The sequence below is a fragment of the Pedobacter sp. Leaf216 genome (assembly GCF_001421515.1).
Taxonomy (GTDB): domain Bacteria; phylum Bacteroidota; class Bacteroidia; order Sphingobacteriales; family Sphingobacteriaceae; genus Pedobacter.
Window position 1 is genome coordinate 403,700 of record NZ_LMKM01000007.1, and the last position, 57,671, is coordinate 461,370.

Genomic DNA, 57,671 nt, shown 5'->3' on the forward strand with positions numbered 1-57,671 from the left:
GATTGGGCCTGGTGTGCTTACCTGGCAGATATTGCAGTATTTACCGGATATAAAAGTTCAGGAATTGGTAAAGAAATGATTGCCATTACCCGTGAAAAAATCGGCCCGAAGTGTATGCTCTTGCTGCTATCGGTACCTACCGCTTTTGAGTATTACCCGAAGGTGGGCTTTAACAAGGAAGACCGTGCATTTAGTATTGAGCGTACAGAATAGGTTGTTTTTCATCTTTAGTTCTAATTAGGAATTCAAATCATTTGTTACCCTAAATGTAGTTGAAGGGCAAACAATCAGTTCGCAGTTATAATTCTATTTAGGAGTTCAAATCATGCGTTACCATGAGGGTTAATTTATTTATAATAGACAGAAGAATTTCAGGTAAGTAGATTTCCTTTGAGAGACACATTTCGGGCCGAGTGAACGTAGTCGAAAAATCTAACCTGATAGATCTCTCCGTTCCACTGCGTTCCAGTCGAGATGACGACGCTTTCTATTAGCGCCTATCAATGATAGCGGGGTCGAACGGTAAACAATGTAACCCGGAGTTATAAATTCACAGTAATTTTATTTAATCATGCACAGGCAGTACCCGTATGGTTTGCCTTTTTCTGTTTAACACCCTATAACAGCTCTTTAAATTAAGCCAAATTCTAAGCCCATCAAACCCTGGTAATATTGCGCTACAGGATGGAGCAGGACGGATTACCCGAATAAATGTTTTAATCTCGTATAACCAAGTATAAATCAAACAGAGGTTTCTTAATTAAACATTTCAATTATGGGCAACAAAAACAAAACTACCATCATGCAACCGTTTGCAGTAAAGGCCATCCGATTTAACCTTTAAAGCATTACACTACAGCAATTAAGCGAAGGCTAAGCAAGCCATAACAACAATAAACTAACTTATTCTTCATCATTAAACATTGTAATCCATCCATCAAAAAGTGGAGGAAATTACATCATTATATGCCCTCAAAAACAAATAGCATCACATCTAATACGCTATTTGGCCAAATAACCAAATATTTATAAAACCAATAACACTATGGATCTTAATTTTTATCCAGAAAACTTAAAGCGACGGAAGGGCTCTTCTTACAAAAGAATCCTGATCACAGGCATGTCTGCATTGTGCATATTATGCGTCGCAAACACCGCAAATGCTGATGCTAGCATTCGAAAAACAGCACTTTTAACGGTAGAAGCAAACAACCCAATGAGCAAACGGGATGTTACCTTAAAAGGAAAAATTGTTGACGAAAAAGGCGAAACACTGGTTGGCGTAAGCATTAAAGTAAAGGGCACTACCATTGTAACTTCTACTGATGCGAATGGCGCATTTTCAATTACCATTCCATCAACGGTGAGCAACCCGGTTTTGGAGGTATCGTACATTGGTTACACAAGTCAGGAAGTTCCAGTTAGTGGCAAAACAACCATTAGTATCCAGTTAAAAAGCGCAAGCAATGATTTGGATGAAGTTGTGGTAGTGGGTTATAACACCGTTAAAAAAAGTGATTTAACGGGAGCAGTTGTAAGTGTGGGTGCAGAAGAGATTAGATCAAGACCGGTGCAAAACGCATTACAGGCCATACAAGGTAAGGCTGCCGGGGTCGATATTACTTCCAACGAGCGCCCCGGGCAGTTGGGAAGCATCTTAATTAGAGGGGTAAGATCATTAAAAGCCAGCAATTCTCCGCTTTATGTGGTAGATGGAATCCCATTGCAAGCTGGTGGTATAGATGCGATTAACCCAAATGATATTGAAACCATTGATATATTAAAAGATGCATCTGCAACAGCCATATACGGTTCGCGCGGTGCAAATGGTGTTGTTCTGGTTACCACTAAAAAAGGTAAAATCGGCAGAATAACGATGGATTATGTAGGTACAGCAACCATCGAAACTTTAAATGATAGAATGGAAATGATGAATTCGGCGCAGTACATCGAATTCCGTCGTGATGCCTATCGCCGTGTCGGCTATTTAAATCCTTTAGCCAATGCCAATTCCACTTATCCGGCAGTACCTACCCTGGCAGATGATAACCGTATTTTCCCTAACGATAATTATGTAACTGCAAACATTGCACAGGGCTGGCAAAATGGTGTTTATGATGGCAGTTTGGTTCCTACTACAGATTGGGGCGACCTTGTTACCCGAACCGGTATTACGCAAGATCATGTATTGAGTGTAAGTGGTGGTACAGATAAGATAAAAGCATATGGATCGTTTGGCTACTTAAACCAAACAGGTACACAGTTGGGCCAGGATTTTGAGCGATATAGCGGCAAATTAAGTGTAGAACTTACACCCGTTAAGTGGTTTAAAATGGGCCTTAACTTAACTGCTACTTATGGCTTGCAGAATTATGGCTTCGTTGCTGCAAGTGCATCAGGTGCTGGCAATATTTATGCTGCAGCGCGTGGAATGCTTCCTTTAGCTGTTCCTTTTGATGCAAGCGGCAATAGAATTAACCTGCCGGGTGGTGATATCAATATTCAAAACCCGGTTTTGGAGGCAGATTATAACATCAACCTGCGTAAAACCTTAAGAACCTTAGGATCTGTATATGCAGAGGTTAATATTTTGAAAGGGCTAAAATACCGTATTAATTTCGGACCAGATTTTTCTAATTATTACAACGGCAGGTACCAGGATGCGAAATCAGTTAACCGCGATGCAGGTATCCCTGGCTCGGTAAACAATTATGCGCAATTAAACCAAAGCAATAAATTTGCCTATACCCTCGATCATTTATTATATTATGATAAAACGCTCGGCAAGCATAATTTTGGGGTAACCTTATTGCAAAGTTCATCGGCCTTTAAAGATGAATCATCATCATTAACAGGCAGTAAAATAAACCTGATTGCACCACTTTGGTACGGATTGAGGGCTGGCAGTGTTACCGCATTGGATGGCTTTGATACTGATTTAAGAAAATCGACACTGGCCTCGTATATGGCAAGGGTAAATTATAGCTTTAACAGCAAATACCTGTTAACGGCATCAACCCGTTGGGACGGTGCCTCACAGCTTGCCGCTGGCAACAAATGGGATTTTTTCCCTTCGGCAGCGTTGGCCTGGCGATTGGAGCAGGAAGATTTCATGAAAAACATCAAATGGGTTGATCAGTTAAAGCTTAGAATCGGTGTAGGTAGCACAGGCAACTCATCGGTAGAGATTGGCAGCACACTCGGCCTTTTACAACCGCTCACTTATACCTTTGGCAGTTCGGCGCAGATAGGTTATGTGGCATCTGATGCTTCATCGTCCAACCCGATCACTTTTCCTAACAAATTATTAAGTTGGGAAAAAACCTTACAGTATAACCTCGGTTTGGATTTCGACATACTAAAAGGAAGAATCAGCGGATCACTGGATCTTTACAAATCGAAAACAACAGATTTAATCCTGCTTAAAAATATCCCAATCATTAATGGCTATCCTAATTCATTTGATAACATCGGTTCGACTAAAAATAAAGGATTGGATTTGACTTTAAATACAGTTAACGTTAAAACAAGCGATTTTAGCTGGGAATCTACCTTAAGTTTCTCTACAAGCAAAGATGAAATAGTAAAGCTAAATGGAGGAAACATGGTTCTTGATCGCTTTTTTATCGGTCAGCGCAATGGCGTAGCTTACGATTTCGTTAAAGAAGGCATTTGGCAGAACACACCAGAAGATCTGGCTGAAATTGCTAAATACAAAACAAACGGCTTTACTTTCAGTCCTGGAAATATCAAGGTTAAAGATTTAAATGGCGATTATAAAATTGATGCCAATAACGACCGCCAGATATTAGGCCATTACAATCCAAGCTGGACAGGTGGTTTAACCAATACTTTTGGTTATAAAGGTTTCGATTTAACCGTATTTATTGTTGCCCGCTATAACTTCCTGATCGAAACCGGTGCAGAATCCTTACAAGGTCGCTTTGCACAACGTGTACTCGATTACTGGACGCCTACAAACCCAACAAATAGTTACCCTGCACCAAATTATGCCAGTGCAGCAGGCGATCAGTACAAAAGCTCAATGAACTACCAGGATGGTTCTTTTATCAAAATCAGAACCTTATCCCTGGGTTATAATTTCGCTTCAGATCTGGCGAAGAAACTCACTTTATCGCGCTTAAGGGTTTATGCGCAAGCCATTAACCCTGGCCTGATTTACTCAAACGTTAAATGGATCGACCCGGATTTGGGTGGTTCTACTTTTAACAGAGGTGTAGTATTTGGAATTAACGCAAGCTTTTAATAAAGCATAAGAATTTGATTATGAAAAAGATTAAAAATTTAATAACGGCAGTTGCCTTGCTTGGTGTGGCAATTATTTTACCAACCTCATGCAAAAAAAGCTTTTTGGATGAAGAAGTGATCAATGCCCGTAACACAGCTGATTTTCAAAAAACGGAAGGTTTGGACGGGTTGGTGATCGGGATGTACCAAAGCTTAAAATTCCATTTCAATTATACCTGGGCTTATACCAGTACCAATTATGGCGTTGATGAATTTACAGTGGGCGGCGACAGAACCGAGCAGATGTGGAATTCTTATGATGGCAACTTAAATTCATTTAACTCGGATGTACAGGCCGTTTTCGACAACATGTATACCAACATCAATTCGGCCAACATTGTAATAAAAAATGTACCTGTATATTATACCGGAGCCAATAAAAATACCCGTTTAGGTGAAGGTTACTTTATGCGTGCTTTCGATTATTTTAAACTGGTGAAACAATTTGGCGGTGTACCTTTACAACTCGAATCATTAGAAGTCATTAAAGAAGAATTTACCAGAAACACTGCTAAAGAAGTATATGAGCAGGTTATTCAGGATTTTATTCAAGCCTATAACCTGCTTCCTGCTACTCCAGGCGAAACCGGAAGACTAACCAAATGGGCCGCAGCACACTTTTTGGCCAAAGCATATTTATTCCGTGCAAGTGAAATGAATAACGACTGGAATGCTGATACCAAAACTGCCGATTTACAGAATGCCGTTAAATATGCTGATTTGGTGATTAACAGCGGCCAGCATACTTTGGCTACAAACTTTAGCGATTTATGGAATTTTACAGCTGTAGATGGTCCGAATGAAGCCAATAAGGAAGTAATTCTGGCAGCACAGTTTTCTAATAACACTGCAACGCAAGGCCGCTACGGAAACCAGGTACATTTATATTATCCATCAGTTTATCAAAATCTTCCTGGCATGCAACGTGATATCCCGGGCGACCGTGAGTTTCAAAGGATGAGATCAACCGATTATGCTATCGATGTTTTTGATCGGGTAAACGATTCGAGATTCTGGAAAAGTTTTAAAACACGTTACTTATGCAATAACCCTGCCGGTGCGCCAAAATGGACAGCAGCTACAGCACCTACACCTGCGCTTGTTAACCAGGTTAAATTTACCGGCGGACAGGAATCGATCCTTTACATAATAAACGATGCCAACGATACCCGTTATACAAGCACCAACATTACATTAAGGGCACCAAGTATGTATGTGAGGTATTTTGCAGGGCAGCCGCAAAGTTATTTAAACGCACATGGAAATTATGGTGTAAGCCAATACCCTGCCCTTTCTAAATTTATGGATGGTTCGAGGAATTTAATTGCTTCACAATTTGGCCAGCGTGATGGTATTTTAGCCCGTTTAGCCGAAACCTACCTAATTGCTGCAGAGGCTTACGGAAGATTAGGACAATATGCACAGGCCATACCATATTTAAACAAGGTAAGAGATCGTGCTGCTTATAAAGATGGCGAAGATCGCTCTGCTTATGTTGATGGTGGTATTGCTTACAAAACCAATGCGGCTGTTAACAGTTCAGGATTTGTATCCTACTCTGATAAAAATACTTATTTCGAATCTAACAATCTTCCGGTTACTACTGCAAGTACATTAACACCAATGCACTTAAATAGCGAAGCCGATATTTTTAACTCGAGTAGAGATTTTTACGATAAAGTGGGTGCCACCTCTAATGAAGATAAATTTAAAGCTTTCATTTTAGATGAGCGCTCTAGAGAATTGATGGGTGAGTTGATGCGTTGGGAAGATTTGGGCCGTACTAAAACACTTGTTACCCGCACAGCAGCTTTTAATGTTGAAGCCAAACCATTAGAAAACAAACATTACTTAAGGCCAATTCCGCAAAATTTCCTTGATGTACTTAAAATTAGTGGCGAACCTTTAACACCTGCACAAAAACAAGCCATGCAAAATCCTGGTTGGTAACCGGATTTAACCATTAACAAAAAGAGCGGTTTACCTTTTGGTAACCGCTCTTTTTGTTAATGACTTTTTATTTATCATAATGAAAACGACATTGAATAACCGCACACTGCTGATCTTTACCTTTGGTGCCTGATATTTGATAAACCAAGCGGTGCTCTCCTGTAATCCGCCTCGACCAAAATCCCTTTAAATTATGCTTTAAAGCTTCAGGTTTTCCTAAACCATGAAAGGGCGTTCTTGTAATATCTTTCAACAGTACCCTTACTTTTCTTTCCGCTTCTTCATCATTATCCATCCAGTATTCAAAATCTGCCCAACCCTCCTCGGTAAATAAGATTTTCATAGTTTAGGCCTTAACAATTTTTTTGTCTGCCAAAGAGAAATGCTTAGTTTTACCAGCTTTTAAACTCTCAATCGAATTTTCCAGCCTTTTACGATTTGCTTCTGTTGACATGAGATGTGCCGTTTCAGTAAGTGCATTGTATTCTTTAATAGAAATTACCACAACAGCATCCTCTTCATTGTTATTTCTTGGCACAATCAAAATGTCTTCCGTAGCGCTTATTTCGTCAAAATAGCTTTTCATGTTTGTTCTGAGTGAAGAAATTGTTACTGCTTTCATATTAATATTTATGTACAATCAAATGTACGTTAATATGTACAAATAAACAAACTGCTTTATCTATTTAAAATTGCAACTAAGCTATATTGCAATTCCATCCTACCGATAATTTTTACGTATTGCATTTGTTACTTCTATAAACCAATTTTAAGTTGGCATTTCAATCGTTTGAAAAGTCTTTAAAGTCAATCATCATAACTAAAGCACGTGTTCTACAGGATAGAGCAGGATGGCCCTCTAAATTTTAAACGTTAAACTCGTTTAACCATTTAACCAAATATTTCCTATTATAAAGAGTTTTTCAATCCATTGAAAACTGAAACACTCCTATATTGACCCAATTTGAGATGAATAAAATCCTGCTGGCCTTTTTAATGCTATTTTGCACCCATACTTTCGCCCAAAATAGCAATAAGATACAACCCGTTCCTAAGCCATTGTATAGCGACCCTGTTTATGATGGAGCTGCCGACCCGGTGGTGATTTGGAATAAAGGCGAAAAAAAGTGGTTTATGTTTTACACCAACCGAAGGGCTAAGGCTAAAAATCTTGATGGCGTAAGCTGGGTGCATGGTACAAGAATCGGCATTGCCGAATCGAAAGATGGTGTGAAATGGAAATACCGCGATACCTGTGATATCCAATACCGATTAACTGATTATACACATTGGGCACCAGAAGTAATCGAAAATAAAGGGATTTACCACATGTACTTAACCTATGTGCCTGGCGTTTTTAAAGATTGGCGTCACCCGCGCTACATTGTGCACCTCACCAGCAAAAACCTCATAAATTGGAAATTCGAATCAAAATTAAACCTTGCTTCCGAACGCTGTATTGATGCATGTGTGTTTAAATTGCCCGATAACAAAGGCTGGCGAATGTATTACAACAACGAAATGGCAGGCAAATCGATCTATTATGCCGATAGTAAAGATTTATACCATTGGGAAGATAGCGGCAAAAAACTGATCGGCGATAAAGGCTGCGAAGGTCCGAAAGTTTTCTATTGGAAAAACACCTACTGGATGGTGGTGGATAATTGGAACGGCTTAGGAATATATTCTTCTAACGACCTGCTGACCTGGAAACGGCAGCCCAAAAATATTTTGCAGGAACCCGGAAAGGGAACCGACGATGGTGTAATGGGCGGTCATGCCGATGTTGTGGTAAACGGAGATAAAGCCTATATCTATTATTTTACCCATCCGGGTCGAACACCCGAAAATAAAGGTATCGACAATGAAGCAACAAGAAGGAGCGTAATCCAACTGGCAGAACTAGAATACCAGAATGGCGAAATTATTTGCAACCGCGATAAACCATTATTCATTAAATTAACCCACTAACCAATTATAATGAAGCATATTTACCTTTTTTTAATGGCTGTGCTCCTGCCCCTTATTGCATCAGCGCAACAATCATCAAATCCACGGAAAACCTATAATTTTAATCCAGACTGGAAACTGTATGTAGGAGATTTGCCTGGTACAGAAAAGACTGATTTTGATGATAAAACGTGGAAATCAATCACCCTGCCCCATGCATGGAATGAAGATGAAGCCTTTAAAAAGTCGATAGAAGACCTTTCTACAGGAATTTCATGGTACCGGAAACATTTTACCATTCCAGCTACCGATCAAAACAGTAAAGTATTCCTCGAGTTTGAAGGCATTAGGCAGGCGGGAGAATTTTACCTGAACGGAAAGTTTATCGGCAGACATGAAAACGGGGTAATGGCTTTTGGTTTCGACATTAGCAGCTTAATTATTCCAAATAAAGAAAATGTAATCGCCGTTAAAATCGATAACGCCTGGAACTATAAAGAAAAAGCCACCAATTCTGGCTACCAATGGAATGATAAAAATTTTAACGCCAATTATGGCGGAATATCCAAAAACGTTCGCTTGCATGTAACAGGCAATATTTACCAAACACTTCCACTATTTTCTACCTTAAAAACAACGGGCAACTACTGTTACGCTAAAGACTTTAATATTAAAGGCAAATCAGCGGTAATTGTTTCTGAATCTCAGGTAAAAAACGAAAGTACTACCGATCGGAAACTCATTTACGAAGTGGAGCTAAAAGATCTTGACGGGCAAGTTGTTAAAACTTTTAAATCAGCCGAAACCACTATTAAAGCTGGCGATACCATAACCTTAAAAGCCGAGGCATTGGTAAATGAATTGAACTTTTGGAGCTGGGGTTACGGTTATTTATATACCGTTACTTCGAGATTAAAATCAGCAGATAAAATTATTGATGAACTCAGCACCAAAACTGGTTTCAGGAAAACTGAATTTAAAAACGGAATGGTTTACCTAAATGATCGTGTATTGATGATGAAGGGTTATGCCCAGCGCAGCAGTAACGAGTGGCCTGCAATTGGCTTATCGGTGCCGCCCTGGCTAAGCGATTACAGCAACCAACTTATGGTAGAAAGCAATGCCAATTTAGTGCGTTGGATGCACATTACCCCATGGAAACAGGATATAGAATCGTGCGACAGGGTGGGTTTAATTCAGGCCATGCCTGCCGGAGATTCGGAAAAAGATGTAACAGGAACCCGCTGGGACCAACGCAAAGCGGTAATGACGGATGCCATTATTTATAACCGCAACAACCCAAGCATCGTTTTTTATGAGTGTGGAAACGAATCAATCAGTGCGGCACATATGCAGGAAATGAAAGACATCAGAAACCTTTACGATCCGAACGGCGGCAGAGCCATCGGATCGAGAGAAATGCTGGACATCCCCGAAGCCGAATACGGTGGCGAAATGTTGTACATCAATAAAAGCGCAACCAAGCCCGTATGGTCTATGGAATACTCAAGAGATGAAGCTTTAAGAAAGTATTGGGATGAATATTCGCCCCCTTTCCACGTAAATGGTGCCGGCCCTAAATATAAAGATGCCGATGCCAGCGATTATAACCGCAACCAGGATTCTTTTGCCATTGAAGATATAATCCGCTGGAACGAATATTACGAAGAACGCCCCGGAACAGGCACCAGGGTAAGTGCTGGTGGGGTAAACATCATATTTTCAGATTCGAATACCCACCACCGGGGTGAAGAAAACTACCGCAGAAGTGGCGAAGTAGATGCCATGCGAATTCCAAAAGATGCTTTTTTTGCGCACAAAGTGATGTGGGATGGCTGGGTTGATGCCAAAAAAACCGGCATTCATATAATTGGGCATTGGAATTATAAAAGCGGCGTAAAAAAGAACATATATGTAGTGGCCAGTGGCGATAAAACAGCGCTATTTGTAAACAACAAATCGCTTGGTTTTGGCGAAAAAAGTAATGGCTTTCTTTTCACCTTTAAAAACATTAACTACCAGCCTGGCACAATCAAGGCCGTTTCATATTCTTCAGCAGGCAAAAAACTGGCAGAAACCCAATTAACAACAGCAGGTAAAGCCCTTGCTTTAAAACTTACCGCAATGAAAAATCCGAGTGGTTTTAAAGCCGATGGTGCCGATGTAATATTGGTGCAGGTTGAAGTTATTGATGAAAATGGAAACCGTTGTCCTACAGCCTCAAATATGGTAAGCTTTAATTTAGATGGCCCTGCCGAATGGCGTGGTGGTTTAGCGCAAGGACCGGATAATTATATTCTGGCTAAAAACCTGCCGGTAGAAAATGGCATAAACAGGGTACTCATCCGATCGGCAACCGCCGCCGGAAAAATTAATTTAACGGCAACAGCCGAAGGCTTAAAACCTGCAAACCTTTCTTTCGAAACTACAGCGGTTAAAATTGTTAACGGCATATCTGCCCAGTTACCAAGCAATGGTTTGAAACCAAACTTAAGCAAAGGGCCAACGCCCCTTGATCCATCTTACACCGTTTCGCGGAAATCGATCAAAATTATAGCAGCCGAAGCTGGTGCCAATAGCGATAAAGCCAGCTTAAGTTTCGACGATAACGAACTGAGCGATTGGGTGAACGACGGGAAGCTTAATACCGCGTGGATAAGATATACCCTGGCAAAAGAAAGCATTGTAACAGCAGTATCTTTAAAACTGAACGGTTTTAGAACCAAAATTTATCCATTAAAAATTCTGGTTGATGGTAAAGTGGTTTTTGAGGGCAATAGCAAACCGAGTTTGGGTTATTTTACCGCAAAGTGTAAAGCAACAAAAGGTAAAACAGTTACCATACAACTGGTTGAAGCAGGGAAAGAGAAAGAAAATTCGAATATTGGTGTAGAGGTAAACGGTAAAAAGCTCGATGATGGGGTAGAACGTGCAGAAACAAAGTTAAAAGGAGGTTTAAGTATTATTGAGGCCGAAATTTACGAGCAACCTTAGGCGATCTGTTAAAAGGTCGCCATTGCGAGAAGGAACGACGAAGCAATCTTTCATTTCAGCGACACTTTGCCATAAAGATTGCTTCGTTGGTTGAAAAAGCCTTACAGCAATGACGATAACCTGAGGAGATTAATCTTATAAGTGCTCCTGTTACTTATTTTGATTTTTATGCAATTAATTAACCCTCAGGATGACAACTTATAAAAACAAAAGCGATGAAAACACCCAGCAAAATTTACCTCCTATTCTTTAGCTTAACCGTTTTTATCCCTACAGTACAGGCGCAAGAAAATGCCAGCATTGAAGTTAATTTCGACAAGAATATTGCGCCTATGAAGCCCATTTGGGCCTGGTTTGGTTACGATGAGCCAAATTATACGTATATGAAAGACGGGCAGAAACTGCTTACAGAGATTTCGAAGTTAAGTCCGGTTCCGGTATACGTACGGGCGCATAATTTACTTACCTCTGGCGATGGTACCCCTGCTTTAAAGTGGGGCTCAACCAATGCCTATACCGAAGATGCACAGGGCAATCCTGTTTACAACTGGAAAATTGTTGATCAGATTTTTGATGCCTATGTAAAGCGGGGCATGAAACCTTTAGCCCAGATTGGCTTTATGCCCGAGGCACTTTCTACCAAACCTCAACCCTACCAGCACAAATGGAAACCTGGTGCCAAATATGATGAAATTTTAACCGGCTGGGCTTATCCTCCTAAAGATTATAAGAAATGGGGCAACCTCGTTTATGAGTGGGTGAAACATAGTGTGGCCCGTTACGGCAAAGCTGAGGTAGAAAGCTGGTACTGGGAAGTATGGAATGAACCTGATGGTGCGTATTGGAAAGGAACACAGAAAGAGTTCTTTAAGCTTTACGATTATGCCGCAGATGGATTGAAGCGTGCTTTACCTACGGCGAAAATTGGTGGGGCCAACGTTACAGGTGGTGGTTCTAAATATTTAGATGCCTTCATCAGGCACTGCTTAAACGATACCAATTATGTAACGGGCAAAATCGGCTCGCCGCTGGATGCAGTGCTTTTCCATGCTAAAGGCTCGCCAAGGGTGGTTGATGGAACAGTGCTAATGAATGTTAGAAACCAGCTGCGCAATATCGATGGCAATTATAAGGTGATCAGTAAATATCCCCAGCTTAAAAACATTCCTGTTATTATTGGCGAATCCGATCCTGAAGGTTGTGCTGCTTGTGGCATGAGTACCAACCCGGAAAATGCCTACCGTAACGGCACCATGTATTCGAGTTATACCGCAGCATCTTTCGCCAGGCTTTATGCGCTCACCGATCAATATAACATCAATTTATTAGGTGCAGTTACGTGGTCGTTCGAGTTTGAAAACCAGCCCTGGTTTGCTGGCTTTCGCGATTTGGCTACCAATGGTGTTGATAAACCTGTATTAAATGTTTTCAGGATGTTTGGCTTGATGAAAGGAAACCGTGTTGAAGCCAAAAGCAACCGCATGTACAACTTAAACACCATCCTCGATTCGAGCATTAGAAAAGCACAAACCGATATCGGTGTTTTAGCCACCAAAGCCGAGAAATCGGCTTTCGTAATGCTGTGGAATTATCATGACGAAGATAAAACAGATGCTAAAGAAACGGTTTCAATTTTGTTAAATAAACTACCCGTTAAAACGGTAACCCTAACCGAGTATCTTATAGATACTGAAAATAGCAACTCCTATTCGGTATGGAAAAAAATGGGTTCGCCACAGAAGCCAGATGCAAAACAGGTTGCAATTTTAGAAAAAGCAGGTCAGCTTAAAATGATCGGTAAACCAAAGAAATTTAATACTGACAATGGTGCTTTTAAAATTGAATTGGCCAGGCAGGGTGTGGCACTTTTAAAATTGGATTGGTAAAGCGGATTTTGCAAACTGTTTAAGCTTAAGCGCGTTTCCGAACGAGCGTTAAATAGATTATTGTTAGTAACGAAAATCATAAACTATTCATTGCATGACATAAATTATCAGTTTTACAATGAAACCTTCCTGCTCATGGCAGCGGCAAATCATGAGTATCATGAAACCTTCCTGCTCACGGCAGCGGCAAATTATGAGTATCATGAAACCTTCCTGCTTTCGGCAGCGGCAAATTATGAGTATCATGAAACCTTCCTGCTTTCGGCAGCGGCAAATTATCAGTATCATGAAACCTTCCTGCTTTCGGCAGCGGCAAATTATGAGTATCATGAAAGCTCGCTGCCGTGAGCTGCTAAAAATCATTGTAAATGATTAGCTGTTTAAAAAGAACTGCTTATTTATAAGATTGCTTCGGCTGGTGTAGACCTGGCCTAGGCAATGAAGATATTAGTAAAGTTCAGTTTTTTTTAAAAGTAATAAACTAGAGATTAAGATTATAGAACAAAGCGATCGCATTATGATTCCCCATGCGGGAGAATGACGGATTTATTACGATGGCAAATCCAAAGATTTCTCCACTACGGTCGAAATGACGTTACTATGTACCCCTTCAGTTTCTTAAAAGTAATAAGCTAGAGATTAAGATTTTAAAAGCATAGCGAACGCATTACGATTACCGCATGCTCGGGAATGACGACCGTTTTAATCTGAACCTCGCTATATGCTCTATGCTATCCGGCATAGGAAATGATGGAAGGAGAAAACGTTAAAGCTTTATCATTACCTTTCCTTCCATAGTTGCATTGAGGCAGCACACACTTTCCGCCCCCTTCGGCGGAACTTGTGCTGACGACCAAAAAGCTTTAACGAATTTATCCGACATCAGTTCCAAGCCTTGATTTTTGGTTACCTTTTTATCAAGAAAAAGGTAAGAGCCCCCTCGGCGGCGGTGAGCCGAGGCAAGCCCGAGCGGAGCGAAAATATAGCAATCGCATTACGATTCCCGCCTACGCGAGAATGACGAATTTGTTGTGATGGCAATCCAAAGATTTCTCCACTGCGGTCGAAATGACGATACTATGTACCCTTCAGTTTCTTAAAAGAGATAAGATCAAGATTGTAAAAGCATAGCGATCGCATTACGATTCCCGCATGCGCGAGAATGACGGATGTATTACGATGGCAAATCCAAAGATTTCTCCACTACGCTCGAAATGACGTTATTATTTACCCCTTCAGTTTCTTAAAACAATAAGTAAAATCCGAAATTATACAACTAAGGTTTCACCACTAAAGGTGCTCCATTTACCATAACATTATCAATTTTAACATCCTGGTATTTATTCTTCAAGAAAGGCGTTTTAGTAGTTACCTCCAAATCCTTAAAAAGAAAGTTCGATACTTTATCATCTGGATTCCCATCCATTTCACCAAATTTAGTGGCTTCAACTTTAATGTTCGATAATTTGATGTTTCTAATTGTACCAAAAGGTTTTGCTGTACTGCCTTGCAGATCAAAAAATTGTTTCCATGGGTTTAAGTCGATAATCGATCCACAAGTTCCAGTAATGTTTTCTACAGTAATATTTTCATAAAGCTGAAAGGTATCTCCCCTCATTTTCATTCTCAATATAGGGCAGTTATTATTTACTTTACAATTGCGCATGGTGATGTTGCGGGCGTGGATGCATTCGCTGCCCATGGTTAGGGTGGCATGCGATTCGCCGATGGTGCAGTTTTCGATCAATATATCCTCCACAATTCCATTTTCGGGTAGGTTTTGAGCATCAACCCCTTTACCCCCTTTAATGCAAATGGCATCATCATTAACAGAGATGTAACAATTCCTAATGGTTACTTTTTTGCAAACGTCGATGTCGATACCATCGGTGCTGGGTGCTTTTACAGGTCTGAATGGTGAGCGGATATCACAATTCTCAATCAATACATTGTTGCACTGATACAAATGGGTAGTCCAGAAACCGGAATTACGCAATTTTACATCTTTAATATTCACATTATTACAGCTCCAGATAAACAATAAACGCGGACGGCTTACTTCGAGATTTGTAGCATCTCTACCAGTTTTCTTCACCGAATCGCGGTAAAACCAAAACGTTTTCCAGAATTTTAGTCCGTTGCCATCGATAGTACCGGGACCAGAAATATTAAAACCGTCTACTTTGGTGGCATTAATCAGGGCTGCAAAATATTTTAAACTTCTGCCTTCCATTCGTGAGGGGATAAATGGATAATCCTTAATGTTATCTGATCCTTTAAGTACCGCTCCTTCTTGCAACAGTAAATTGGTTTTGGGCTTAAAAAATAATGCCCCGGTTAGGTAAGTACCTTTAGGAATTACAATTGTACCACCCCCTTTTTTAAAAGCCTTATCGATTACACTTTGAATCGCTTTGGTATTTAGTTTTGTACTATCGCTACTTACCCCAAACTTGGTTATTACGTACTCCTGGGCTATAGAATTTAAGCTGATTATGGCAAGAAAAGTGACGAATATTAGTTTTTTGATCATGAACATGGGTAAATATAAATAAATGAGCGTAGAAATCAGGGACGTCATACGATTAGGCACGGTGTTTCGCTATTGCCATTATTCCGCGCAGGCGGGAACCTAAATGCAACCTATGAAACCTTTTCGGGCATTACGATTCCAAATCAAGTCGGCAATAACGATTCAGCACGGTGTTTCGCTATTGCCGTCATTCCCGCGCAGGCGGAAACCTTAATGCAACCTATGAAACCTTTCCGGGCAATAACGATTCGGCACGGCGTTTCATCAGCTCTATTTCCAATCAAACGGCAAATACCAATTGGCTGGATCCATCAACTTTGCACGGGTTGCAGTAGCATTGGGATCACCTGCCTTTAACAGTTTTTGATAAACCTTTTCTGCTAAAAAAGCTGGATTGTTCTGCCTGCGGGCAACACGAACTAAATCTGGCCAGCGGTTACCCTCAAATGCCAGTTCGAGTGCATCCTCATCAATCAATTTACCTTCCAAGCCTAACATATCGGTTTGAAAGCTTACATCAATTGCACGCACATTTGCCCTATTTCTGATGCCTGTATTTCTGTACCATGGCGATTTATAATCTGAATTGCTTCTGGCATCAAAATAATAAGGCGAAGTGGTAGGATATGGTGTTTGCATGGTATTGATCTCGGCAGTAGAAACCGGAGATTTTGCCCCACTTAAATAAGTACCGGTGTAGTAGGTATCCTGAATACCAATATTCAAAAACGCCCAGCCTAGTTTGCTCTGCCCATCACGGTTTGCTGCTTCAGCGAAACGCAAGTGTAACAAGCCCGCTCTATAAATTCCCCATTTACCACCTTTATTAAAACTGCTCAATACAGTATTGTTATCCGTTAACTTGGTAATTACCGGACCAGCCGCAGAAGTTTCGTAAGATAATCTACCCCTTGCATCATAAGGTATACCGCTGTATTGCCTTTGCGCATTCCAGTTATCAATTGCAACTTTCGATGGTTTGATCAGGTACTTGCCATACAGAGATGAACAAACATCAACCATTGGATTGCCCGGTTTATAACTTGGGTTGTAGGGAATGCCCCAAAAAAACTCCGAATTCCAGGTAATATTATTGGTAGGCTGTATAAACATATTGCGCCAACCACCATCAGTTACCAAGGCACCCTCATCCTGTGCCCTTGTGTAACGTACTATTAGGTCGTTATATGCGCCACCGAGAGCATAAACAACTTTATAGGCATCAAACTGAATATTGATGTTGGTATTGGAATTCTCAATATTCATCACCTTGGCATAATTTTCTGCTGCCTTTAAATAATTGCCCTTCCATAAATATAAATCGCCCAATATAAAGGGTTTACAGATGAATATTTTTTGCGTGTTCTGCCCATCAATCGCCACATTTAATGCATTGCCTGTTGGGTACGAGTAAACTTCCTTGTAAGGAAGCTTTTCGGTAAAATCAATCAGTCGGGTTAAAAGCTCATCAAAAGATATGCGCGGATAAAGGCTTAAATTTTTAACATCTTCTACCTTTTCAACAGGATCGGTGATGTATGGAATACTACCATACTGCGCACCCAGTTGTAAGTAAATAAAACTGCGCAAAGCACCCAGATCGGAGTAATGTTTATTGTAATCATCAACACTCATCCGGTGATCGGCAAGCATTAAATTGAAGTTTTTAAGCGCATCGTTAATGTTCAAAATCACGGTGTAATATGGCCTTGGATCGATATAAGGATTATCTTTACTCGTGGTGTGGTTGGATAGCTGCTTTAAATATACATCGGCATTTCCGGTAACATCTACCAGATCGCCCCGCAGTTCATTTTGTAAAATGTATAACTTTTCAAGGCCCAAAAACTGACCGTAAGCACCAATTACAGCTGCATCGGCATCACCTACGTTCCGGTAGGCATTGGTAATATCCAATTTATCTTCAGGTACTTCATCTGTAAGTTTTTTGCACGACCATGAACCTGTTGCAATTAGGGCTACTGCTAAAAGGGCAATAACTTTTTTATTAAAATCCATCTTCATCTTTTTATACATTATCAATTATAAACCAATTCTAACACCAAGTTGGAACGACCTGAACTGGGGTTCTAAGGTGGTATCTACACCCTGCGTAAATATGCTTCCAGAGGCACTAAACTCAGGATCGTAACCCAGGTAATTGGTTAAAGTGAATACATTATTAGCCGTTGCATAAAGCTTTGCATACTTAATTGCTTTTGCTTTTAGCGGCACATTATAGGTTAAATTCAAGGTGCGCAGGCGGAAATAAGATCCATCTTCTATCCACCTGTCAGAAAATTGTGCATTGCCCATCGGGTCGCCATAACTTGCTTTCGGCACATTGGTAACCTGGCCTTCTCCACGCCAGCGGTTGCGCACTACATCAGTTTGGTTGTAATAGCTGTTTCCAGATTCGAGTACCGAACGGGTATAGTTGTAAATATCGTTACCGGCCACAAATGAGAACAGCACATCCAAACTCCAGTTTTTATAGCTGAAGGTATTGTTAATACTTCCATAAACATCAGGGTTAGGGTCGCCAATTACAACACGGTCGGCATCATTGATAATTTTATCACCATTGGTATCAATAAACCTGGTGTCTCCACCGGTAAATGGCACCAATGCACCTGCACTGTTTCTAATCGATAAACCAGCGGCACTAGCTTCGGCTGTGGTGGCATATACTCCGTTGGTACGCTGACCGTAAAATAAATTAGCTGTTTGGCCAACTCTTGTTAAATAGGTACCATTGGCATAGCTGGTTAAAATATCGGTACTGCCGGGCAGGCTGTTTATTTTATTTTTATAGGTACCCAGGGTGATGCCTAAATCCCATTTGAATGTTTTATTTAAAATGCGGCTGTTTAAACCAAAATCCAACCCTGAAGTACGCATACCGCCCTGATTATCGATATAAGAATTGATCCCTCCTACTGATGCTACAGGAACATAAGCCAGCATTTTGCTGGTGGTATGGATATAATAATCGAGGCTCAGACTTAAACGTTCATTAAAAAATGAAGCATCTATACCGGTGTTGAATTTGGCTACCTGCTCCCATTGGATGCCAGGGTTGGCAATGTTGCCACGCACAAGGCCTTGTAAACCCAACAGGTTTTGCGATACATAATATTGCCTGTTGTTATAATTGCCAACATCATCGTTACCAACCAGGCCATAGCTTAATCTCAGTTTCAACAGATCGATGTATTTATAATTGTGCATAAAATCTTCAGAAGAGATTAACCATGCCCCACTTAAAGCCGGTAAAATAGCCGATTTATTGCCCAGGATATCCAAACCATAACCGCCGATATAACGTACCGATGAAGAAATATCTTTACGGCCAAACCTTGATGACTGATCAACAGCGGCATTTAAACTTAAATAATACTTATCCTTATAATTGTAGTTGGCAGTAAAATAACTGTTCAGGTTACTCCATTTGCCAATATCGCCACCAAAAGAGCGTAATGCGGCATTACTGTTGCCAATGCTGATTAAAACATCAGTTGCGGAGTTGTAACCAATGGCAAAATCCTGTTCGCTCTGGCTCGAGGTATAACGCGTACCCAATGCGGCATGCAGGGTATGGCCCTTGCCAAACCTCCGGTCGAAACTTAAATGTAAATCATCAAAAACACTAAAGTAACGGATTACCTGGGTACCCAGCTTACTATCGCCAATGGTGGTTGGTAAAATTTCGTTGGTTACGCCTTTACGTGGAATAAACAAAGTTTCCTGCGTTTTATCATAGGTTAAACCGGTTAGGTTGGAAAGTTTAAATGTTTTGCTGAATGCGTAATCAAAATTAATGTTACCAAAAAAGCGGTAAGCTTTCTTCTGGTTCAGTCCCTTTTCAATCAGTGCCCTTGGGTTACTTACCCCCAGGGTATCATATTCGGCCAGGTTTGGCGAAACTGCTCCTGATGCACTGATTTCATTTACCGCTAAAAACGGTGCTTTTACAAGCGATAGAAAAATAGGATTCGTACGGGCAGACAAGCCCTGATCTTTTAACCGCTGTTCGGTATAAGTAAAAGATAAATTGGTGTTTCCGGTAAGTTTTTTGGTGAGGTTTAGATCACTGTTAAAACGCATGGAGTATTTATTGTTGCTGGTAGAATCAATTACGCCCTTATCGGATGAATAACCTGCAGATAGTGCATATTTTGCAATGTTATCGCCCCCGCTTACTTTTAAAAAATAGCTTTGATCGATACTGTTTTTGAAAACCTCGTTCTGCCAATCGGTATTTTGATGGTACATGGAGTAAGTTGGATTGGTTGCCGGGTTCGGATCATCGTTCATATAAGGTTTGGCGGCAATAGCAGTGGCACTTAAACCCTGGCTTTTTAAAACATCAGATAAATAACTCCGGTAATCATCTACACCCATTACCTTGATGCTTTTAGGTTTTAGGTTGATCCCTGTATAGGCAGAAAAATCGATCGTTGTGGCCAAATCTTTGGCGTGGTTTGTAGTAATGATCATTACCCCATTTGCAGCCTTACTGCCGTAAACAGCAGCGGCAGAAGCATCTTTAATGAGGCTGATGTTTTCGATATCACGAACATCGATAAATTGCAAGGGATTATTTTTATGACCTGTAGTTAGCGATGTACCGTAAGAATTGGCATCGTAAACCATACCATCTACTACATACAACGGTTGGTTTGTAGCATACAATGAAGTAAAACCCCGTACAAACACATCGGCACCAATACCTGGTGTACCCGATCTCCTGATTGCATTTACACCCGCCATGCGGCCTTGCAAATAACTATCTGGGGTTTCAGAATTAACTGTCCACCCGCCCTGAGGACTCAGGTAGCTTATAGCAGACTCTGATCTGGCCAGGTTTTGTGTACCTGCAGGCAATGTTACCTCAGTAAACAAAGAGTTGTAACTGTTGGGATAAATTTTAATGGTAGCCAGTTTACCTTTATGTACAGGTAATAATTTGGTGTGGTAATTGGTAAAGCTGATTAAAATTGTGGCATTATAATCGGGTACTACAATGCTGAACTTTCCATTGTTATCGGTTAAAGCACCCGAAAAATCGGTTACGGTAAGTTTGGCTCCGGTTATGGGCTTATTGGTATAACCATCTACCACAACGCCTGTTATTCTTTGGCCAACCAACCGTTTTTGCTTCACTTTTACCGTTGTGGTATCGGTACTGTACTGGCTCGAATCTGTTTTGCCGGTATCGGTTTGCTGTGCAAAAGCCAAGGCGGGGCACACGAGGGCAAACAGCGCAATTAAAATTCCTTTTCGTATGATGGTAAAATTATGCATAGTCTTTTATTGAGTCAGATTACTTAATTAAGGAAGAATAGGTTCAAATCTCAGGTAATCTAGAATGAGCGTATTTTGGTTAACCGAAGTTACGTTTGCCGCTATTAAGCGCAGTTGCAACAGCCCATATTGTTGTGGTGTATAATCGCCTAGGTAAACTTCTGTATAATTTAAAGGCGTTACTATTTGCGTGGCAAACACATCGTAAACAAGGGTTGTTGGGTTAAATATAAAATAGCGCTGGGTAAAGTTGGCCACCTGTGCATCACCAGGGCTACCTGAAATGGCTCTTGCGTAAACTTTGTATTTTACATTTGCAACGGTTGATAGGTATTGAACATAATATTCGGCAATACCATGGTTGTACACTTCAATATCCTTATATGGCAAGCCCTTATCATCCAGTTTAAGCCGGTAAAGCGTATTACCCGATCTGTCTGATCTAAAACCAGAAGGCAGTTCGCCCTCAATTTTAAAGGTTGGCACTTTATCTTTGGTTCTGAAAGGCATGGCATTCATTACATACACAATTCCGTTACTGGCGCGGTATGATTTTACAATAGCCGATTTTTTAATTGGAATTTTAACCCCTCTGGTAGAAATCAGTGTATCTGGTAATTTATCAAGGGTATACAATCCTTTTGCCACCAGATCGCGCACTAATATAAATGCGCCTCCATTTGGGTAAAAAGGTTCTAAACGGTTACGTTCTGTAGTAAAAGTAGCATCCTGCAACATGAAAAAAGTGTATTGCTGGTTTTCCGTACGTAAATCGGCAACACTGTTCCAATAGGTATTTCTTGATACCATTGGCGGGTTTGGCGCAAATATCGGGTTGCCTAATGCATTATAACCAATAATTGTGGCATTAGCGGTATCAATTACCTGGGTAGATAAGTTGGCGATGTAATTGGTTTGGGTGGGCGCATCGGTACTGTTGAGCATAAAATCCCAAACATTTAACTTGGTTGGCACCGCCTTATCAATTACATATAAAGCACCGTTTTTAACAAAGGCAGGAGTGCCTACAACAGCGGCTTCTTCGAATGTAGCACCAATCATGGTAGCATACTTTTTATTTTGCAGTAACACTCTTACAGTATCGGCAATGCCTTTTGGTGCAGTGGTGGCAGTTAAGCCTATATGATTGGCCACAAAATCTTTCAATTTTAAAGGATCACTCACAATTGCTGCATCAAGCGTTGCCAATGCATCATTGGTGGGTGCCCAAACCGTATATGTTTGCGATGAGCTTAACAGTTTATCATAACCTGTGCTCCTCACATATTCGGTAAACTTACTCAGGTTGGCCTGGCCGGCAATTTTTTGTAAAAGATCGGTGGTATTATCCACATTTACAATCGCTGTATGCTCCTCCATTGCATTTTTGCATCCCCCCAGCCAAAGCACAATGCCCAGTAACAATATGGTATGTAGTATATTTTTTCTCATTAGTTATTTCGGTTATCTCCCTATTACAAGCGTTTATTTTATTTCTAAATGAGGTTGCACCACCAATTTAATGGTGCAACCTGATTATTAATGGTTAGGGTTTTTGAAAAATCAGACCGTCTTTACCTGGTGAAAATCTTGGATAATTCTGGTCATCGTTTTCCGGTATAAATTGAATCATATCCAACCAGGTATTGCTGCTTGCTTCTGCACCGCCAACCATGGTTAACCTAATCCAGTGCCTATCAGTAGTCGTAATGTTTACTGTTCCTGCTAATCTGCCGGTTGCAGTTGGCCAGTTATTTTTAACAGCGGGCTGAATCAGTCCAACATTGCCATTTTTATCTTTATCGTTTGTAGTAGCCAGATAGCGTTTAAAGCCCTGTGCCAACATCAAAGGGTCTGAACTCGGTAAAGCAGCTCCTGCATCAGTCATACCCGATGAAGTGAGCGATTGCCTGAAATCAACAAGATTTGGTAGAATCTGGGCATCAGGCGTGCCAATATCCATACCTATTTGGCAAAGTGGACCGCTGCCAAACTGGCTATAACAGATCCAAACCTTGTATTTACCCTTAACCAACATTGGCGTTTTTAACTCCACCCAAATTGCGCGATTTGCATTTGTTAAACCCAGTGAAAGGTTCAATTTATCGTCGTAAGCAATTCTTCTTGTAGCACCGAAAATAGAGACGAAATAATCGTAATTCTGAGGAAGGGTTGCCTTTGCAGGATTATTTACTCTCATTCCTGACAAAATAGAGGCTCCGTTTGCAAACAATGGGATTGTACCGCTGGTTGCACCATTTCTGCCACGCCAGATGGGATTTGCTTTTAGCTCTGGTTGGTCGCAAACATCAAAAAATACGCCTGTTGGATAACGCACCTTAATGGAGTAAAGGTTTTTAGACTCATGAATTACGCCATTTGCAGTGGTGATATTGCTGAAGGTTCTGTTTAATTCCACTCCAGGCTCCAATACACCATTAAATTCATCATCATTTAATAAAATCCGCTGGTTAACATATTTGGTGGTTACTACCTCTTTTGGTGCAAGGGTATTAATGGTAGTTGATGAGATGATATCGGGCGTATAAGCTGCACCTGCCGAAATGTGATAGGCTACATATAACCATAAACTATCGGTATGGCTTTTAGGATTGCCTGTTTTTGAAAATTTGGCTTTAAAGGCTTCATAACTGCTGTAACCAGCTTTTACCAATGCAGAATCTGATTCGATAATAGCCGTTTGCAATCTTCTGGTGGTATCAGTAACGGTTGATGAAGCTACATTTAAGGAATCGAAAAAACCAGTTTCTTTTAAGGCCTGGGTAAAATACTTGTAACGCCCGCTGGCCTCGATGGTTTGTGCAGTTGTTAATGTTGCAGGGATTAATACATGATCGATTACATGGATAATGCCATTACCCACCCTTACATTCGACTGGCTTATTTTTGCCTGTTTGTTTACAATAATGCTGCTTACCCCGCCTTCGTTTACGCCACCTGTTTGCAGGTACTGGCCATATAAAGTTATTTGTGGCAATTTTCCATCTGTAAAGCGGTTGGTTGCAACAGTATCGGGCAATAAATGGAATTTAACCATATCTTTCGATTGCTCTACACTTAAATCGGATACGTTCGCTTTGCCAATACCTTTAAGCCAGGCGGTTACGGCATCGTTAGTCGGGGTAAATAAGGTGTACCTGCCATAAGCACCTAAATAGCCAGCCGTGCCCGAACGCTCTACTATCTGCCTCATTAAAGAGAACTTGTCTGGGTATTTATCTAAATAGCCGGTAATGTTTACATCATCTGTAGTGGCTAAAGTGTACGATTCTCTTTTACATGCATTTATAAATATAAAAGCAATAACACAGATCATCGCCAATTTGGCTAGGCTGCGTACATTTTGATTATTTTTCATCATGCTAAAATTTATTTGGTGTAAAATGGATTTTGGACAAGTTTTGAATCGGCAAAAAGCTCGTTCTCGTTAATCGGTAAATAATGGCTGTTTACATCCCTGAACTTGGCTATTGCCGATTGCTGTACAGCTGGTGATACTGTTCGGGCGACCATTTCGAGCAGTACGTTTAAACGGCGATAATTTTCATGTTTTGCTATGCGCAATAAATCATACCAGCGTTTGCCTTCAAAAGCAAATTCCCGCGATCGTTCAGCCAAAATATAATCGCATATGGCATCCTTATCATTTTCATCGGGAGTTTCTTCTGTTGTTTTAACCGCATTTCTTTTTAACCTTAAATCTTTAATGAGGGTAATGGCATCTGCTCCACCACCGGTATAGGCTAGGGCTTCGGCTTTCAACATCCAGATATCGGATAAGCGGTAAGCCTGCCAGTTTACATATGAAGGGTTTTCGCTACCAAATTTTATTATGCTGTTGTCTCCGCTGTAAAAATTAGCGGCGCGGATATCGTAAATCCGGTCTGGATCCACATCATCTGGCGTAAATATATCGGAGGTTAAAATACCTGAAGCTATAAAGCGTTTTTTAGATTGTATTAGTAAGTTATAGAATACGTTGTTTACCGAATTTTTATTTGAAAATTCGAAAATGGTTTCTGTTGAACTGCCATTAAAAAACACATTGTTGTACCAACCCGAACCTGCACCCTGAACGGCAAATTTTTGCGAATCCATAATTTTGTTGCACTCGGTAATGCAGGCTGCAAAATTATCCATCCATAAATACACATCGGCCAGCAAAGCATTTACTGTAAACTTTGTAATTCTGCCTTTGTCTGATACGGTATTTCCGTAGGTGCTTACCGCGCCTGCTTCGGCCTTTTTTAAATCGGCCACAACCTGATTTAAAACATCTGCACCTGGTGTTTTAACAAGCTCCTGTAAATCGGTATCTTTTGATGAGGAAGTTAATTTTAATGGCACATCTCTAAACGTTTTAACCAGGTAGAAATACATCATGCTCCTTAATGCCAAAGCTTCACTCAGGTAAGCATTTAATTGTGCATCGGTTAAAGTAGGGTCGTTTTCTTTTACGGCGGGCGCAAAATCCAATACGGTATTGCAAAAATTAATGGTGCGGTAAAAAGCAGCCCAACTGGTTAAGGTATTGCTTTGCACAATGTTGTTATCAAAAATATCTTTCTCCTCTGTTGTTCCACTCGGCCCGGCATCGATCATATCGGCACGTATCTCACCATATATAAACATATACTCGGTTAAAGCCTTATCATTAATCCCTGGAGGAGGTGCCAGTAAGGAAGCATAACAACCTGCAACCGCAGCTTGTATATCTTCTTTGGTTTTCCAAAAGCCCTGACGGGTAATGCCATCCCGGGGCTGTAAATCCAACCATTTTTTACATGAGCTGCTCATGATCAGCATCATGATTATGCCTGTACTATATATAATCTTTTTCATCCTGTTGCTGATTAAAAATTTGCTGTTAAACCAAGAGTAACTGTTTTTATTGGCGGGGTGGTAGAATTATCAACCACGGTAGAAAATGCCGTTAGCTTTACCGGCACTTCCGGATCCTGGCCTGTATATTTGGTAAAGGTTAAAATATTCTCTACCATTAAATTTGCGCTTAAACTTTTCATACCCAGTCTTTTCATAAAGTTTTTACTGAAATCGTATTTCAGGGTTACACTGCGTAAACGCAGGTAAGAGCCATCTTCTACATACCTATCAGAGCCTAAAAAGTTATATCCGGTGGCATATACTGCTCTTGGCATATCGGTAACATCGCCTTCGGCTCTCCACCGCCTTAATACCGCAGTACTTTGGTTGCTAAAACCATTCATATTGGTGGTGGTAATCTTTGTTCCGTTAATAATCTGGTAACCTGTACGGTAGCTAAAGTTGGCACCAAAACGGATGTTGCCATTAATGGTAATCCCAGTACCAAAACCACCTGTTAAGTTTGGATTACTGTTACCTAAATACACAATATCCTTATAGTCGATATTTCCATCATGGTTAATGTCTTCATACATTGCATCGCCGGGCTGAAAAACGTAATCAACAGATGGATAAGCGAAACGCATGTACACTTTTTGTCCGTTTGGACCAACAATCTGGTTGCCGCTATCATCAAGGGCAATGGTTGAATTTAAATCTTTGTAAACTCCTTTAAACTTGAACCCGTAAAAAGAGCCAAACGGGTTGTTTTCCTGGATGTAAACCTTAAATACATTATTGGAAGTGATTTTTCCTTTGTTTTCTCGAGGGTAAAGCGGATCAATTTCGCGGATGATGTTTTCGTTGTGCGAGATATTGAAACTAAAATCCCATCTAAAATTTTTCTTTCTGATCAGTGTAGCGTTCAGGTTAAATTCCCAGCCCTGGTTATCCATCGTACCCACGTTAAGATCTACACCCGAATAACCATTATAGGTTGGTATGGCAATGCCAGGATAAAATAAATCGGTAGTTCGTTTACGGTAAACATCAAAATCCATATTAATGGCATTTTTGAACATGTTAAGGGTTAGGCCAAGGTTGGATTGGGCTACTTTTTCCCATCTTAAATCTGATAATTCGAGATTGCTTGAATACACGCCAGACATGCCCAGGTAACTGAAACCGTAATTTTGATAAGTGTTTAAATAGGTATAATCTCCGCGTGGTGCATTACCTACAATACCATAACTTGCCCTGAAACTAAAATCGTCGATAAACTTTTCAGTTCTTTTCATAAAAGGTTCGCCAGATACCCTCCACCTTAACGATGCTGATGGGAAAACACCATAACGGTTGTTTGGCCCGAACTTAGAGTTACCGTCGCCCCTTATCCCTGCATTAAAAATATAACGGTCTAAAAATTTGTACTGCGCATTTAACAGCAAACCCACCGAACGGCTTTGGGCAAATGATGAATATACAGAGCCAACGGCATTTGTTCGTCCATCGATAGATGGATCGGCAAGGTAAGATGATGCTGTATTGGTTGCAAACATCCCCTGCCCTGTTCTGCGGCTATCGTTGCTATCAAATCTTGCAAAGGCAATCAGATCATGTTTTTTACCTAACTCTGGCGTATAAGCCAAAGTAATGTTGGATGCCATTGTAAATCCATCACCATCAACATCGCCTGTAGAGTTTACCACAGCATCGGTAAACAGCTTACCCGTTGCAATTTGGGGCAAAAAGGTTTTGGTTTTTGAGTTGTTAATATCTACCTGAAAGTTTGCATTTAACCTTAAACGGTCGGGTACTATTTGGTACTGTAATGAAAACTTCGGAATTACCCTTTCGCCAAGCTGATGGTTACTGGCTGCATTTGCCATAGCCAATGGATTATATGTACCTGGGTAAGTGCCCTGTGCGGTAGCCAGCGGACTAAAATAATTTGAAGTAAGATTGCCATATTCATCGTACTCGTATACAGATTGGTTGGGCATTTTTTGATAAGCAATATCCCTGACTTTGGTGCTGTAAAGATTTTCGTTATCGATATGTGTGTACACGATATCTGCACTGAACCTGATTTTTGTAGATACCTGGTAATCTAAATTTACACGGGCACTTAAACGGCCTAAACTTGTACCTCTGGTTGTACCCTCCTGGTTAAAATAATTTAATGATGCACGGTATTTGGCTTTTTCGCCCCCACCGGAAATAGAAAGGTTATGATCCTGAAGATACCCAATCCTGGTGATGGCTTTTAACCAATCGGTGTTGTTGCTGTAATTAAAATAGTTATAAGGGTCGTTCGGATCGTATTGAAACTCTTTGGCAAACTCAGAAGTAGAAAACTGACGGCCGGCGTTGTAAAATTCTTCCAGCACTAGGGTAGAATATTGGTTACCATTAAGCATGGGTACCGGACTTGGCTGTTTAGAGTATGAACCTTTAAAATTATAAGAAATAGTTGGCGGCCCCATAGTTCCTCTTTTGGTATTGATAACCAAAACACCATTTGCTGCCCTCGAACCCCAGATGGCTGTTGCCGCAGCATCTTTTAACACACTAATATCTTTAATATCTGAGGGCGCAATGTTTAATAACTGGCCGTAATTGGTTTCATCAGAAGTTGCAAAGTTAAAATCAGATGGAATAGTAATGTCGTAAGGCATACCATCTACCACGATTAAAGGATCTACAGCACCGTTTATAGAAGATGTACCACGGATGCGGATTTGCATGGGTGCACCTGGATCGCCACTGCTTGCTGCAATATCCAAACCTGCCAAACGGCCCTGCAAAGCCTGATCGATAGAGGCGGCCTGCATATCTTCAAGCTCTTTGGCGTTAATAGTACCAATAGCAGAAGTTTGATCACGCTTATCAATGTTCATTCCGCTACCGTTATCGGCTTTGGCTTTCGAAACAATCTGAACCTCATCCATCTGGTTATCAGCCGACTCCAGCTGAAAGTTAATTGTTGCCTTATCAATGGCAATTGGTGCAGTTGATTTATAGCCAATGTAAGAAACTGAAATTCTATAGGTTTTATCGGCTACAGGCAAAGTATAGTTACCATCAATATCTGATGATACACCTTTTATAACCCTGCGGTCTTTATCAACAATTACAACCGAAGCACCGATAATGGGCTGTTTATCTTTTTTATCAATAATCTTTCCCCGCACGTAGTTAATTTGCTGCGCACTGGCAATTGCAGACGCAAATAAAAAGCACAGCAAGGCTAATAAACGTAAAGTATATTTTTTAGTCATATCGGTTAGAATTGATATTTTAAGTAATTATTGATCTGATGGATTACTGTGCGGTTTGATAAAACATTGCTTCTATCTGTTGGCCCCAAAAGCACATTGGCTGTTCTGCCGATTACATCCCTAAGCATTAGCGTAGTGGTTGTATTTAATGCTATGGTAATTTTTGCCGCATCGCCACCATCGTTTTTCATCAGGGTTTCAAACTGCCCGATCTTTTGTCCATCGCTTACAACGGTGTTTTTATTGATGATATGATATAGTAAGAATTTACTCACTCTGGTAACATCCGAACCATCTGTAGGCGCAGTGGTGGGTATGCCCGTAGTTACATTTCCTGGTAAAACACCATCTTTTACCGCCTGCATTATGGCCGCATTGGTAGGAATGAAAACAGTATAATTTACACCTTCTACCGTACCTTGTATAACCCCGGTTGCCTTGGTATATATAATGTTGTTGTTTAACAGTTGAAAAAAGTAATAATAAGGATCAGTGGTTAGGGTTCCATATTTTTCGATGTGTTTACCAATATTAAGCACAGTATACGTAAGTGCTTCTTTTCCATAAACCGCTGCTCCGTTCACTGGTGTGGTACTGATGGAATCAATCGGGATACTTTGTTTGGCAACGGAAACGCTATCCTGTGTACCTGATGAAATCAGTTTACCGCTAGCGTATTTTACATACTCGCCGTTAGAAGCTTCCAAAATTCCTGAGCCTGTAGCAAAATTAGGCACTGCCCTATCGCCAAGGGCAATAATATGTGTTTGCAGAATTCGTTTAAGGGCTACTAAATCGCCTCTGATCGGGGCAGATGCAAAAAACGGATCGTAAATAAAACCCATTTTCCTTAGCGTTACATCAGGGATCATTACCACCAGATATCGCAATGTTGGTGTTTTTAAAGGAGCAGTAAGTCCAAAATAAATCAGCGCCTGCTTCATTACATTGTAATCAGGATCCAGGTTTACATTGCCATAAACTGTCGAAAATACATTTGCATTTTGTGCTTTGTTAATACCGTATAAAAAGCCATTGCTCAGCGCTTGCTTATCTACCACATCAGCTGCTACACGGGTTGTAAAATCATTTAAGGCGTTTGGTGTTGTGGCAAATTTGCTTGGCCAAACCGTTGTAGTAAATAGGTGTGAGTTTACAAAATCCTTAATAACATCAGGTGCGGATACATATAAATCGTTAAGGTTGTTTACGCCTTTTTTCTTCCAGTATTTTAATAATACCGTTTGTGCATAGGCATTAACAGCAGCATTTGTGGGTGCAAAAATGCTATAAGAACCTTGTTGAGCATCATTTGCATCAACTTTTAAATAATTTTCGTTGTTTGGCGAAAAAGCCAGTAAAGTACTGTAAGTTTTGGCGTAAACATTGGCTGTTTTACCACTTAATACCTCATAGCGGTGAGAAATGTCGGTATTTAACGAATAAGTAACAAACTTATCCAAAAGACCTTTAAAAACACTGTAATCAGGCTTTTCATTAATATATTGATCGATACTTTGAGGCGGACTTAACACCTTATCGATTACATGGATTACGCCATTTTCGGCAACAATATTCTGCTGCCCATCAATTAACCTTGCCGGCCCTATATTGTTGCCATTGTAAGCAGTATTTGGGTAAAAAAAGTTATAATCAGCCGCAGATAAACCATTAAAGGCCATGTATGGTGATAAGAAATAACTGATATTTTTATTGTTAAAATCGGTTGCCAGATAAGAGCCGTTACGGTTGGCCGCAATTACTTTAATGGCATTTCCATTATTGTCTTTACCATCGTAAACAAAATCGTAATAAACCGTTCTTCTCCTAAAAGCGGTGTTTTTCACAAATCCCTTAACCGAGAAAAAATCGCTTAAACGCTCCAACTTTTCGCCATCGTAAACCATTGAGTAACGAACAATTTTTGAAGCAAGATCTATGTTAACTTCTGTTAAGTTATTCTCTTTTAAATAAGCAGCGAAGGCTTCATCAGTTGGTGCAAAAATCGTCCAGGAACCAGCTGAACTAAGTGTTTCTTTGTAACCTGCCTTATCGATACAATCCAGGAATTTGGAAAAATTACCTTTTGCCTGAAGTTGCTGGTAGATGGGATCACCCAGGTTTTCTGGACGGCCATAAAAGTCATCGAATTCTTTTTTCCGGCAACTGCTCAGGAAAAAAACAACTGTCAAAACGACGATTAAAAATTTGGGTAAAATTTTACTCATAGCAAATTTATTGGATAACGAGAGTCAAAAAATACGGGCAATAAAAGGCTATGAATCTAAATCAATTAGAAGTTTAGGGAGAAAAATTGATCGGAAAGAATGCGTAGAGTTTTATTGCATAGAATTGTATTAACGTTCGTTAATTAAGTTTGGTTAAAAGGTTATCTGGTTAGAATTATTTCTTAAATATAAATAGGTGCCAGAAAATTTCCATCCTGTACTATCCTGTCTTTTTCTTATAAAATATTGCCATAAATAACGTACAAGCGTTCAATTACTTCCTAAATCGATTAACGTCTCCTAAAATTATAATTTGACTTCATTATTAGTAGATTTAATCATACTTAATTTTACGAAAAAGGAGTAATAATTAAATGATTTTAGCTTTTAATTAGCGAATATTATCATCATAAATCCTATTCCAATGGCGGTATAAACTATTCAAAATAGCAATATATACCATAATATGATGTTTTTTCACAGGGAAGAATAAGCAAAAGCTTTAATATCAATAATGGAATGATGGTTCAGGAAGGCTTAATTAAAAGCTGTAATGGTTACCGGCCCGATTAAACCAGAAGGCATTACCTCCCATTTTGAGGCATCAAAATCTTTATAGTTAATATTTACAAAGTTAATTTCGTGGTAATTACGCCATTGGATTTTTTTAATATCAATATCACGGATCCGGTTTGCCATTAAATTAACCACTTCAATTTTAATGGTATTTTGGCCTGCTTTTAAATATTTGCCAACACGGGCCTGAAAAGGGATGCTCCATAAAATGCCAACCTCCTTGCCATTAATCCATACACGCGCACTTTCATCTACCTCATTCAGGCTTAAAACATATTCTTTAGCAGCTTTTGAACTCAGGTTAAAACTCGAAGTGTAAACCCCAGTACCAGAAAAAGCCTGTAATTTTGGATCGGTCAAAGTTGTCCAGCTTACCAGCTTGCTTAAATTCTGATTTGCAGGAAGTTCAGGTCCGCCTTCAGTAAAATGTAATTTCCAGGCTTGGTTAAGGTTAATAGTATTTGCAGCTTTATTTAAATAAACCCAAGGTGTGTTGGTTGTAGGATTTTTATCAACCTTTAAAAACAGACTCTCGCCCGATTTAAGCTGTACCCGAACTTTTTTATCCCTTGCAGCTGCCAAACCAACATTCGAACTTTGCGGATCCATAATTAAAACCTGTCCACGCTCATTTAAAGCAAGTTCGGTATCAATATCTTGCGCTGTGTGGTTTACCAGGTAATAATACTTGCCTGTTGTTGTTTTTCGTCTGATAAACTCAAGCCCGGTATCGGTTAAAGTTTCTCTTTTAATGGAAACGCTATTTAATGCCTTTTGCACATCATCAGCCAATAAAACCACTCCTTTACCAACTTTAAACTGTTTAATACCATCAGCTCCTGCTGTAAAAATTAATTTAGCCAAAACTGCTTTAAACTGTGCTCTGCGTGCTTCGAGATTATTTAAACCGGGAACATCTTTAGGTAATGCCTGAAAAATTACTTTTGCACCATTATTGGCGAGTTTTATAATTTGATTAAGTGTTTCTAAATTCATCATTTCGCACTGCGGAACAATTAACACCTGATAGGGTGCTGCAGCAGCATTGGTACTGATCAAAGCCTGGCTAACCGTTGATTGTTTTAATAACCTATCGGATGCAAAATCAAAAGAATAACCTGATTTGGATAAAGCTTTCGATAATTTATAAAATGCAGTTGGATGTAACCACTCATCAACATCGTGTACTTTTAGGGCCATATCCAAACCTTTAGCCTTATTCCAAACATCGTAAACCGGCCAGTAGATTAGAATTTCATTATCTGGTTTTCCTGATTGCAGAATGGATTGACAACGGGCGATATAATTGTTTAAGCCCTGCGCTTGCGGCCACAAACTGTTGTTCGGGTTCATTTCTACCGAAGCATAAAACAGCCATCCGGGCCAGGGTACATTTGCGGGCGAGTTGGTAGTGCCATGATAAAAAATATGGTTAATGCCTGAGAGGAACAATTGCTCGGCCTCTGGCTTACATTGTGAAAAGGATGTTTTAAAATGCTCGGTTAACCAGGTAAAGGTTTCGGAAGAAGTTAGTTTTTTACCGCCCGTATGTGCCGCAGAAGAGGCAAATTTACTCATTATGGGATCTGGATCCACATTACGAACATCTCCTGCATCGCGTCTGATGCCTTTGATTGGAAAATAACTCGAACCAAATGTTTCCGTTTCAGGAATATCGACTGCGCCATAAAGATCAAGCAGGTTGCCTGGTGAACCATGCGACTGGTTTTTGGTAACCGATTTTAGCTGATGTGCCCAATTGGTCCAGTTTTGCGTAAAATTATGGAGTAAGAGTTCATCCATGGTTTCGCGGTAATCAGATTTTAGGCGGGCTATATTTGTATCTGTAGAATCTTTACCGGTTAAATCTTTAAGGTGAGCGGCCAGATCGTAGCCCCTGTTTTTCTTAAATTCCTGAAAGAAAGTTGGCGTCCAGGTTGCGCCATACACTTCATAACTGTCGTTAAAAAACGAGCGGATACCTTGTGGTTTGCCACCAAAAGCATCCGAAAATCTTTTCAGGTAAATGTTTACCGCATTTTTATCGAGGTGATCTAAAGTAAAACCTTCTCCCCCAGGTGCTGCGCGCTTAACCATTTGCCTGGTTTTACCTGCAAAAGCAGCATAAATATTCCAATTCCCGCTCGCTGGCGACCAATTTAGAAATCCGTCAGACTGAACTTTACCAAGCAGATCGATTACCTCGCCATTGTTTCCATAAGCAGTTAATGCTTTTAACTGCGCAAAATCTTGCTTAGCCTCTTTAACTTTAATGGCTTCAGTTAACTTTTCGCCAGCTTTGAGTGAATATTGTTGCGTGATGAGTTTTGTGGCAGCTTGCTCGGGCTTAATCTGCGGACCGCCAAACGGCCAGCCTGTTCCCGTATTCATATCAACCCCTAAACCCAGGGTATTGGCTTTGTTTACTGTAACATGTAAAATATTTATCCATTCTGGTGATAAAAACTGTAAATATTGCTTTTCGTAACCCTTTGCACCGTAAATGGGTGTAATTTCTACTCCACCGAGACCTGCATCTGCATATTTCTTTAAAACCAGGTTCAAATTCTGCTCGTCTACCGCATTTCCCATCCACCACCAGCGGGTCCAGGGCTTCATTTGCTTTTCGATAACAGGCCAGCTACTTGTACTTTTTACAGGCTTTTGTGCTTTAACCAGACTAAAAGTTAATATACTTAGCAGCAAAATAGAGCAGAATCGTTGTAATTGCATAGTTTTAATCTAAATGGAATACCATTTCTAAAGGGAATGTTTTTGGAGAATTATCGGCATTGGTTTCCATAATATCGGCCATGTATGCCCACCATTTTTGTACAATTTGGGTACTGCCTAGATCTTGTGAAGAGCTTCCGTTTTGTTGTTGCACAGCAAAAAGTGTATTGGTTTCTTCATCTAAAAAGATAGAATAATCGCTGATTCCATTCTCCTTTAACAAGGTGGATAACTCAGGCCAGATCTCATCGTGACGCTTTTTGTATTCTGTTTCAAAACCGGGTTTAAGTTTCATCTTAAATGCAATTTTCATTTTTTCAATTTTATTTGTTTGCGTGTGCCATGGTCAGTGAACGCACGGACATTTTTTGTTATTAAATCATTTGTTTCGGTCTGTGAGAACACAGACCGAGGAGTTAGGCTTATTTATCTTCCGTACCACCATGGCCCACCCACTTTAATTCACTACAAAACTTAAATCAGCACTGTTATCTCCAGCTGATTTGATCCAAAGAATTTTATTTTTTGCATCATAAAACCAACCTTCGGTTTTATCCAGACGATCTGGTGTTTTTAAATTTTTCAAGTTAGTGCCATTTTCTGAAACCCCATTTGGATCTGCTTTGCCTGTCCAATGTATTTTAGTTAAATATTTATGCTTAGTCGGCTTGAAAACACCTGTTGGTTTTGCCACTTTTAACGTTAAACCTGATGTTGTTAAAGCAGAAGTGATTTTTGTTAAAGCATAGTTTCCCGTTTTATAAGCAGCACTCAAATTATCATCTTCGTACATATTGTATTCTGATGTTCCATATGGAAAAACATCCAGGGTAATTACGTCAACAGGTTTTTCTCCACTGTAGGCCATTTCTGGTTGCATCGGAATAATGCTGCCCGCCTTAACAAATAAAGGAATGGTATCTAAAGGTGCTACCACATGGTGATAACTTTTACCTTCATATTTTTGGCTCGTCCAATAGTTAAACCAAGTACCTTCAGGCACATAAACCGAGCGGGTAATGGCTCCTTTAGTGGTTACCGGAGCTACCATTAAATTATCGCCAAACATGTACTGATCGCCTATTTCGTACACATTTTCGTCGTTTTGATGGTTGAGCACCAAAGCCCGCATCATTGGCAAACCTGTTTCGTATTGCTGGTGCATGCTGGTGTACATATAAGGGAATAAACGGTAGCGCAATAAATCGTATTTTTTGAAATTCCGCAAGGCATCTTCACCATATTTCCAGGGCTCTTTATAACCTGGGTGGTCCATTCCAAAAACAAGTGCAATCGGGCTGAACATTCCAAACTGTACCCAGCGGATATACAATTCGGGATCGGCCTGATGCTCGAAACCGCCCATACAATGCGCCCATGAGCCTACGCCTGAAAGACCAACATTTAATCCGGCTTTAATTACCGGGGCAAAATATTGCCATTCGCTTGGCCAATCGCCTGCAAAAATATATGGATAACGTTGAATGCCTGAGTAACCTTCTCTGGTTTGATTTAATCCTCTAAAACCATTAAACTTTTCGAACTCCAAAAACGGGGCTTTGGCATAAGCTATCGGGAAAAGATTGTGTAAACGTTCTGCATCTTTTCCGGTAGGACCAACTTTTTCACTTTCGTTGGCCAGAGATCCAAAAGCACTGCCTTCATCAGTTTTTAAAAATTTGGCACCTAATTTTGCCACACGCATTACGCCATTATCCCACCACCATTGTGTTGCTTTCTCATCAAAAAAGTTTACAAATTCGCCTGGTTTGCCATTTTCAGGATAGGTATACCCCTTTTCCCGGGCCTGATCTAACAGGTTTAACTTTTTGGCATTATCAAAACGTGGACGAAGGTGCAAGCCAACCATCTTATAGTTCATGGCATAAATGCTGTCGAACATCGACTTTGGATCTTTAAAGGTTTCTCTCCATTCGAAAGAAGTTGCTCCTTTGCCGCCAATTTCTCCAAAAAGTCGCCAGGTAGAATCTAACCAAAGCAGATCAACCGGAATGCCTAATGACCGATATTTTTTTGCCAGCTCAACCACATAATGATCAGATGTTTGTGCCTCATAACCCCAGGTACCTCCACTGTATGTGCCGACATGTAACCCTAAGGCAAACTGTGGCAACATTGGCGATTTGCCTGTAATGCTGGTATAATGATCTAAAATAGCGGGAAAAGTTGGTCCGTACATAAAATAGTAATCCAACTCGCCATCAGCAGCTTTAAAACTGTACTGATCTTTTTTAGTAGCCCCCATATCCCATTCGGTGGCAAAAGAATTATGGAAGAAAATGCCGTAACCTTTTGTGCTCATGAAAAACGGAACCGGGCAATAATTGGCCTCTAATATATTATAAGCACCAACGGCATGAGGCAAACCTTTACCACGACCAACATTTAAGGTTAGTTTTTTAAATCGGCGGTCCATAAAATCCATGCGTTCCCCAAAACCAAAGAAATGCTCATCGGCCTCCAGTTTTTTGGTTACCCCTACTTTTGTATTTTCTTTGGCTAATGCCCCATTTGTTTCGCTGCTCAATAATTTTCCTTTTGCATCAAAAACATCAATCCTGAACGGATTTTTGTATAATTTAAGCACCAATTTTGACGTGGCAAGTAAGAAATGATCCTTTTTATCCGAAATTTTAACAGCTACATTGGCCCAGTTGTAATTTATCACCATCAGGTTTTCATTGGCTTCGAATTTACCGTTCCAACTGCTTCTAACCCTAAATATTTCTGGTGTACAGAACTCCAATTTCACCTCTCCTTTTGTGGTTAAAAATGAAATGGTATTACCTGTTTTCTTAAAACCAGATTTATAATCGCCGATACTTTGTGCCCTGGCAATGGCAAACATAAAAATTAAGGAAAGGGCAAAAGCTAAAAGTTTCTTCATCATATTTATTGTATTTCCAACTGGTTAATTACTAAGCCCGGATCGAGCATATAAATTTTCACAGTCGATTTACCTGTTTTATTAATTTCGTGTTTGGTTATACCCGAAGCATAACCTTGCAATACATTCTGTTTCCAGATGTTGTTTTCTGAAACCGGAGAAATGTTGATGATCTGCGGCTTATCATTGTCTACAGAAATAGCATAACGGACCTTAATGCCATTATTTACGCCTTGTGTGGGTAAACATTTCACTTCAATTTGGTGTAAACCTTTTGTTTTAAAATCAACATTATAAACAACAAATGCGGCATTTAGTAGTGCGGTTTCACTAATAGGTGCAAAAGTAAAAGGATAAAGCGAAATGCCATTGCCCCCCAAGCCAAGGCCTTTTAAAGTTTGCAGGGTTAATCCCTTTGGAACTGATTTTTCTGTAAATGAAGCAGCCCGAATAATGATCTTATTTTCAGGTTCCATATTATGATCTAACGGTTTCGCAGTTACTGAATCGGCAACTTTTGGCATTTTAAAAACGGCTAAATCACGGGGTTTCCAGCTCATTATTCCGTTCCATTTGCCACCGGCAATTTCTTCATTGTATTTTTTAGTAATCAACTGAATCTGATCGAGAGCTGCTTTTGATTTTTTCGAATAAGTTAAAGCAGATTGATTGCCATTTGCCGCTAAAACCAAACTTTTCTTTGCGTATAAAATCTTTTGGTTCATCAGCATCGCGCCTTCGACAGGATACAAAACCAATTCGAAAAAAGCATCTTTTAATCGGGATGGCATTTTACCATTTAGGCTTTTAGCCTGATCATAAATTCTTTGGTAAGCGGCTAAACGTTCTTCAGCCTGTTCATCCGTAAAATTTACACTGGCCATATGTTCGGGCTTAGCAGCTTGTGCCAAACGGTAATATACTTCCTTAATTTCGGCGATGGGTTTTGCGAATTCATTACCGAAAGTTTCAGCAGCCCAGCTTTCGGCATATTGATCTGCCTTTTCGGGTTTCCACTGGTTAACATTCCAGGCCAGATCCATCGCAAATTGCGTTTCCATTTCTGCAGGTTTTATATCGCCAACATTTATCACCCAAAGCCGATCTGCCTTATACTGGTAAGCTTTGCTTAACTCATACGAAATTAATGATGGAGAAATAGATGAAAGCCAGAGGTAATCTTGCGGCGCACCCCAATAAGAAATATGGTAATATACCCCACTTCCCCCCGATCGTTTTTGCTCCTCGGGGTTGGAAAGCTGACGGATGTAACCGTGATTATCATCAGCCCAAACAATGGTTACATCATCAGGCAGTTTTAAACCGGCCTGATACAATGAAAGTACTTCTTTGTACGGACAAAAAATTTGTGGGATGAAATTGATGGGTTTAGTTATATTTTTGCTCAAAATCGTTCGTTGATCGGCAATTACCTCTCCCAATAATTTAACTTTTTCGTTTTTATCCTTCGGGCCGGGCATACTGCCATCATGAATGCCACGCATGCCCACAGTATAAACCGATTCGTAATTTTTGGCTTGTTTTACGCGGTCCGTCCAGTAATTTGCAATTTCGTTTTTATTCAGGTCGTAACGCCATTCGCCCGGTTTTTTGCCGTATTCGTGTTCAAAATTTTCTGCCCATTCAAAAACATTATTTCGTAGCATCGGTTCGCAATGGCTTGATCCTAAAACAATTGCATATTTATCGGCCATTACGGGGTTATTGGCATAATAATAAAATGCTTTGGTTGAAGGGTGCATGCCTGGCCAGATGTAATTTGCTTTTAACCTGAGCAGCAGTTCGAAGATTTTAGTGTACGTTTTCGGACCAATATCTTTAACATCAGTATCCATCATTTTGGCTGCCCAGGGTTGGATACCCCAATCTTCGTCATTAATAAAAATGCCCCGGTATTTAACCGATGGCGACTCTACCAAAGGCTGACCTGCCTGAATATATAACGATTTTTTTGTTGCAGGTTTAACATCAGCCCACCAACATAACGGCGATACGCCAAGCATCCTCGACAGTTGAAAAACGCCGTAAGCGGTACCACGCCTATCGCTGCCAGCAATAACCAAAGCCCTTTTTACTCCCTTTAAAGGATTTTCGATCACTGAAATGGAAAATGTTTCCCATTTGCCGGATAATGTAGCGCGATTGATTTTTGCTGATTTAAGCAATTGATCGATATAGCGCGATTGACCAACGGTACCAATAATGATGGGATAAGCACTTAAAACAGCATTATTTTTATTGATCTGGCTGGTTGAACCAGATAACAAATGAATATCATCTTTAAAGGCTTCGGCAGCAATACCTACAACTTCAGCATCATTATTATCGATATATATTGGAGCTGCTTTTCCTCCATCCACAATCGGGAAAGAAGAAACTTTGTTAATTTCAGAAATTGCAATGCCTGCATTTTGCGCCATATTTAGTTTGGGCAGCAAAAACAACAATATCAATACCGATAGGTCAGCTAAATTTCTGAAATTCATTATCATTATTTCTTAAGCTTATAAACTTCAGTTCCGGCCAATAGAAAACAACCCAAACCATAATCTTCAAAATCGGGTACACTGGTGTAACTTACCGGCTGCCCATCTTTTGGTTCTTTACCTGTTCCTTGCATAAAACCTATAAAACCATTTTTTTGGACGGCATCTTTCGTCATGGCATTCCATGCTTTGGTAATAATCGGCAGGTATGTGGCTTTATCTAAAATTCCCTGATTTACGCCCCAGGCCATGCCATATACAAATAAAGCTGTGCCTGATGTTTCTTTACCACCAAAATGAGTAGAATCGTGTAAACTTACGTTCCAAAAACCATCAGCGCGTTGTACGGGCACCAAGGCTTTAATCATTTCATTGTAGGTTTTTAAATATTCGCTCCGGTGGGCCTCATTTTCAGGGATAATTTCGAGCACACGTACCAATGCGGCCACAACCCATCCATTTCCCCTGGCCCAATAACAATCTTCGCCATTTGGTTCTTTATAAGGAGGCACAAAATCTTTATCGCGCCACCACAAGCCATCTTTCGCATTATACAAACCACCACCTTCGGTATTTTTAGAATGCATATACATTTTGTACATGTAATTGTAATAGGTAGTATCGTTGTATAATTTACCAAGTTTAGCAAAAACAGGCATACCCATTTGGATGGCATCAATCCAGGTCCAATCGTTTACCCGGCCCGATTTTATTACCAAATCGATCGAAGCTTTAATGTCTTTAATGCGTTCTGGTTGTTTATCAATCAGGTATAGGTCGATGTAAGTTTGTCCACAGGCCTGGTCGTCGGCATTTTTGGTGGCAATGCCATTTCTTAAGCCCCAATTATGTTTTTGGCCCCATTGAACGGCATAATCGTAAAATTCTTTTTCGGGATGGATTTTATAAAGATTCATCAACCCTTCGTAATACACAGCCCTCGTCCAGATGTTGCTTGGCCGTTCTCTATTGGTAATAATTGATTTCCCGGCATCAGGCCACTTGTTCATGAAATAAGCATTCGTAAGTTTTAGTACTTTTAAAACCTCCTTTTTATTTGGAATTTTCTGCGCAAAAAGCAACTGAACAGATATACTGAAAATTATCGCGGAGGTGAATAAAAATTTCTTCATGGTATTTCGCTTTTTAATTAATTGGATTTAGGTTTTAACTCATCCGGACTATCTTTTGTAAAGGTATCGAACTGAATTTTCGACGGACTTTCGAAGATATCTTTGATGGTATTAAAGGCCACCTCGTATTTTGGGTTAAATTGTGCAGAATTCATGTATTGCAGCAAACTAAAGTAAAGTTGTTGAGCCGCAGGAGCATCTTTTAGTTCAGGAGAGAGGTTGCTACTCGAAACCACCAACTTCCCCTTGCCCACTTTTGCTTCGAAAACCATTGCCAAACGGCGGTTTAAAAACCAGGTGTCTATTGGCTGAATAATGGGCTTAAATCCTGAAGGAAAATCTTCGAGGTTCATTACCTGCGATTTGTTTACAATTTCCCACCACTGCATATCGCTATGGAAATCAGTCGGGAAGTTGTTAAATGCTGCATGTTTTGGATCGCATAAAATGCCTAAAGTATGTGGCGGGCGCATTTTAAACCACGAGGTATTCCAAAAAACTGGCAAAAAAGTTTGCACCACTTCTTTTCCTTTTACTACTTTGCCAGCTGCATTAAGAAAAACATTTCCTCCATCGGCCAAAACCGCCTGGGCTTTTTCATCTAAACTGGTACAATAATATACATTGCTTTTAACCTCAGGCAGTTGTACGGGATAAACCCAAAAGTTCCAATCGTTGGCAAACTCAGTTCCATCAATGGCGACCTCCAGTTTCAGTTTAGTTGCTTTTGTAATGTTATTTAAAGGCACTTTAATGCTGCCGATGGCAATGCAGTTTGTAATGGCTAACCTAATTGCAGGCAAATTACCATTGGCTACATTGGTTCCGTTTGCATCTTTCAATGTCCAGGATAGTGTTGCATTTTCAATCGGTGCTTTTCCAAAATGTGATACCTCTACCGAAGCTTCCAAGGTTTCGTTATTGGTAAAAACAAATTTCGAAACTTTTAATAAAGGTACGGTACTGTTAGAAAAACGCTTGAATTCTTTGGCCGTAATATAACCTTTTTCATCCCAAAAGGCATCTAAAACACCTACAAGTGCCGTTCCCTGACCTGGATAATCATTTAACGACAATAACTGGTAACCATTATAATTTGGTGTGCGTAATGCTTTCTCGATTTCATTTTTATAACAAAGTGCCTGCAATTTACCCGAAGCCATTAAAAAATCGTGGCCCTGATCGGCCATATCGTGGTCTTTAAGATCTTCCTGAAACATCTCAAAGTTTTTAGCACGATACACACCTGTGTATTTTTTTATTTCATCAAAATTCGGGAATGCACAATACTGTCCCATCTCATGCGCTACAAAAGGGACTGTAAACTGTTCAATCTGTTTGCCATAAGTAGAAATACTTTCTGGTTTCCTGCCCCAATCTAAACCTCTTGCCCCTGCACGTACCATATATTCGTTGTTCGGAATTACCGGCCAGCTGCCACCAACCGATGCCCCAGTATACAATCGCCTCGAATCTTTAGCTTTCCAATAATTGTTAAATTTGGTGAGGTATTCTACCTGTTTGCCACGTGGTTCATTTCCGTAGGCCATCATACAAAAAGATGCATAGTTGCCATAGCTCTTAGTCATGCGGTTGGTTTCATCGTAGATAAACTGATCGATCGGTTTACCATCCCCGATAGATGTACCGTGGTTGGCCCAACTAGGGCCTTCTGGCTGAAGGTAAAAACCAACCTGATCTGCCGCAATAAAAGCAGCTTCTGGTGGGCAAAAAGAATGGAAACGCATGTGGTTTAATCCATGGGCTTTCGAAATTTTAAAAATGCGTATCCATGCTGCAACATCCATTGATGGATAACCTGTTAACGGAAATTCACAATTGTTAACCGTACCGCGTAAAAAAACCGGCCGACCGTTAATTTCAAAAGTTCTGCCTACAGCTTTAAACTCACGCATCCCGAATTGCACCTTTTTTTGATCTTTTTTGCCATCTTTTGATAGTAAAGTAGCTGTTAAACGATACAATGCCGGATCAAATTCATCCCAGGTGGCTATTTTATCACCCATGGGCAAATTAATTTCTAAATTTCCTTCGCCATTTGTAAGTTGATAAGCGGCTGTTACGGGCTTAACCTGCAAAATATTTTTAGTGTTAAAACTTGCTGCCGATAGTATAATTTTCCCTGCAGAAGATTGATTGGCATTTGCCTTTAAATGGATTTTAACCTTTGCAGTTTTGTGTTTTAAATCCGGATAAACCTGTAGATCTTCAAAATACACCGGCGAACCCGCCAACAGTTCCATTTTACCCACCACACCATTCCAGTTTCCTTGTGTATGATCAGTTAAACTATGCGAATCCTGCCCAACATTTATCGCTTTAATGCGGTTATCGATTAGCAAAGTTATGGTATGTTTACCGGCTTTTAAATTTGCCGGAAGTTCAAAATTTTGCGCAACCACAAAGGTATATTGGGTTCCGATTTCGACATCATCTATCCAAACTTTTGTTTCTGAATGGGGATATTCTAAAGATAATACCAGCCTTTTACCATTCCAGTTTGCCGGAATTTGAATATCTTTTTGGTACCATGCCGCACCAGTGTAATGTTTGGCAGGTGTAAGCCAGAAAGGTATTTTCAGGTTACCTGGCTTACGGTATTTTTCTAACCGGGGATGAAAAAAGTACGAACTATCGTAAATGCTTCCGGTCCATTTTGTTTTAAGGGTAATATCATCGCCTTTTAAATTTTCGGCCATTGAGCCTGGCAGATTCACAGATTCGGGAAGAATAGTTGAATACCATTTTCCTTTTATGCCTTCATCTTTAGCATCAATTTTAAATCGCCATTTGCCTGCAAGTGAAATGCTTTGGGCATGTGTTTGTATGATGCTCAAAAATATAAAAGCAATGCCTATCAGCACTTTAAAAATTTGGTTAACCTGTATCTGCATAAAATTTTACGGTTTAATACCGTTGGTATTTGGTTAGGCTGTTAAAATAAAACAATATTGGCACGAAAGCATCCTGTAGCATCCTGCTCCGGTTTATTTTAAATAGTTATTCAGCTTATTGTTTTTTAATTTTTTAAGGCCTTCTACAACAGCAGCAGCATTTAACTTTGCGCCTGCTTCGTTGGTATGGGTATGGTCTTTTTCAGTAAAAAATGTTTTTACCTCAGTTGCACTTAAAGCGGCATATTTATCTTTAATAATCTGGTTTAATGGAATAAAATCTACTTTTTCTGCTTTTGCAACTTCTGCTGCCCATCCAGCATAACTATCTGTAGCTAAAACAACCGCATTATCTTTAACCGGATTTCGTGGAATAGACGAACATACAATCGCTGTTGCGCCTTTGGCTTTAATATCGTTAATAAATTTACGCAGGTACCAGCCATAGGTATAAACCACCTCCTTCTGTTTCTTAATCGGGTTATAAGTTTCTTTGCTCTCTGTACCAATACCTTTTATGGTACCACGGGCACGGGCAGTATCATCAAGCGGACTGCTATCGTTATGCCCAAATTGCATCATCACAAAATCTCCTTTTTTTACCTTTGTTAAAACAGCATCCCATAAGCCATTGGTTTGAAAGGTACGACTGCTGGTGCCACCGAGTGCATCGTTTTCAATATTGATTTTTTCGGTATTAAATAAGTCTCCGATAAAACTCCCCCAGCCCCATAAAGCACCATCGCCTTTGCCCTTTCCATTTTTAACGGTCGAATCGCCGATCAGGAATAAGGTAGGCTTCGCCCGCTGTTTTAAAATGATGCAGGAAGAAAAAATAATAAAAGTGGTTAAGAGAATTAGGTGTAGGTATGATTGAGTTGATTTCATGTTATTAAGTGGTTACACATATTTTAGTTTATTCAAACCTCGCAGGTTTTTAAAACCTACGAGGTTTCTCCTGACATCGGAATTCTGACCTCCGACTTCTAGTCTTTTAGATATTTTTTTAAATTACAGTCTTTTAATGCTTTAATGCCTTCTACAACCGATGCCGCATTAACTTTTGCACCTTCCAAATTGGTATGGGTATGGTCGCCAGGGAAATAAAGTTTCACCTTTTCAGGGCCCAGAGCATCGTATTTATCGGCTGTTATTTTATTCAGGTCTATAAAAAATGCATCTTCTTGTTTGGCAACTTCAGCAGCCCATTTACCAAAATCTTTATCGGCACGTTCCACTTTACCATCTTTAAAAATATTTCTCGGAATCATCGACAGTACAATCGGCGTAGCTCCTTTCGCTTTGGTTTCGCGCACAAATTTGCGGATATACCAGCCATAGGTGTGTACAGTTTCTACCTTTCCATCTGGCCAGGTTAATACTTTGGTTTCTTCACCAGTGCCTTTCAATACACCCCTTCTGCCCGCTTTTGTAGTATCAGGAACACTTCCATCGTTGTGCCCGAATTGCATGGTAACAAAATCGCCTGGTTTTAAGGTTTCCAATACTTTATCCCATCTGCCCTCTGATAGGAAAGTACGCGTGCTTCTTCCGGCCATGGCATTATTTTCTACATGGATTTTTGTGGTATCGAACAGTGAAGCGATCGGCGTTCCCCAGCCCCAGGTTTCTTTATTGGAATTGCGAACGGTAGAATCGCCAATGGTGTGCAGGGCGGGTTTATCGGTTTTAATAAATGCAGAAGCCAAAAATATTATGGAAAACGCTGCAAGTAGTTTTATGGGTGTTAATTTCATTATTATTAATGTTAATTATTTCTGAATATTATTTTCTGATTTAACAGCTTTAATTTATTCGATCTTGAAGCGACCTATCGTCATGCTGAATTTAGTTCAGCATCTTTGCAAAATAGACCCTGAAATAAATTCAGGGTGACGATCAACGTTATTTACTGATCACTTCTAATTTTACCGCAGCACCATCAAGCCCATCTGCCGAAGCCTTAACCTCGATGTTGCCAGGCGCATTACCCTTAATAAAAGCCATACAAACACCTTTATAAGCATGGCGTTGTGTAGCTTTATACATTTCATGACTGTTAATATTTCCATTATCAACAGCATCAATAACTCCACTACCTGTGATCGTGAATTTGATCAATTGATCGGCATTTGGGCAGATATTGCCATTTGCATCGTAAATTTTTGCCGTTACAAAAGCCACGTCATCCCAGGTATTGCCGATTTTGTTTTTATCAACTGAGAGTACAATTTTAGCTGGTACACCAGCAGTTTTAAGCTCTTCTGTTGTAACTACCTTACCTTTATTTTTACCTACTGCTTTAATACTGCCTTTTTCGAAAGTTACATCCCACAAACGTGGCGAATCATCAGCTGGCTTTGGTTTACTCCCTAACGATTTTTCGTTTAAAAAGAGTTCTACCTCTTCGCAATTGCTATAAACGGCAACTTTTGCATCATCATATGTATCAAAATCGGTAGGTGTCCAGTTGTTAATCCAGTCACCAGCACCTGCATTATCTTCTTTGCGCACAATGTGTACCACAGGTTGATCTGACCACCAGCTTTGGCGTTGCAAACTTTGCTGTTTCCAACTGCCAATCCTGTCAAATAATCCCTGGCCATTAGTAATTTGAGGCCAATCGGCTTCTCCAAGGTAATCAAAACCCGTCCACAGAAACTGGCCTGCCATAAAAGGATTATCGCGCAGGGCTAAATATTGTTGTATTACATGTGTATTTTCTGTACCGATTACTTTTAGATTCGGTTTTTGATTGTGCAGGGCCACCAACTCATTTTCGCGATAATTCTGGCCGACAACATCCATAGTTTCGGCAAAACCATTGGTATAAACCTTCGAATTGGCTGGTCGGAAAAGTGCCATTGTAACCGGACGGCTTGGATCGAGCTGATGAACTAGATCTTGCTGATCTTTATATTTTTTAAACCCTTCGGCGCTGTTTAAATCGTCATGAATTTCGTTTCCTACACTATAAATTACAATAGACGGGTGATTTCGATCGCGCATTACCATATCGCGGGTATCGCGTTCCCACCATTCGGTAAAAAATCTGTTGTAGCCTTTTTCTCCATTATTTTTTGCCGAATTCCAGGTATCAAAGGTTTCATCCATCACTAAAAAGCCCATGTGGTCGCACAGATCCAAAAACTCAGGGGCAACAGGATTATGTGCCGTTCTGATGGCATTAATGCCAACTTCCTTTAAACGTGCTAAGCGGAATTTCCATACACTTAAAGGTACTGCTGCGCCCACAGCACCACCATCATGATGTAAACATGCACCTTTTAACTTAAAATTTTTGCCATTTAACCAAAATCCAGTCGCCGCATCAAACCTGAAAGCCCTGATGCCAAACCTGTTCAATTGATCATCTACAACTTTTCCGTTAAGGGTTACTTTTGTTAAAGTTTGATAAAGATCGGGCGTTTCGAGGTTCCAAAGTTTCGGGTTTGCAACTACAATACTTTCTTCTACACTGGCATTTTTTCCAGGAGCAATTGTTTGTTTGCTTTGCGCCGTTTTAACAACCTTCCCTGTGGCATCCAGAACAGATGTTTCTACCATAACCTGCGCACTTTGACCAGATTCATTCAGCACGTTTGTTTTTACCTTAACTGTAGCCTTTTGAGCAGTAGCATCTGGCGTGGTAATGTAAACTCCCCAATCTGCAATATGAACGGCATCTGTTGCCACTAAACGCACATGCCTGTAAATTCCTGCGCCAGTATAATAACGCGATGCTGGTTGTACCGTATTATCAGCCTTAACCGCAATTACATTTGTTTTACCTTTACCAAAATTTAAATGCTTGCTTAAATCATAGCTGAAACTGATATAACCGTAAGGCCGTTTGCCCAAATAAAAGCCATTAATCCATACTTCGCTATTGGCCATTACGCCATCAAATTCTATCGTTACTTTCTTTTTTGCAAAACTTTCATCAAGATTGAAACTTTTACGGTACCAACCAATTCCCGAAGGTAAATAGCCTCCACCACGTGCCGTTAAATTTGCTTTATCGTAAGCACCTTCAATGCTCCAATCGTGCGGAACATTCAATTTTCTCCATTTTGACTGATCGAAGTCAGACTTTTCTGCACCCTGGGCATCTCCAAGATTAAAAGCCCAATCCTGATCGAAAGGCGTAATTATTCTTGCTTGTTCTTTTAATGTTTGTGCAAATACAACAGTAAAGTTTAGTAATATGATAAAAGAAAGGATATAAAACCGGTATATTTTCATAATGTGCTATAGAATCATTTATTTTTTAGGCTCTATTAATATAATGCGTGGTTTAGGGGCCTTTTTCATTCCGAAACCGAAATAAAAGCCAGTATGTGGCGGTTGGTTATAGCCATCATTTTGCCAGGGAATGCTTAAACGGTACTGCGGATCGTGCATTAAGGTATAATTGCGGTGCGTTGTGGGGATGGTTGTGGAATAAATCCTCAAGCTCTGGTTATCATACGATCTTAAAATCAACTCTTCGCGCCAATCGCCAAAAATATCAGCACTTAAGGCCGGCGTAGATTTGGTTCCATTGTTAGCAACTGCACCATCTGCTGTAAAAAGCCGTCCGCCATTATACTTGTCAATATGGTTGCCATCTAAAAGTTCTCTTGATAAATCGCCATCCCAGTAGATTAAGAAATTAGTAGATCGTGGTTGATTGCCGATCCTGCTCCCTTTAATATCATATAATCCGTTCGATCCCGACCACCACATTTGTGCGCCCAAGCGGGTATTATCAATGTTATCGGCCACTCCCCTGCCAACATCTTCATCCTGCGATCCTTTCCATAATATTTCTCCTGTTCTGGCATCGTAAACAGCAGCACCTGGGCCTTTAGTTCCTTCTTCTATTTCATGTACGCCAAAAACCTCCAAACCAGGGTGTTCAGGGTCGAGATCGGAAACATGAATGGCATCGCCATGCCGTAAGCCTGTGGTATACAACCCCTTTCCATTATCATCTACACACATCGAACCGTAAATAATTTCATCTTTACCATCCTCATCTACATCTGCAACGGTGAGGTTATGATTTCCCTGACCAGAAAATGGGTTTTTACCATCTTTACTATCAAATACCCAACGCGAAGTTAATTTACCCTTCCGCCAATCCCAGGCGGCTAAAACCGTTCTGCCATAATAACCCCTGCACATCACAACACTTGGGTGTACACCATCTAAATAAGCTACACAGGCATTAAATCGATCAACCCGGTTACCTGTATTGTCGTTTTTACCATTACCACCTTTGCCACCCCAAGCCCCAATATCACCACGGGCCGGAATATAATCGGCAGTAGCCAAAGCCTCACCGGTTTTACCGCTGAATACGGTTAAAAATTCAGGGCCATCTAATATTTTACCGTTCTGGTTGCGCCAGTCTTTAGTCGAATCGCCAATTACTTTCCCTTTACCATCTACAGTTCCATCAGCGGTTTTGCATACCATTTCGGCTATGCCATCGCCATCCAGATCGTACACCATAAACTGGGTATAATGTGCCCCTTCGCGAATGTTTTTGCCTAAATTAATTTCCCATAAAAAAGTTCCGTCCAGTTTATAGGCCTGAAAAATCGGGGGGTCGGTTAATCCGTTTGAGGAGTTATCTCTCCCGCGCCCGGTTTGGTGCAATACTATCTCATATTCACCATCTCCATCCAAATCACCCACAGAAGCATCATTAGGGGTATAACCTGCAGGAGTTTTTAAAGGAATAGTTAAATATTGCTCAATTGGCGATTTGGCAGCCAATGTAAAGCTTTTACTGGCTTCTAATTCGTGACCGTTTAAAATTGGTTTTACAAAATAACTGTTCTGAAGGTCAAATTTAACTCCTCTATCTATAAAATTGGTGCTTTCGGAGATCGGCTCGCGATTGAGTTTAACCGCAGCTCCATTTCCGGTTTTGCGGTATAGGTTAAAGGCAATATCATCAGGATCGGTACCCAGCATACGCCATCCTATATAAACAGAATCGGTATTTTGGCGTATGGCAACCAGGCCCCTGCCCAACTTTTCCATTTGCCGTTGGGCGAAAAGCGGAGCCGACACAAAAAAGCTTACGATAAAACATAAAATGACGATGGTTTTGGTTTTCATAACTTATATCGCCTCTTAATTAAGTAATATTGTTGATTTATCATTCGGGTGATTATTGTACTTTATATGCAGCTTTGGCCGATACAGCCACGCCTTTATCGGTAATTCCATCAGCTTTTATTATAATATTGGTTTTATTGTCGCCATTAAAATAGGTGATGGTTGCCATGCCATTCTCGTTGGTTTTTACCGATGGCGCCCAAAAAACCGTGGTACGCAAATCTTTATTCTGTGTAGCCGGACTATTGTAATTAGGCGCATAAAAAGTTCTGGCCGTGTAGTAACCATTTAAATTAATGTTAAGCAAATCTAAATTCGATCCGCGGAGTGCTTCATCTTTTAAATTTAGGCTGATCACATAAACATCTTTCGCTTCGCTGTTAACCAAATGCCTTACAGTAAGCTGATTGATCTGATCCATAGTTAAACTGTAATAATCAAGTCGCTCAAAAAGGTCTTCCCTGTTATTGATCAAAATGCGCGGTCTTACTTTTTTACCGTTCGATAAAAAAGCAACTCCTTCACCACCTGTACTGTCCAAATCATCTATAGTTTGCGCTCCGTTGGCTTTTGTTAATAAAAAATGTTCCAATCCCTTATAAGAATAATCTGCAGCTGTAATGTTAAAAACCTGGTCGGGATAGCCGAAAGTTGATAAGGTTTCGTTAAATAACAATAATTTTTTGCCTGCATTTGCCTTTATTTCGATATCATTTAAAGAAATTGAATCACCAAACTTAAACTTACGGTTGTAATCCATACGTTTACCAATTTCAGCATTTAACGTATTCGGAATCCCGGCATCAATCTCCTTTAGCAAACTAATATTTAAGGGTTTAATTAAGGTATCAATCTGCAACCAGCCTCCTTTTTTGCCTTTATCATCTTTAGAAGATATTTTTACCGCCTGGTTGCCGTACCAGCTTAACCCATCTAAAAAATAGTGGCCTTCCTGATCAGTTTTTGTGGTATAAAGTTTATTTCCCATAAAATTAGATCCAAATAGGGTAATATTCATGTTCGGAAGCGGTTTATTACCTAATTTTTCACGCACCAAGCCTTTTATGGTTATACCCGGCTCTGGCAGATAACTGATTTTTATTGTTGAATCGGCCAGCTTTTTCCATAGGTAATCTCTCCAGCCCTGGGTGAGTAGTAATAGATCAAGCTGCTTTAAGCGCGATGGATTTTTAAGATCAAAATACTGTGCAGCATTTTTGATTTCTCCTTTTATTTCTGATTGCAACAAGAGGTAGGAGATGATATCATTTCCATCATCAGGCACAAGCCCATCTACAGCAGCCAGTGAAAATGATGTTTTGGCTGGTTGCCCTAAAAAATTTGTTGCTTTTACCTGGATTATAACTTTTTCGCGTGGCTTATAAACTGCTTTGCCGGGCGTGAGCAGAAGATTTACTTTGTTTTCATCCTGTATAAAAATCAATCTTTCGCAGTTTGGCCTTCCAGCCTCATCCAGCAGTGTAATGATAGAAATACCACTCGGGAAGCCCTTTGTGGGTATTGAAACCGATACTAAAGCTTTACTCAGCTTTACAGCACCAGAGTAAATATTGTCGCCCGCATGTTTAATCACCACTGAAATGGTTTTATCTTTCAATTCGTTAAAACTAGGTCCATTCGCCGCAATTGTAGCTTTAATGGTCAGAGAATCTGATGTTACATGAAGCGAAAGTCCTTTTTGAAGAATTAAAGGCATATTTGAAGAGAATTTTTCTTTGCCATAAGCGCCTTCAACCCGATATTTCTCGCCCGCCTTAGGGGTAAAAGCAAAAATACCCATACCTGCTTCAGTACTCTGAAAAGTGGTTACCGTATCTCCTTTTGATGAAATGATACTCCCTGTGGCTTTTACACCATTACCGGCATCATCATTTGTTTTAAAGGCAACAATACTGGATAAACCTTCAACCAAAGAGCCTCCCTCAGGAAAAAAAGCAATCGACTTTTTAAGTGCATTGCCATCAGTTTTATTTGCAGGATTACGGGTAAAGTACGAAGCATTTTCGATGATGTTGTTGCTGATGTGGATCCGTTTTTGGAACACAAAATCATCTCCAAAATTCCGCATCCAGTTCGTATAAGCCCGAATGGCATACCAGCCCGATGGAATGGAATCTTTTAATTTAAAATCGCCCTTGCCAAGTCCGCCATTTAAACGGATCATTTTTCGATCTATAATTTCTGATTTTGGAGAAAGCAACTCTACATACAAATTATTGCTGGTAGCTGTTAAACTGCTGCTTTTTCCGTTTACCAGGTAGGCACTGAACCAAATATCTTCACCGGTACTGTAATAACCGCGATCTACCTGCAGGTAAGACTTTTCAAAAAAAAGCTTAATTGATTTCTGACTGCCACTAACCGGTTCTGCTTTTTGCTGAGCCAAACTGCAAAATGTTATTGCACTTAAAATACCCAGCAAAGTATATTTTTTTAGGTTCATATGTTTTTATCAATCATGTAAACAGAAATTTTGCCCACAAATGATCTACAAAAAAACATAGTCAATACCAGGTTGGCGTAAAAGAGGCTCATTATGTGTAATTGGTTAGCAAATCTCAATTATTGGCCAGATAGCAATAATTAATTGATTCATGTCGAATGTAAAGAGTATATTTTTAATGGGCATCCTGTAGTATCCTGCTTTTTTATGATGACAATATGTTACAAGAAAGATTTTAAAGGTTTAGTAAAAATTAATTTTAAACAGCAACTAAAAAGTTACTTTACTAAACCCTTTTACTACCTAAGTAAAACTTAAGCCCATTTATACCATTTCCTGCCATGCTAAGATTGTAGAATTTACCAACAAACTGAAAGATTGATAAAAAAATAAATGTTTACATGACGTTTATTATTTTAAATATTTTACTTTTACCAATAGAATCTTCCAAATATTAAACCGTATGAAATTAAATTACCCTGTAAAAAGTGTGTTCTATGCCTGTGCAACATGTTTTTTAGCTGGCATCGGATATACATCTGAAGTGCAGGCCCAGGCCACAAAGGTGATTAAAGTTAAAACAGACCAGGTTATTGCCAAAGTACAACCCAACATGTGGGGTGTTTTTTTTGAAGACATTAACTTTGGCGCAGATGGCGGTATTTATGCTGAATTAATCAAAAACCGATCATTCGAATTTGCGAAACCTTTAATGGGCTGGACAATTCAACGTAAAAAACCACAGGAAGGCGAAGTATTGGTGGTAAACCGTAAAGAGGTAAATACTGCCAACCCCAGATATTTACAGGTAAAAAAACAAACTGACGATTTCGAACTCATCAACGAAGGCTTCAAAGGCATAGGCGTAAAAAAAGGTTTGCGCTACGATTTTTCGGTTATGTACCGCCAATCTCAGCCCGGAGTGAAATTTCTGCTGTTGTTAAAGGATGGAAATAATAAAATTATCGGACAAGGAAATTTAACACCCGACCAAACGGGTAGCGACTGGAAAAAGCAATCAGCCAGTTTTACAGCAACTGAAACTGATCCAAAAGCGAAATTCTCCATATTATTTCAAGGCAATGGAAACATCGATCTGGATATGATTTCACTTTTTCCTGGCGATACCTGGAAAAATCGTCCGCAAGGATTAAGGGCCGATATGGTGCAGTTACTGGCCGACATGAAACCTGGTTTTATCCGTTTCCCTGGCGGCTGTATTGTAGAAGGAACCGATTTGGCCAACCGCTACCAATGGAAAAAAACCATTGGCCCAATTGAAAACAGGCAGTTGATTATGAACCGCTGGAATACCGAATTTGCGCACCGGCCTGCGCCGGATTATTACCAGAGTTTTGGTTTGGGCTTTTTTGAATACTTTCAACTTGCAGAAGATATTGGTTCGGATGCTTTACCAATATTAAATTGCGGCATGGCCTGCCAGTTTAATTCGGCTGAAGTAGCCTCGCTTGATGAACTCGATCCATACGTGCAGGATGCTTTAGATCTGATTGAATTTGCCAATGGCGATATAACAACGAAATGGGGGAAAATGCGTGCAGATTTAGGCCATCCCAAACCCTTTAATTTAAAAATGATGGGGGTTGGCAACGAAAACTGGGGGCCACAATACCTGGAAAGAGTAGCCATTTTCACTAAAGCAATAAAGGCCAAATATCCCAATTTTAAACTCATCAACAGTTCAGGTACCGATCCTGAAGGTGATCGTTTTAATTTATTAAACACCACTTTGAGAAATAACAACGCCGATTTTATTGATGAGCATTATTACCGCCCAGCTGATTGGTTTTTAAAAAATGCCGGCCGCTACGATAACTATCCAAGAAATGGAACCAAGATTTTTGTTGGTGAATATGCCGTACACGCAGATAAAAATTTTGTTGGCAGCAATAGGAACAACTGGCAAAGTGCCCTGGCTTCGGCCTCATTAATGACAGGCTTGGAGCGCAATGCCGATGTAGTACAAATGGCCTCATACGCCCCTCTTTTTGCTCATATTGATGCCTGGCAATGGGCCCCGGATATGATTTGGGTTGATAACCTGAAATCGTATGGCACACCGGATTATTATGTACAGAAACAATTTTCTACCAATAAAGGAACCGATGTAATACCAATTACACTTGATGAAAAAAATATTATCGGCCAGGATGGACTTTATGCTTCTGCAGTAACCGATCAGCACAAAAAAGAACTCATTATTAAAATTGCCAATAATGCCGATCAGGTGCAAAACATAGATTTTGATCTTGAAGGGAAAATAAAGCTAAAAAGTAAAGCCATAACGGAGGAAATTGCCAGCAATAACCTTAACCAGCTAAATTCTTTCGAAAATCCGGAAGCAGTAAGCCCGCAAAAAAGCTCCATAAACTTAAAAGGCAAAAAACTGAGCATTGCTTTAAAGCCTTATTCTTTTAACGTTATCAAAATTCCATTTAATCAATAGATTTAACGAAATCATGATGAAAAAACTGCTATTATCTGCCGCTTTGTTCTGCAGTTCTATTTTAGTGCACGCACAAAACGAAACGCAATTAACCATTAAACCTGCGGGCGATCAAATTGTGAGCAAACACATTTATGGTCACTTTTCTGAGCATTTGGGCCGTTGTATTTATGATGGTTTTTGGGTGGGCGAAAATTCGGCTATCCCTAATAAAGGAAGAATAAGGTTGGATATTGTAGAAGCCTTAAAAAAGATTAAAGTGCCAAACCTCCGCTGGCCGGGAGGTTGCTTTGCCGATGAATACCATTGGCGGGATGGCATAGGGCCGAGAAACCAACGGCCGAAAATGGTAAATACCAATTGGGGCGGCGTAACGGAAGACAATAGCTTTGGTACACACGAATTTTTGGATTTATGCCAGATGCTTGATTGTGAACCTTATATAGCGGGCAATGTGGGCAGCGGAACTGTTGAAGAAATGGCTAAATGGGTAGAATACCTGAATTTTGATGGGGTAAGCCCCATGACGGCTATCCGCAGCCAAAATGGAAGAGAAAAACCATGGAAAGTGTCTTTCTGGGGTGTTGGTAATGAAAGTTGGGGTTGCGGAGGAAATATGACACCTGCTTATTATTCTGATTTGTACCGTAGATATGCTACATATGCCCGAAACTACCCTGGTGCACCGTTAAAAAGGATTGCCAGTGGCGCAAACTCTTTCGATTACAACTGGACGGAAACCTGTATGAAAAACATTGGTAACCAGATGTGGGGATTAACGCTTCACTATTATACTATCCCTACCGGAAATTGGGGAACAAAAGGATCTGCAACGAAATTTGATGAAGCACAATACTTTTCGACCATGAAAAACTGTTTAAAAATGGAAGAACTGGTTAGCAAACACGCCGCAATTATGGATAAATACGACCCTAAAAAGAAGGTGGCTTTAGTGGTTGATGAATGGGGAATCTGGACGGATGTGGAACCAGGCACAAACCCGGGTTTTTTATACCAGCAAAACAGTTTGCGCGATGCTTTAATTGCAGGTACCACCTTAAATATTTTCAATAACCACTCCGATCGTGTTAAAATGGCCAATTTGGCACAAACCGTTAATGTTTTACAGTCATTAATCTTGACCGAAAAAGATAAAATGATCCTTACCCCTACTTATCATGTTTTCGACCTGTATAAAGTGCACCAGGATGCCAAATATTTACCGATAACTTTCACCAGTCCTGATTATATGGTGGGCGGTCAAAAAATCCCGGCCTTAAATATATCCGCTTCACAGGATGCTATGGGCGCAATCCACATTTCATTGGTAAATCTGGATCCAAACAAAAAAATTACCTTAAACACTGTTTTAGAGGGCTTAAAATGGACTTCGGTTACCGGACAGATTTTAACTTCAGCTAAACTTACTGATGTAAACACATTCAACGATTTGAACAAGGTACACAATGCAAAATTTAACGGTGCAAAAAAATCAGGTAATGCACTAAGAGTAGAATTACCCGCTCAATCTGTTGTTGTTCTCGAATTAAAATAGCCTCATGAAATACAAAATCACCAGTGTTATCCTTTTTTTACTTTCAGCCACCCAGGTATTAAAAGGGCAAACAAAATACGACATTCAAAGTCCGGATAAAGAATTGAGCGTTTCTGTCTTTTTAAAAGATAAACAGGTTTTTTACACCATAAACAGAAAAAATGAACCTGTTTTGGCAAATTCTGCAATGGGTTTAATACGTGAGGATACAGATTTTGCTAAAAATTTATCTGTAGTATCTGTTTCAAAAAACGAGGTAATAACAGATAACTATACCTTAAAAAATGGCAAGAGGCTTAAAAATGAATACTTGGCCAATAAAAGGGTTTTTCACCTGAAAAATGCAAACTCAAAAAAAATGGATGTGATTTTTCAAGTCTCAAATGATGGTATTGCTTTTCGTTACTATTTCCCCGATGCAGATACGCAACTTAAAAAAATTACGGAAGAAAGAACAGCCTTCCATTTTTTTCCAAGTACTAAAGCGTGGATGCAACCCATGTCTGTAGCTAAAACCAGCTGGGAAAGTACCAACCCATCTTATGAAGAATATTATCAAAAAGAAATCAGCGTGGGCACACCTGCACCAACAGCAGCAGGATGGGTTTATCCGGCATTATTTAACTATAAAGATACCTGGCTATTGCTTACTGAAGTGGGTTTAGATGGCAGTTACTGCGCAACCCGAATACAGCAAAACTCGCCAGGAGGAAATTATCAGGTCGGTTTTCCAGATGCCAGAGAAGTTTTTACCAATCAAAATGTAAATCCACAATCGGCATTGCCATGGTATACACCTTGGCGTGTAATTGCAGTAGGAAACCTGAAAAAAATTACCGAATCTACTTTAGGTACAGATTTAGCTGCTCCTGCAAAAGCCGATATCAATCCAGATCTTTTTCAATTGGGTAAAGCTTCGTGGAGCTGGATTATGTTAAAAGACAATTCAATAACTTACGATATCCAGAAGAAATACATCGACTTTGCAGCAGACATGAGATGGGAATACTGCCTGAT

General features: G+C 40.0%; 31 protein-coding genes (2 of these 31 running past the window's edge). 10 read left to right on the plus strand and 21 right to left on the minus strand.

Features of this window, described 5'->3' with window-relative positions:
* The 3 genes from ASE74_RS06845 to ASE74_RS06855 form a co-directional block, all read left to right on the plus strand.
* Window positions 1-213: the 3' portion of a GNAT family N-acetyltransferase gene (locus ASE74_RS06845; RefSeq protein WP_055906129.1), read on the plus strand. Its footprint begins 183 nt before the window's first position; only the last 213 of its 396 coding nucleotides appear in the window; its start codon lies beyond the left edge, outside the window; it ends in the stop codon at window positions 211-213.
* An 832-nt stretch (window positions 214-1,045) separates the two neighbouring features.
* Window positions 1,046-4,267 carry a TonB-dependent receptor gene (locus ASE74_RS06850; protein ID WP_055906132.1) on the plus strand — a complete coding sequence of 1,074 codons (3,222 nt, stop codon included), beginning with the start codon at window positions 1,046-1,048 and terminating at the stop codon, window positions 4,265-4,267.
* A 20-nt stretch (window positions 4,268-4,287) separates the two neighbouring features.
* Window positions 4,288-6,258, plus strand: a complete 1,971-nt coding sequence (locus tag ASE74_RS06855) for a RagB/SusD family nutrient uptake outer membrane protein (RefSeq protein WP_055906135.1) — start codon at window positions 4,288-4,290, stop codon at window positions 6,256-6,258.
* 67 nt (window positions 6,259-6,325) lie between these two features.
* Here ASE74_RS06855 and ASE74_RS06860 read toward each other — a convergent pair whose 3' ends face one another.
* Complete coding sequence (locus ASE74_RS06860; RefSeq protein WP_055906138.1) at window positions 6,326-6,601, minus strand: Txe/YoeB family addiction module toxin; 276 nt, start codon at window positions 6,599-6,601, stop codon at window positions 6,326-6,328.
* A 3-nt stretch (window positions 6,602-6,604) separates the two neighbouring features.
* Window positions 6,605-6,880: a type II toxin-antitoxin system Phd/YefM family antitoxin gene (locus tag ASE74_RS06865; protein ID WP_055906141.1), complete on the minus strand. Its 276-nt coding sequence runs from the start codon at window positions 6,878-6,880 to the stop codon at window positions 6,605-6,607.
* A gap of 347 nt (window positions 6,881-7,227) precedes the next feature.
* Between ASE74_RS06865 and ASE74_RS06870 the strand changes: the two genes are divergently transcribed.
* The 4 genes from ASE74_RS06870 to ASE74_RS06885 all read left to right on the plus strand — a co-directional run bounded on the left by ASE74_RS06870 (window position 7,228) and on the right by ASE74_RS06885 (window position 13,436).
* On the plus strand, window positions 7,228-8,229 hold the full coding sequence (locus tag ASE74_RS06870) for a family 43 glycosylhydrolase (RefSeq protein ID WP_082458674.1): 1,002 nt from the start codon (window positions 7,228-7,230) through the stop codon (window positions 8,227-8,229).
* Between the two features lie 9 nt (window positions 8,230-8,238).
* The gene (locus ASE74_RS06875) at window positions 8,239-11,202 is read left to right on the plus strand and encodes a sugar-binding domain-containing protein (protein ID WP_055906143.1); all 2,964 of its coding nucleotides are present in this window, start codon (window positions 8,239-8,241) and stop codon (window positions 11,200-11,202) included.
* 215 nt (window positions 11,203-11,417) lie between these two features.
* On the plus strand, window positions 11,418-13,088 hold the full coding sequence (locus tag ASE74_RS06880; RefSeq protein WP_055906147.1) for a beta-xylosidase: 1,671 nt from the start codon (window positions 11,418-11,420) through the stop codon (window positions 13,086-13,088).
* Window positions 13,089-13,223: 135 nt separating this feature from the next.
* On the plus strand, window positions 13,224-13,436 hold the full coding sequence (locus tag ASE74_RS06885; protein ID WP_055906150.1) for a hypothetical protein: 213 nt from the start codon (window positions 13,224-13,226) through the stop codon (window positions 13,434-13,436).
* Between the two features lie 928 nt (window positions 13,437-14,364).
* Here ASE74_RS06885 and ASE74_RS06890 read toward each other — a convergent pair.
* The 19 genes from ASE74_RS06890 to ASE74_RS06980 form a co-directional block, all read right to left on the minus strand.
* A complete protein-coding gene (locus tag ASE74_RS06890) occupies window positions 14,365-15,621 on the minus strand; it encodes a glycoside hydrolase family 28 protein (RefSeq protein ID WP_055906614.1) in 1,257 nt (418 codons plus the stop codon).
* Window positions 15,622-15,891: 270 nt separating this feature from the next.
* On the minus strand, window positions 15,892-17,640 hold the full coding sequence (locus ASE74_RS06895; RefSeq protein ID WP_162235798.1) for a RagB/SusD family nutrient uptake outer membrane protein: 1,749 nt from the start codon (window positions 17,638-17,640) through the stop codon (window positions 15,892-15,894).
* A 24-nt stretch (window positions 17,641-17,664) separates the two neighbouring features.
* Entirely contained in the window at window positions 17,665-20,928 is a 3,264-nt protein-coding gene (locus tag ASE74_RS06900; RefSeq protein WP_055906157.1) for a SusC/RagA family TonB-linked outer membrane protein, read from the minus strand.
* A 27-nt stretch (window positions 20,929-20,955) separates the two neighbouring features.
* Window positions 20,956-22,380 carry a fasciclin domain-containing protein gene (locus ASE74_RS06905; protein ID WP_082458675.1) on the minus strand — a complete coding sequence of 475 codons (1,425 nt, stop codon included), beginning with the start codon at window positions 22,378-22,380 and terminating at the stop codon, window positions 20,956-20,958.
* Between the two features lie 94 nt (window positions 22,381-22,474).
* Window positions 22,475-24,310 carry a fasciclin domain-containing protein gene (locus ASE74_RS06910; RefSeq protein WP_082458676.1) on the minus strand — a complete coding sequence of 612 codons (1,836 nt, stop codon included), beginning with the start codon at window positions 24,308-24,310 and terminating at the stop codon, window positions 22,475-22,477.
* A gap of 8 nt (window positions 24,311-24,318) precedes the next feature.
* Complete coding sequence (locus tag ASE74_RS06915) at window positions 24,319-25,791, minus strand: RagB/SusD family nutrient uptake outer membrane protein (RefSeq protein ID WP_055906166.1); 1,473 nt, start codon at window positions 25,789-25,791, stop codon at window positions 24,319-24,321.
* Window positions 25,792-25,802: 11 nt separating this feature from the next.
* The gene (locus ASE74_RS06920; protein ID WP_055906169.1) at window positions 25,803-29,054 is read right to left on the minus strand and encodes a SusC/RagA family TonB-linked outer membrane protein; all 3,252 of its coding nucleotides are present in this window, start codon (window positions 29,052-29,054) and stop codon (window positions 25,803-25,805) included.
* Window positions 29,055-29,059: 5 nt separating this feature from the next.
* Complete coding sequence (locus ASE74_RS06925; RefSeq protein WP_055906172.1) at window positions 29,060-31,282, minus strand: fasciclin domain-containing protein; 2,223 nt, start codon at window positions 31,280-31,282, stop codon at window positions 29,060-29,062.
* Window positions 31,283-31,819: 537 nt separating this feature from the next.
* Complete coding sequence (locus ASE74_RS06930) at window positions 31,820-34,591, minus strand: glycosyl hydrolase (protein ID WP_055906175.1); 2,772 nt, start codon at window positions 34,589-34,591, stop codon at window positions 31,820-31,822.
* Window positions 34,592-34,595: 4 nt separating this feature from the next.
* The gene (gene rhaM, locus ASE74_RS06935; RefSeq protein WP_055906177.1) at window positions 34,596-34,904 is read right to left on the minus strand and encodes an L-rhamnose mutarotase; all 309 of its coding nucleotides are present in this window, start codon (window positions 34,902-34,904) and stop codon (window positions 34,596-34,598) included.
* 144 nt (window positions 34,905-35,048) lie between these two features.
* Entirely contained in the window at window positions 35,049-37,502 is a 2,454-nt protein-coding gene (locus ASE74_RS06940) for a glycoside hydrolase family 31 protein (RefSeq protein WP_055906180.1), read from the minus strand.
* Window positions 37,503-37,504: 2 nt separating this feature from the next.
* Window positions 37,505-40,006 carry a glycosyl hydrolase 115 family protein gene (locus ASE74_RS06945; RefSeq protein WP_055906616.1) on the minus strand — a complete coding sequence of 834 codons (2,502 nt, stop codon included), beginning with the start codon at window positions 40,004-40,006 and terminating at the stop codon, window positions 37,505-37,507.
* Window positions 40,007-40,011: 5 nt separating this feature from the next.
* A complete protein-coding gene (locus ASE74_RS06950; protein WP_055906183.1) occupies window positions 40,012-41,139 on the minus strand; it encodes a glycoside hydrolase family 88 protein in 1,128 nt (375 codons plus the stop codon).
* 17 nt (window positions 41,140-41,156) lie between these two features.
* Entirely contained in the window at window positions 41,157-44,054 is a 2,898-nt protein-coding gene (locus ASE74_RS06955) for a sugar-binding domain-containing protein (RefSeq protein WP_055906186.1), read from the minus strand.
* 93 nt (window positions 44,055-44,147) lie between these two features.
* Complete coding sequence (locus tag ASE74_RS06960; RefSeq protein WP_055906189.1) at window positions 44,148-44,942, minus strand: rhamnogalacturonan acetylesterase; 795 nt, start codon at window positions 44,940-44,942, stop codon at window positions 44,148-44,150.
* Between the two features lie 98 nt (window positions 44,943-45,040).
* Window positions 45,041-45,811 (minus strand): rhamnogalacturonan acetylesterase, encoded by a 771-nt coding sequence (locus ASE74_RS06965; protein ID WP_055906192.1) that lies wholly within the window; start codon window positions 45,809-45,811, stop codon window positions 45,041-45,043.
* A 148-nt stretch (window positions 45,812-45,959) separates the two neighbouring features.
* The gene (locus tag ASE74_RS06970) at window positions 45,960-48,299 is read right to left on the minus strand and encodes a sugar-binding domain-containing protein (protein WP_055906194.1); all 2,340 of its coding nucleotides are present in this window, start codon (window positions 48,297-48,299) and stop codon (window positions 45,960-45,962) included.
* An 18-nt stretch (window positions 48,300-48,317) separates the two neighbouring features.
* Entirely contained in the window at window positions 48,318-50,168 is a 1,851-nt protein-coding gene (locus ASE74_RS06975) for a rhamnogalacturonan lyase (protein ID WP_055906197.1), read from the minus strand.
* Window positions 50,169-50,220: 52 nt separating this feature from the next.
* A complete protein-coding gene (locus tag ASE74_RS06980; protein WP_055906199.1) occupies window positions 50,221-52,632 on the minus strand; it encodes a carboxypeptidase-like regulatory domain-containing protein in 2,412 nt (803 codons plus the stop codon).
* 463 nt (window positions 52,633-53,095) lie between these two features.
* On the opposite strand from ASE74_RS06980, the gene ASE74_RS06985 reads away from it, so the two are divergent.
* The 3 genes in view from ASE74_RS06985 to ASE74_RS06995 are tightly spaced (at most 13 nt apart) and all read left to right on the plus strand, a layout consistent with a single transcriptional unit that may run on beyond the window.
* A complete protein-coding gene (locus ASE74_RS06985; protein WP_082458677.1) occupies window positions 53,096-55,099 on the plus strand; it encodes an alpha-L-arabinofuranosidase C-terminal domain-containing protein in 2,004 nt (667 codons plus the stop codon).
* Between the two features lie 13 nt (window positions 55,100-55,112).
* Entirely contained in the window at window positions 55,113-56,654 is a 1,542-nt protein-coding gene (locus tag ASE74_RS06990) for an alpha-N-arabinofuranosidase (RefSeq protein WP_235526023.1), read from the plus strand.
* A gap of 4 nt (window positions 56,655-56,658) precedes the next feature.
* Window positions 56,659-57,671, plus strand: the 5' portion of a protein-coding gene (locus ASE74_RS06995) for a glycoside hydrolase family 97 protein (protein ID WP_055906205.1). Its footprint extends 919 nt past the window's final position; the window shows 1,013 of its 1,932 coding nt (coding positions 1-1,013); its start codon is at window positions 56,659-56,661; the stop codon falls past the right edge of the window.

Coding starts and splice junctions, on each gene's coding strand:
- ASE74_RS06910 (WP_082458676.1), bottom strand. CDS start 24,310: ATGATGAAAAATAATCAAAATGTACGCAGCCTAGCCAAATTGGCGATG.
- ASE74_RS06960 (WP_055906189.1), bottom strand. CDS start 44,942: ATGAAATCAACTCAATCATACCTACACCTAATTCTCTTAACCACTTTT.
- ASE74_RS06920 (WP_055906169.1), bottom strand. CDS start 29,054: ATGACTAAAAAATATACTTTACGTTTATTAGCCTTGCTGTGCTTTTTA.
- ASE74_RS06860 (WP_055906138.1), bottom strand. CDS start 6,601: ATGAAAATCTTATTTACCGAGGAGGGTTGGGCAGATTTTGAATACTGG.
- ASE74_RS06945 (WP_055906616.1), bottom strand. CDS start 40,006: ATGAATTTCAGAAATTTAGCTGACCTATCGGTATTGATATTGTTGTTT.
- ASE74_RS06870 (WP_082458674.1), top strand. CDS start 7,228: ATGAATAAAATCCTGCTGGCCTTTTTAATGCTATTTTGCACCCATACT.
- ASE74_RS06930 (WP_055906175.1), bottom strand. CDS start 34,591: ATGCAATTACAACGATTCTGCTCTATTTTGCTGCTAAGTATATTAACT.
- ASE74_RS06880 (WP_055906147.1), top strand. CDS start 11,418: ATGAAAACACCCAGCAAAATTTACCTCCTATTCTTTAGCTTAACCGTT.
- ASE74_RS06955 (WP_055906186.1), bottom strand. CDS start 44,054: ATGCAGATACAGGTTAACCAAATTTTTAAAGTGCTGATAGGCATTGCT.
- ASE74_RS06900 (WP_055906157.1), bottom strand. CDS start 20,928: ATGCATAATTTTACCATCATACGAAAAGGAATTTTAATTGCGCTGTTT.
- ASE74_RS06895 (WP_162235798.1), bottom strand. CDS start 17,640: ATGGATTTTAATAAAAAAGTTATTGCCCTTTTAGCAGTAGCCCTAATT.
- ASE74_RS06855 (WP_055906135.1), top strand. CDS start 4,288: ATGAAAAAGATTAAAAATTTAATAACGGCAGTTGCCTTGCTTGGTGTG.
- ASE74_RS06965 (WP_055906192.1), bottom strand. CDS start 45,811: ATGAAATTAACACCCATAAAACTACTTGCAGCGTTTTCCATAATATTT.
- ASE74_RS06885 (WP_055906150.1), top strand. CDS start 13,224: ATGGCAGCGGCAAATCATGAGTATCATGAAACCTTCCTGCTCACGGCA.
- ASE74_RS06865 (WP_055906141.1), bottom strand. CDS start 6,880: ATGAAAGCAGTAACAATTTCTTCACTCAGAACAAACATGAAAAGCTAT.
- ASE74_RS06975 (WP_055906197.1), bottom strand. CDS start 50,168: ATGAAAACCAAAACCATCGTCATTTTATGTTTTATCGTAAGCTTTTTT.
- ASE74_RS06890 (WP_055906614.1), bottom strand. CDS start 15,621: ATGATCAAAAAACTAATATTCGTCACTTTTCTTGCCATAATCAGCTTA.
- ASE74_RS06915 (WP_055906166.1), bottom strand. CDS start 25,791: ATGAAAAAGATTATATATAGTACAGGCATAATCATGATGCTGATCATG.
- ASE74_RS06850 (WP_055906132.1), top strand. CDS start 1,046: ATGGATCTTAATTTTTATCCAGAAAACTTAAAGCGACGGAAGGGCTCT.
- rhaM (WP_055906177.1), bottom strand. CDS start 34,904: ATGAAAATTGCATTTAAGATGAAACTTAAACCCGGTTTTGAAACAGAA.
- ASE74_RS06990 (WP_235526023.1), top strand. CDS start 55,113: ATGATGAAAAAACTGCTATTATCTGCCGCTTTGTTCTGCAGTTCTATT.
- ASE74_RS06980 (WP_055906199.1), bottom strand. CDS start 52,632: ATGAACCTAAAAAAATATACTTTGCTGGGTATTTTAAGTGCAATAACA.
- ASE74_RS06970 (WP_055906194.1), bottom strand. CDS start 48,299: ATGAAAATATACCGGTTTTATATCCTTTCTTTTATCATATTACTAAAC.
- ASE74_RS06875 (WP_055906143.1), top strand. CDS start 8,239: ATGAAGCATATTTACCTTTTTTTAATGGCTGTGCTCCTGCCCCTTATT.
- ASE74_RS06985 (WP_082458677.1), top strand. CDS start 53,096: ATGAAATTAAATTACCCTGTAAAAAGTGTGTTCTATGCCTGTGCAACA.
- ASE74_RS06925 (WP_055906172.1), bottom strand. CDS start 31,282: ATGAGTAAAATTTTACCCAAATTTTTAATCGTCGTTTTGACAGTTGTT.
- ASE74_RS06940 (WP_055906180.1), bottom strand. CDS start 37,502: ATGATGAAGAAACTTTTAGCTTTTGCCCTTTCCTTAATTTTTATGTTT.
- ASE74_RS06950 (WP_055906183.1), bottom strand. CDS start 41,139: ATGAAGAAATTTTTATTCACCTCCGCGATAATTTTCAGTATATCTGTT.
- ASE74_RS06905 (WP_082458675.1), bottom strand. CDS start 22,380: ATGAGAAAAAATATACTACATACCATATTGTTACTGGGCATTGTGCTT.